Source organism: Streptomyces sp. NPDC050997 (genome assembly GCF_040660135.1).
Lineage (GTDB): Bacteria > Actinomycetota > Actinomycetes > Streptomycetales > Streptomycetaceae > Streptomyces.
In genome coordinates, this window is the sequence record NZ_JBFAGK010000005.1 from 354,878 (window position 1) to 412,548 (window position 57,671).

The window sequence follows — 57,671 nt, forward strand, 5'->3', positions numbered from 1 at the left end:
ATGCCAAGGAGTCCGGGGGCGATGCCCCCAGACTCCCATTGCCGCCGTCGCGGATGCTACGCGCGGCCGGGGAAAAAGATCTTCACCTCACGTTCGGCGGACTCCTCGGAGTCGGAGGCGTGGATCAGGTTCTCCCGCACGATCACGCCGTAGTCGCCGCGGATGGAGCCGGGGGCGGCGGCGATCGGGTCGGTCGGACCGGCCAGCGCCCGCACGCCCTCGATGACCCGCTCGCCCTCGACGAGCAGCGCCACGACCGGACCGGAGGCCATGAACTCCACCAGCGGCTCGTAGAAGGGCTTGCCCTTGTGCTCGCCGTAGTGCTGCTCCAGGGTGTCCTGGTCCAGGGTGCGCAGCTCCAGCGCGGTGATCTGCCAGCCGGCCTTGCGCTCGATACGGCTGATGATCTCGCCTGTCAGGCCACGACGGACGGCGTCGGGCTTGAGGAGGACGAGGGTGCGCTGGCTCACGGGAGGGCTCCTTCTACGGCCGGTGTGCGGTGGGATGAGGTTACAGGGCGTGTCCGTGCGACTGTTACGCAGCGTCAGGTGTGGAGGAGTCGGCCTGCGCCGCGAAGCGGGCCTTCGCCTCCTCGACCTTTCGGCCGTAGTGCACGGACGCCCACCACAGGGCCGCGAAGATCGCGCCCATGAAGAACATGGCCGGGATGACGAAGCCGGAGGCGATCAGGGCGATCTGCAGGACCCAGCCGAAGAGGACACCGCCGGGGCGGGTCACCGTGCCGCACAGCAGCAGGCACAGGAACATGGCGATGCCGCTGACCGTCCAGACCGTCGTGGTGGACAGGTCCGGGTCCTTCATGGCGACCAGACCGGCGAATCCGATGACGAAGAACTCGCCGATCAGGGTCGAAGCACAGAGGGTACGCATTCTCGGCCTCAGCCCTTCCCCAGCAGCAGCCGGGCCTCGCCGACGGTGATGACGGATCCGGTGACGAGCACACCGCCGCCCGCGAACTCGCCCTCCTCCTCGGACAGCGTGATCGCGGCCTCCAGAGCGTCCGGCAGCCGTGGCTCGACCTGCACGCGCTCCTCGCCGAACACCTCGACGGCGATCGCGGCGAGCTCGTCGGCGTCCATGGCCCGGTGGCTGGAGTTCTGGGTGACGACGACCTCCGCGAAGAGCGGCTCGAAGGCCTCAAGCAGCCCGCGCACGTTCTTGTCGCCGCTGGCCCCGACCACCCCGATCAGCCGGCTGAAGTCGAAGGCCTCCTGGACCGCCTCGGTGGTGGCGCGGGCGCCGGCCGGATTGTGGGCGGCGTCCAGGACGACGGTCGGGGACCGCCGTACGACCTCCAGCCGTCCCGGCGCGGAGACCGCGGCGAAGGCCTTGCGGACCGTGTCGATGTCGAGCGGCTCGGGCCGCTGGGAGCCGACGCCGAAGAACGCCTCGACGGCGGCGAGCGCGACGGCCGCGTTGTGCGCCTGGTAGGGGCCGTGCAGCGGGAGGTACACCTCGTGGTACTCCCCGCCGAGCCCGCGCAGGGTCATCAACTGCCCGCCGACGGCGACCTGCCGCGAGACGATGCCGAACTCCAGCCCCTCCCGGGCGACCGTGGCGTCGACCTCGACGGCCTTCTTCAGCAGCACCTGGGCCGCGTCGACCGGCTGCTGCGCCAGGATGACCGTCGCGTCCTGCTTGACGATGCCGGCCTTCTCGGTGGCGATCGCGCCCGGCGTCTCACCGAGCCGGTCGGTGTGGTCGAGGTCGATGGGGGTGACGACGGCGACGTCCCCGTCGATCACGTTGGTGGCGTCCCAGGAGCCGCCCATCCCCACTTCCACGACGGCCACGTCGACGGGCGCGTCCGCGAAGGCGGCGTACGCCATCCCCGTGAGCACCTCGAAGAAGGACAGCCGGTACTCCTGCTGGGCGTCGACCATCTCGACGTACGGCTTGATGTCCTGGTACGTCTCGATGAACCGCTCGGCGGAGATCGCCGCACCGTCGAGGCTGATGCGCTCGGTGACCGACTGCACGTGGGGGGAGGTGTAGCGACCCGTACGCAGTTCGAAGGCGCCGAGCAGGGCCTCGATCATGCGGGCGGTGGAGGTCTTGCCGTTGGTGCCGGTGATGTGGATCGAGGGGTACGCCCGCTGCGGCTCCCCCAGCACGTCCATCAGCGCGGCGATCCGGCTGACCGACGGCTCCAGTTTGGTCTCGCCCCAGCGGGTGGCGAGGTCCGCCTCGACCTCGCGCAGGGCCTTGTCGACCTCCGGGTCCTCGGGCCGCGCGGGCACGTCGGCCTGCGGGGGGCCGCCCTGGGTGCGCAGGGTACGGCTGCCGGCCTCGATCAGCGCGAGATCCGGGTCCCGGCCGGTCTCGGCCTCGATGATCTCGTCGAAGGAGCTGTCGTCATGCGGCTGGTCACTCACGGGGCCAGTCTACGGAGGCCGTGGGTCGGGTGCGGCTCGGCGGGGGTCACCGTCCCTGGGGGCTGCGCCCCCAGACCCCCATCGGCCCGAGGGGCCTCGTCCTCAAACGCCGGACGGGCTGGATAGGAAAGGCCCCCGGAAACGAAAGTTCCCGGGGGCCTTCAGCAACGTACGAACCCCTACGCGGGCGGCAGCCGATCCAGCTGCGCGGCGATCCGCGCGATGTCCTCGTCGGCCTTCGCCAGCCGCGTCCGGATCTTGTCCACCACGTGGTCCGGCGCCTTCGCCAGGAACGCCTCGTTGCCGAGCTTGGCGTTGGCCTGGGCCTTCTCCTTCTCCGCGGCGGCGAGATCCTTGGCCAGCCGCTTGCGCTCGGCCGCGATATCGATCGTGCCGGACAGGTCGAGGGCCACCTCGGCCCCCGAGACCGGCAGGGTCGCCGTGGCGGTGAACGCGTCGCCCTCCGGCTGGAGCCGCAGGAGCTGACGGATGGCCGCCTCGTGCGGGGAGAGCGCCGTGCCGTCCAGCGACAGGCGGGCCGGGACGCGCTGGCCCGGCTGCAGGCCCTGGTCGGCACGGAAGCGACGGACCTCGGTGATGACCGACTGGAGCGTCTCGATCTCCTTCTCGGCACCCGGGTCACGGAAGCCGCTGTCCGCGGGCCACTCGGCGATGACGAGGGACTCGCCGCCGGTCAGCGTGGTCCACAGGGTCTCCGTGACGAAGGGGACGATCGGGTGGAGGAGACGCAGGGTCACGTCCAGGACCTCGCCGAGGACGCGCTTCGAGGCCTCGGCGGCCGGGCCGCCCGCCTGGAACGTGGTCTTCGACAACTCGACGTACCAGTCGAAGACCTCGTCCCACGCGAAGTGGAACAGCGCGTCCGACAACTTCGCGAACTGGTAGTCCTCGTAGAACGCGTCGACCTCGGCGATCACCGAGTTGAGGCGGGAGAGGATCCAGCGGTCCGTCGCGGACATCGCGGACGGCTCCGGCAGCGGGCCGTCCACCGTCGCGCCGTTCATCAGCGCGAAGCGTGTGGCGTTCCAGATCTTGTTGGCGAAGTTGCGGGAGCCCTGGACCCAGTCCTCGCCGATCGGGACGTCGACACCCGGGTTGGCGCCACGGGCCAGCGTGAACCGGAGGGCGTCGCTGCCGTACTTGTCCATCCAGTCCAGCGGGTTGACGACGTTCCCGAAGGACTTCGACATCTTCTTGCCGTTCTGGTCACGGACCATGCCGTGCAGGGCGATGGTGTGGAACGGCGGGGTGCCGTCCATCGCGTAGAGGCCGAACATCATCATCCGGGCGACCCAGAAGAAGAGGATGTCGTAGCCGGTGAGAAGGACCGAGTTCGGGTAGAACTTCGCCAGCGATTCGGTCTGTTCGGGCCAGCCCAGCGTGGAGAACGGCCACAGGCCGGAGGAGAACCAGGTGTCCAGGACGTCGGTGTCCTGGCGCCAGCCCTCGCCGGTGGGTGCCTCCTCGTCGGGGCCGACACAGACGACCTCGCCTTCCGGGCCGTACCAGACCGGGATCCGGTGCCCCCACCACAACTGCCGTGAGATGCACCAGTCGTGGAGGTTGTCGACCCAGTCGAAGTACCGCTTCTCCATCTCCTGGGGATGGATCTTGACCTTGCCGTCGCGGACCGCGTCGCCGGCCGCCTTCGCCAGCGGGCCGACCTTGACCCACCACTGCATGGACAGACGCGGCTCGACGGTCGTCTTGCAGCGCGAGCAGTGGCCGACCGAGTGGACGTACGGCCGCTTCTCGGCGACGATCCGGCCCTCGGCGCGCAGTGCGGCGACGATCGCGGAGCGGGCCTCCAGCCGGTCCAGGCCCTGGAAGGGGCCGTGGGCGGTGATCACGGCGTGCTCGTCCATGATCGTGACGGCCGGCAGGTCGTGGCGCCGGCCGATCTCGAAGTCGTTCGGGTCGTGGGCCGGGGTGACCTTGACGGCACCCGTGCCGAACTCGGGGTCGACGTGCGTGTCGGCGACGACCGGGATGGAACGCTCGGTCAGCGGCAGCTTGATGAGCTTGCCGACCAGGTGCTTGTACCGCTCGTCCTCGGGGTGGACGGCGACGGCCGTGTCACCGAGCATGGTCTCGGCGCGGGTGGTCGCGACGACGATCGTCTCGTCCCCGTCGCCGTATTTCATGGAGACGAGCTCACCGTCGTCGTCCTGGTACTCCACCTCGATGTCCGAGATGGCGGTCAGACAGCGGGGGCACCAGTTGATGATGCGCTCGGCGCGGTAGATCAGCTCTTCGTCGAAGAGCCGCTTGAAGATGGTCTGGACGGCCTGGGAGAGACCCTCGTCCATGGTGAACCGCTCACGCGACCACGCGACGCCGTCTCCCAGGCGGCGCATCTGACCGCTGATCTGCCCACCTGACTCGGCCTTCCACTGCCAGACGCGCTCGACGAACGCCTCCCGGCCGAGGTCGTGCCGCGACTTCCCCTCCCTGCCGAGCTCACGCTCGACGACGTTCTGGGTCGCGATCCCCGCATGGTCCATGCCGGGTTGCCACAAGGTCTCGTAACCCTGCATCCGCTTGCGGCGGGTGAGGGCGTCGATGAGGGTGTGCTCGAAGGCGTGCCCGAGGTGGAGCGAGCCCGTGACGTTCGGCGGCGGAATGACGATCGTGTACGGAGGCTTGTCGCTCTTCGCGTCGGCCTCGAAGTAACCCCGCTCTACCCAGCGCTCGTACAGCGGCCCCTCTACGTCGGCCGGCGCGTACTGGGTCGGCAGTTCGGTGTCGGGCGCTGGTGGCTGCTGCTGAGCGTTCTCGGTCACGGGCTCAGTTTAGGGGTGTCACCCGGCAGTCCCGAAACACGTTTGTTCTGTAACGGTGGGAGCCCCGATGCCGTTCGCGCACGCCCCCTGCGCCAGGATGTCGGGAACACATAAGCATCTGGAGGGGAACCCAGAAATGAGTCACAACCAGCCGGGCCCGTACGGTGGGCAGCCCCAGCAGCCCGGACCGTACGGTCAGCCGGGTCCGTACGGCCAGCCGCCGCAGGCCCCGCAGCCCGGCTACGGATACCCCCAGCAGCCTCCCCCGGCCCAGCCCGGCTACGGCTACCCGCAGCAGCCTCCGCAGGGCGCTCCGCCCCAGCAGCAGCCGTACGGCCAGCAGGCCCCCTACGGTCAGCAGCCGCAGTACGGTCAGCAGCCGCCGTACGGCCAGGCCCCGTACGGGGCGCCGCAGCCGCCGGCGCCCGGGGGCGGCAAGAAGAAGACGGGGCTCATCATCGGCGCCGTGGCGGTCGTGGCCGCGGTCGGCGTGGGGGCGTACTTCGTGATCGGCGGGAGCGGGGGCGGCCTCGAGGACGACGGGCCGCACAAGCTCAGCGCGCCGTCGAAGCTGCTGTCCGAGAAGTACACGCGTGCGGGCAAGGCCCAGGAGCAGAAGGTGGGTTCGAGCGACGCGAAGGATCTCGCCGCGGTCGGGGTGTCGGGCGCCACACAGGTCTCGGCCACCTATTCGACCGTGGACCTGGCGTCGCTCGACACCAGTGACCCGAGCGCGATGGCGAAGGCCAAGACCGCCGAGAACGTCGCCTTCTCCGGCTTCTACGGCAAGGTGTCGGACCCCCAGAAGGCCCTGGACGGAACCTTCGCGGAGATGAAGAAGGACGCCGGCTCGGACAGCGACGCCAAGCTGGTCGGCGGCGCCGAGTCCGTCTCGCCCGACGGCCTCGACGGGGCCGTGATGAAGTGCCAGAAGGCCGAGGGCAAGAGCATCGTCACGGGGAAGAGCCAGACGGTGTACCTGTGCATCTGGTCGGACTACAGCACGATGGGCGTGGTCCAGCCGAACACCAGCACCAAGACGTACTCCCTGGACGAGTCGGCCCAGATCGCGGCCGATGTCCGTAAGGAAGTCCGCGTGAAGAGCTGATCTGCTCCCAGCATGTGAAGAGGGCCCCGCGTGCGCGGGGCCCTCTTCACGTCTGCTGCCTACCGGAACCGGTTACGCCGTCTTCTGCTCCCCCGGACCCCGCCCACGCGAATCCCGCGGGATCAGCGTCGGGTTGACGTTGGAGAGGACCACGTCGGCGGTGATGACCACGCGGGCCACGTCCTTGCGGGACGGGACCTCGTACATGACGCCCTGGAGGACCTCTTCCATGATGGCGCGCAGGCCGCGCGCGCCGGTCTGGCGGAGGATCGCCTGGTCGGCGATGGCTTCCAGCGCCTCGCGCTCGAAGTCCAGCTCCACACCGTCGAGTTCGAAGAGCCGCTCGTACTGCTTGACGAGCGCGTTGCGCGGCTCGACCAGGATCTGGAGCAGGGCCTCGCGGTCCAGGTTGTGGACCGAGGTGATGACGGGCAGCCGGCCGATGAACTCGGGGATCATGCCGAACTTGACCAGGTCCTCGGGCATGACGTCCTCGAACTGGTCCTTGGCCTCCAGCTCCCGCTTGGAGCGGATCGTCGCGCCGAAGCCGATGCCCTTCGCGCCGGCCCGGGACTCGATGAGCTTCTCCAGGCCCGAGAAGGCGCCGCCCACGATGAACAGCACGTTCGTCGTGTCGATCTGGATGAACTCCTGGTGCGGGTGCTTGCGGCCGCCCTGCGGCGGAACGGAGGCCGTGGTGCCCTCCAGGATCTTCAGCAGGGCCTGCTGGACGCCCTCGCCCGAGACATCGCGGGTGATCGACGGGTTTTCGCTCTTCCGAGCGACCTTGTCGATCTCGTCGATGTAGATGATCCCGGTCTCGGCCTTCTTGACGTCGTAGTCCGCCGCCTGGATCAGCTTGAGGAGGATGTTCTCGACGTCCTCGCCGACATAGCCGGCCTCCGTCAGCGCCGTCGCGTCGGCGATGGCGAACGGGACGTTGAGCATCCGGGCCAGGGTCTGGGCCAGCAGGGTCTTGCCGGAGCCCGTGGGGCCCAGCAGGAGGATGTTGGACTTCGCCAACTCGATGGCGTCGTCGCGGCCTTGGGCGCCGCCGTTCTCACCGGCCTGGACCCGCTTGTAGTGGTTGTACACCGCTACCGAGAGCGCCTTCTTGGCCGACTCCTGGCCGACCACGTACCCCTCGAGGAACTCGTAGATCTCGCGGGGCTTCGGGAGTTCCTCCCAGCGGACCTCGCTCGTCTCCGCGAGTTCTTCTTCGATGATCTCGTTGCAGAGGTCGATGCACTCGTCGCAGATGTACACACCGGGCCCTGCGATGAGCTTCTTGACCTGCTTCTGGCTCTTGCCGCAGAACGAGCACTTGAGCAGATCGCCGCCGTCACCGATGCGTGCCACGGTGTGCTTCCCCTTCGCCTGGGAGACGCCTAGGTCCAGCGGCTCCTGGTGCTGCCTTATGTCCGACGGTACCTTGCCGAGCCCCCCGTTCGGGCCCCCCTTGGCGCGGTTCACTTTGACGTGCAGCGTGTCAAACCGTGCCAAGGGGCGGCAGACGTTACAGCTTCCGTGTCAGCGCACGGACGCGTTGTTCATCTTGCGGGTGGAGATGATCTGGTCGATCAGGCCGTACTCCAGGGCGTCGTCGGCCGTGAGGATCTTGTCGCGCTCGATGTCCTCACGGATCTTCTCGATCGCCGTGGTGGAGTGCTTGGCCAGCAGGTCTTCCAGCTGGGCACGCATCCGCAGGATCTCGTTCGCCGCGATTTCGAGGTCGGAGACCTGGCCCCGACCCGTCTCGCTGTACGGCTGGTGGATCAGCACCCGGGCGTTCGGCAGCGCCATGCGCTTGCCGGGCGTACCGGCGGCCAGCAGGATGGCGGCGGCCGAGGCGGCCTGGCCCATGCAGACCGTCTGGATGTCCGGCTTCACGAACTGCATCGTGTCGTAAATCGCAGTCAGCGCGGTGAAAGAGCCACCGGGGCTGTTGATGTAGACCGAGATGTCCCGGTCGGGGTCCATCGACTCCAGGCACAGCAACTGCGCCATGACGTCGTTGGCGGAGGCGTCGTCGATCTGGACGCCGAGGAAGATCACCCGCTCCTCGAAGAGCTTCGCGTACGGGTCGTACTCGCGGACGCCCTGCGAGGTGCGCTCGACGAACCGGGGGATCACGTAGCGGGACTCGGCCGCGGGACCCGTGTACTCGGCGCGCGTGCGGTCGTACAGGCTGCTTCCGGGGATGTCGTTCACTATCTGTCTCCTAGGGGCTGAGGCGGTCGGCTGGGGGCTTGCTGGGGCCGTTCAGGCCCCAGGGGGCGGTCAGGCCCCGGTGCCGCCGCCGCCCGGGATGCCGGCAGCCGTGGTGATGACGTCGTCGATGAGGCCGTACTGCTTGGCCTCCTCGGGGTCGAACCAGCGGTCGCGGTCCGAGTCACGGGTGACCTGCTCGACGGTCTGACCCGTGTGCTGGGACGTGAGCTCGGCCATGCGCTTCTTGGTGTGCAGCAGCCGCTCGGCGTGGATCTTGATGTCCGACGCGGAACCCGCGAGACCGGCGGAGGGCTGGTGGATCAGGATCTCGGCATTCGGCAGCGCGAAGCGCTTTCCGGGGGTGCCCGCACTGAGCAGGAACTGCCCCATGGAGGCGGCGAGGCCCATCGCGATGGTCATCACGTCGTTCTTGATGAACTGCATCGTGTCGTAGATCGCCATGCCGGCCGTGATCGAACCGCCCGGGCTGTTGATGTAGAGGTTGATGTCCTTGTCGGGATCGGCCGCGGCAAGGAGCAGCAACTGCGCGGTGATCTTGTTTGCGATGTCATCGTCGACCGGCTGGCCGAGGAAGATGATCCGCTCGTTGAGCAGCCGGTTGTAGACCTGGTCGCCGAGGCCACCACCGATGGAAGGCTCGCCGGCGGCTGAGGGCATCAGATTCGTCACGTATCCACCTGCTCGTCTTACGACGGCGCCGGGCCGTCTCACGTTTCCCTGCGGGGCTGGAGCCGTTCGGGGACTCCACTGCCCTCCTATTCATGGACCCTAACGCGCGGGTCCCTTCGGGGAATCCCGCGGAGGCTGGTGTTCGCCGGGGGCGTAGCGGCGTGGAGCTTCGGTTCGAGGGCGGCCGCGGGTCGTGGGGAGCCGGTCGCGCGGCTCCCCACGCCCCTGGGCGGGCTGCCCGGCCGTACGGCAGGAGGGCCCCGGGGTCATGCGACCCCGGGGCCCTCCGTACGACCTACGAGGCGCCGTGGGCTCAGCCCTCGGTCTTCTCCTCAGCCTTCTCCTCGGCCGGGGCGTCCTCGGTGGAGTCGGCGGCGGCCTCGGCGGCCTCCGTCTCCTCCTCCTCGTCGTCCAGGTCGATGACCTCGCCGTTGGTGTCCTTGACCGTGGCCTTCTCGACCACGGCGGCCAGGGCCTTGCCGCGGGCGACCTCGCCGACCAGCATCGGGACCTGACCACCCTCGACGACCGCCTGGGCGAACTGGTCGGGGGACATGCCGGAGGAGGCCGCGCGCCGCATGAGGTGCTCGGTGAGCTCCTCCTGGCTGACGTTGAGCTTCTCCTGCTTGACGAGCTCGTCGAGGACGAACTGGGTCTTGATGCCCTTGACCGCGGCCTCGCGGGTCTCGGTCTCGAACTCCTCGGCGCTCTTGCCCTGGATCTCCAGGTACTTGTCGAGGTCGAGGCCCATCTGGCCGAGCTGGTGGTGCTCGAGGTTGTGCTTGCGGGTGTTGACCTCGTCCTCGAGCAGCTTGTCGGGGACGGGCACCTCGACGAGTTCCAGCAGCTTCTCCAGGACGCGCTCCTGGGCCTGCGTGGCCTGGTCGTACTGCTTGGTGTTCTCGAGGCGCTTGCGGCTGTCCGCCTTGACCTCTTCGAGGGTGTCGAACTCGGAGGCGAGCTGCGCGAACTCGTCGTCCAGCTCCGGCAGTTCACGCGCGGCGACCTGGGTGACCTTGACGGTGACCTCGGCCTCCTTGCCGGCCGCCGAGCCGCCCTTGAGCTCGGAGGCGAAGGTGGTCTCGCCACCGGCCTCCAGGCCCTTCACGGCGTCGTCGATGCCGTCCAACAGCTCGCCGGAGCCGATGGTGTAGGACACGCCGCTCGCGACGCCGTCCTCCAGCACCTCGCCGTCGACCTTGGCCTCGAGGTCGAGGGTGACGACGTCGCCGTCCTCGGCCGCACGCTCGACCGGGGAGGTCGACGCGAAGCGCTCACGCAGCTCGGAGACGGCCTTGTCGACGTCCTCGTCGCTGACCTCGACGGCGTCGACCTCGACCTCGATACCGGAGTAGTCCGGGATCTCCAGGGCCGGACGGACGTCGACCTCGGCGGTGAAGTTCAGCGTCTCGCCGTCCTTCAGCTCGGTGATGTCGACCTCGGGCTGGCCCAGTACGTTGAGCTCGGCCTCGTTGACCGCTTCGGTGTAGAACTTCGGAAGCGCGTCGTTGACGGCCTCCTCGAGCACGGCGCCGCGACCGAACCGCTGGTCGATGACTCGGGCCGGGATCTTGCCCTTGCGGAAGCCCTTCACCGTGACCTGCTGGTTGATCTTCTTGTACGCCGCGTCGAGGCTGTCCTTGAGCTCCTCGAAGGGCACCTCGACAGTGAGCCGAACCCGAGTCGGGTTCAGGGTCTCCACGGCGCTCTTCACGGTTCGGTCTCCTTGTGGCTGACATCTTGGGTTCTGCCGGAGCCAGAACGGCTCCGGCGGATTCGCCGCCCGGAGGACTTCGTTAAGGAGAGACACACGGGCAGCAGCTTGCATAGTAACGGCAGCGGCGACACGGCCCCAAAGGCGATCACGGAACGCGATCACCGGAAGTGACCGCGCGAGTGGCCGACGACGGCCGGGGACGGCCGATCAGTGGTCGGGGTGGCGGGATTTGAACCCACGGCCTTCCGCTCCCAAAGCGGACGCGCTACCAAGCTGCGCCACACCCCGTGCTGGTGCGACACGTAGGGTACATGCCCGCAGGCAGCGTGGCCGCCGCATTGACAGGGTGTGCGGCAAGCGGGGACGACCCGCTACGATGCCTCTGTGCCGCGGTCACCGACCTGCGGTGCGCTGCGCGGGCGTAGCTCAATGGTAGAGCCCTAGTCTTCCAAACTAGCTACGCGGGTTCGATTCCCGTCGCCCGCTCCATACGGCTAAGGGCCAGGTCAGAGGATCATTCCTCGGCCTGGCTCTTGTCGTTTCCGACGGGTTTATCCACGATCTTCGTGCTCCTGCGACGAGGCAGCGCGACCTACACCGGCCTCCGGCCCGTTCCTTGCGAGGGGCGGGCCGGAGGCCTTTGGCGTGTCCTGGGGTGCAGGGTCTGCGGCGTCCACTGTTCGAGCACTGTTCGGCGGCGGACCATGACGGCCACGGCTAGAACTGGATCGAGTTGATGGTCTCCGCTATCGAGTTCAGGAACCGCTGGATGTCGTCGGCCATGCCGGTCGAGGCGAGGAAGAAACCGAAGAGCACAGCGACTATGGCGGGGCCGGCCTTGATTGAGCCTCCCCTGATCAACACCACCAAGACGATCGCCAACAGCAGCACCACTGACAGCGAAATGGCCACAACTGATCACACCCTCGGTCGGTCCGCTCTCCCGGCCCGGGGATGCAGCCCCGCGCACCCCCGCCAGAACCATCGTGCCACCAACGGGGCCCGCATATGCGGCGCGTGACCCAACGTTGGCCATGGCCGCTCCGGATCTCCACGCGCTCGCGGCCGCGTCCGGGCCTCCACAGGGGTCCTCGTACAGCAATTCGACGGGGCCTCCGTAGGGGTTATTCAGCTGGATCGTTTCCGTGTCCACACAACGTGTTCGCAGTTGATTCGAATTTGAGCCACAGGGGGCCCTGGCGACCTGCACGGCATGACGATAATGCACCATTTAGTATGGATGAATCGTGACAAGTGAGGCACCATGACGCCCTGGCCGAATAGCCGACGTGTGTCGATCCTCACGTGGAGCAAAAATGTCAACTTCACGAAAACGCGAGTAGACGAAGCCATTAACCAGGAATGACGTCGGGAATTTTACGAATACACGCAGCCACGGCTAGGGTGCCTCAGATGTTCCACGCCGCCTCGTCCCCCGCCCCCACAGCGAGGTCCCTGTGACGAACCCGCTGCGACCGCAGGGCCAGAATCGATCGCCACTCCCCCCGGCACAGTCGTCGGCGAACGGAGTGCCGAGTCCGCGCCCGCCGCAGAACCAGCGCGGCGCACCGGCCTCGCACCGGGCCGCCGCCGGCGCCAAGCCCGGCGACAAACAGCGCGACGCGTTCTTCGACAACGCGAAGTACCTGGCGATCGTCCTGGTCGCCGTGGGGCATTCCTGGGAGCCCATCAAGGGTGACAGCCGGATCCTGGAGGGCCTGTACACGGTCGTGTACTCCTTCCACATGCCGGCGTTCATCATCATCTCCGGGTTCTTCTCGCGCAGCTTCGACATGCGCGCCGACCGGCTCAAGCGACTGATCACCGGCGTGGTCGTGCCGTACGTCGTCTTCGAGACGGCCTACTCCCTCTTCAAGCGCTACCTCGATCACTCGCCGGGGCAGGAGATCAGCCTGCTGGATCCCTGGTACCTGACCTGGTTCCTGTGCGCGCTGTTCGTCTGGCGGATGACCACGCCCATCTGGAAGCTGGTGCGGTGGCCGCTGCCGCTCGCCCTCGGCATCGCCATGCTGGCGTCCGTCTCGCCCGAGATCGGCGACGACCTGGACCTGCAGCGGGTGCTGCAGTTCCTGCCGTACTTCGTGGTCGGCCTGTGCATGAAGCCCGAGCACTTCCGGCTGGTGCGCCGGCGTTCCATGCGGATCGCGTCGGTGCCGGTGTTCGCGGCCGCGCTGGCGGTCGGCTGGTGGGCCGTGCCCCGTATGAACACGTCGTGGTTCTACCACCGTGACGCCGTGCAGGAGTTGGCCGCGCCCTGGTGGTCCGGACCGGTCATGGTCCTCGCGCTGTTCGGCTGCTCGATGCTGCTGACCGCCTGCTTCTTCTCCTGGGTGCCGGGCCGCCGGATGTGGTTCACGTCGCTCGGCGCGGGCACGCTGTACGGCTACCTGCTGCACGGCTTCCTGATCAAGGGCGCCGACTTCGCGGGCTGGTTCGACCACGCCTGGCTGCAGCGGCCGCTGGGCGAGATCTCCGTGAGTGTCCTCGCGGCCGCCGTCGTGACCGTGCTGTGCACCGCGCCGGTGCGCCGGGTCTTCCGGTTCGCGATGGAACCCTCGATGGAGTGGGCCTTCAAGCGGGACGCGGCCGAAGTGGCGCGCGGGCGGGAGAAGAACGGCAAGACGACCGAGTCGGGCGCACGCGAGCGCGAGAAGGTCAGCGCCTAGTACCGGCCCCTCGTCCCATGCCGGACCCTCGTCAACGGCCCGGCTCACCGCTGTCAGCGACCAGACCGAGAAGCGCACGCATCCGCGTGTACTTCTCGGTCAGGCGTGTGCGGGTGGGCTCGTCCAGCACCGCGAGGCGCGCCGGGTCCGCGTTGTGCGCCAGGTCCGCCTCCTTCACCAACAGGGCGCCCGGGGTGGCGAGAACGCGCCGCGCGTACGCCTCGGGCGGCTCCCCGGCCCGCTTGGTGACCGCGCGCACGACGTCCTTCGTACGGCGGCTCAGGGCGGCCTCCTCCAGCCACCGCTCGGAGAGCGCATCGTCCTCGACGCTGTCGTGCAGCCAGGCCGCCGCGATCTGTTCCTCGTCGCCGCCCCGCGCGCGGACCCCTTCCGCCACGGCCCGGAGGTGTTCGGCGTAGGGGCGCCCGGCCTTGTCGGTCTGCCCGGCGTGGGCGGCGCGGGCGATGGCCTCGACTTCGGCCAGAGTCAGCGGCCGCGGAGTGTCCGTCACTCGTCCAGTGTGTCGGCCCGCAGCGCCGCGCGGGCCGGGAGGGTGGCCGCCGTCACGCCGAGGACGACGATCGCGCCGGCGAAGGCGCCGTACACCAGGGGCGGGATGTACGGTCCCTGCCCCGTCAGCCCCTTCATCATCGGGATCAGTGTGGCCAGGGCGATCGCCGTGCCGAGGGCGATGCCGGCGAGGGCGACCAGGAGGGCCTCCCAGCGGACCATCCGCAGCACCTGCCGGCGGGTGGAGCCGATCAGGCGGAGCGTGCCGAGTTCGCCGCGGCGGTCGAGGACGGTCATCACCAGGGTGTTGACGGCGGCGACGGCCGCGAAACCGCCGAGGACGGCCGCCATGACCGTGTTCGCCCAGGCATTGAGCTCCCGGTCCCCCGACTGGGCGGTGGTGTAGTCGGCGCGGTCCAGGACCGTGCCGAGGGCGCCCAGACCGGCCGCCGTACCGCCCTTGGTCCACAGCTCGCTGTCGTAGGCGGAGGTGACGTGGACGGCGAGGTCGGCGCGGTTCATCGTGACCTGGGACAGACCCATACCGCGTCCGTACGTCGCCACGATCCGCGGCTCGGCCCTGGTGCCGTCGGGCAGGCGCAGCGGGATCCGGTCGCCGACGTCGACGTTCGCGTTGTCGGCGACGGAGGCGTCGACGGCGATCTCGCCCCGCTTCAGGGACAGTTGGCCATGGCGCACGTCCAGATCCTGTACGGCGGCCAGGTCGCGGGCGGATCCCGTGACGCCCTGGGCGGACACCTGCGTGATCACGCCACCCGAGGCGGGGACGAGCACCGAGGTCTTCAACAGGCCGACGGCGGCGGTGACTTCGGGGGCGCTGCCGGCCTGTCGTACGGCGTCCGGGGTCAGGCCCGGGTCCGCGGTGACGATGTGGTCGGCGATGATGCCCGCGTCCTGCTGCCGTGCGGTGACCCGCTCCTCGCTGGTGTGCATGAAGACCAGCACCGAGGAGAACGCCACGGCGAGGACGATCGGGGTGATCGCGGAGGCCAGTCGGCGGGCGTTCGTACGGGAGTTGGCGGCGGCGAGGGAGGCGGGGGCGCCCGCGCCGCGCAGCGGGAGCCCGAACAGGGCGGCGCAGACGCGCGCGACCAGCGGGCCGAGCAGGGCCACCGCCAGCATGAACAGCATCACGATGCCGAGCGCCGCGTTGGCCGCGTCCTCACCGGTCTGCGAGGCGGCCAGGCCCGCGCAGACGAATCCGCCGACCGCGGCGGCGACCCCGAGCGGCACCCGGATCCAGCCCACGCGCAGCCGCTCCACGGCCGCCTCGCCCAGCGCCTGCCCCGGCTTGACGCGGGAGCTGCGGTGGGCGGCGGTGTACCCGGCCAGGAGGGCGGTGACGAGGACGGCGCCGACGGCGGAGACCAACGGGATCCAGGAGACGGACAGTTCGACGGCAGCGGGAACCGCGCCCTTGTCCCGCAGCTGCCCGAACCACCAGTCGGCCAGGGCGATTCCGGGCAGACAGCCGGCCGCGCCCGCGAGCGGGGCGATCAGGAAGGTCTCGGTGGCGATCGTGCGGCGGATCTGGCGCGGGGTGGCCCCGACGGCGCGCAGCAGCGCGAACTCGCGGGCGCGCTGGCCTACGGCGAGGGCGACCGTGCCGGCCGCGGTGAACATGGCGACCGTGGTCGCGACGCCGCCGAAGGAGCCGCCGATTCCCATGAGGGTCTCCCGGGCCTCGGCGAGGGTCGGGTCGGCCACGGTGCCGCGGTCGTCGCCGGTGTGGATCTCGGCGCGGTCGCCAAGGACGTGGGCGACCTGGGCGGCGAGCGCCCGGGTGGTCACCCCGGGCCTGGGCAGTACGACGACGGCGTCCACGCGGCCGGGGTGGCCGGAGACCCGTACGGCCTCGGAGTCGGCGAACCAGACGGTGCCCTGGCCGGTGCCGGTGCCGCCGTTGGTGCCGCCGGTGATGCCGGAGACGCGGTAGGCGCGGGTGCCCTCGGGTGTGGTGAGGGTGACGCGGTCGCCCACCGTGCCCTGGGCGAGGGCCACTTCACCGGGGTGCGGAGCGCGCCCCTCGGTGAGGTGTTCGCCGGTGAAGACGGTGGAGGACCAGTTGTGGGCGGTACGGGAGCCACGCTGTTCCCGGACCGGGAAGGTCACGTCGGCGACGGCCGTGCGGGCTCCGGGGGCCGAGGCGGCCTTCGTCACCAGGGAGACGTCGAGACGGGCGCGGTCCGGGACCGGCTCGCTGTCCGCGTTGTCTCCGTGGCCGTAGTGGGCCCGCTGATCGGCGGCCGCCACCACGGGGGCGCCCGCGTAGCGCTGGGGCGGGACGGTGGCTCGAGCGCCGGTCTCCAGGAGGATGCCGCAGGCCGAGACGATCGCCGCGGCCAGCACGAGCGCGACCAGGGTGCCGACGAACGCGGCGGGGCGGAACCGGACGGCGACACGGGCGAGGCCGTTGGGTACGAACATCACGCCGCCGTTCGCTCGTAGGACGCCGGGACCGTGAGGGCCGTCATGCGGGCGGCGATCCGGTCCGTGGGGGCGCGGTCGAGGTGGTCGACGATCTCGCCGTCGGCCAGGAACAGGACACGGTCCGCCCAGGTGGCGGCCGACGGGTCGTGGGTGACCATGACGACGGTGGCGCCCTGGGTGTCCACGGCCTGCCTGAGCAGGGCGAGGATCTCGGCGGCCGTCGTCGTGTCCAGGGCGCCGGTCGGCTCGTCCGCGAAGATCACGTCGGGGCGGGTGACGAGGGCGCGGGCGATCGCGACGCGCTGCTGCTGTCCGCCGGAGAGCTGGCCGGGGCGGCGGCGGGCCTTGTCGGCGAGACCGACCTGGGCGAGCACCTCGCGGGCCCGGCCGCGGTCGGGTCGGTGGCCGGCCAGCCGCATCGGCAGGACGACGTTCTGCTCGACCGTCAGGGAAGGGAGCAGGTTGAAGGCCTGGAAGACGAAGCCGAGGCGGGTGCGGCGCAGTGCGGTGAGCTTGTTCTCGCGCAGGCCGGTGATCTGGGTGCCGCCGAGACGGACGGTGCCGGCGGTGGCGCGGTCGAGGCCCGCCGCGCACTGGAGGAACGTGGACTTGCCGGAGCCCGAGGGGCCCATCACGGCGGTGAAGCTGCCGTGCGGGAGGGTGAGGTCGATGCCGCGCAGGGCGTGGACGGCGCCGCGGCCGCGGCCGTAACGCCGGGTCACTCCGTGCAGTTCTACGGCCCAGTCGCCTGCCATGCGGGGGTCCTCCGGTCGGTCGTATGCGGAGCATCACGGTGGTGATGTCTCGAACGTACGGACCGGGGGCGAGCGCCCACCATGAGGGCGACCGCCGGACCTGACCTGAGGAAAACCCCACCATGTCGGCCGAACCGCAGGTCGGGGCGGGTGTCGCCGCCGGACGGGGTGCGAGGCTCTGTTCTCCGAGTGCGGGGTCGGGCCGGGTCAGCGCATGGCTGCCGCCGTCGGGCCCTCTCGGCAGATCAGGAGCAGGGCCCGGTCGTCGTTGACGTCCTTCGCCACCGCTTCGATCAGGTGCCAGGCCGCTCCGTGGAAGCCGCCGGCGACATAGCGGTCGGCCTCGCCGGTGAGGCGGTCGATGCCCTCCACTATGTCGCGCTCGGACGTTTCCACCAGACCGTCTGTGAACAGCATCAACACGTCCCCGGGGCGGAGTGAGCCCTTCACGGGGTCGAACTGGGCGCCGTCGTACACACCAAGGAGCGGGCCCTCGGCGGCCTTCTCCTCCCAGCGGCCGCTGCCGGCGCTGAGCTGGAGGCCCGGCGGGTGTCCGGCGGAGTACAACTCGTAGTCGCCCGAGTCCAGATCGAGGACCAGGTGGATGGAGGTGGCGAAGCCCTCGTCCCAGTCCTGGCGGAGGAGATAGCCGTTCGCCGCGGGCAGGAAGGCGTGCGGGGGCAGGCTGCCCAGCAGACCGCCGAACGCGCCCGACAGCAGCAGGGCCCTCGACGCGGCGTCCATGCCCTTGCCGGACACGTCCGTCAGGACGACCTCCAGGGTGCGGCCGCCGTTGGTTCGTGCCGCGACGACGAAGTCACCGGAGAACGACTGACCGCCCGCCGGGCGCAACGCCATCTCGCGGTGCCAGACCTGCGGCAGCTGCGGCAGCTTGCTCTGTACCCGGATGCGTTCGCGCAGGTCGAAGAGCATCGTGCCGCCGCGTCGCCAGGGGACGCCCACCCGGCTGCGGAACTGCGCGATCAGCAGGCCGAAGAAACCGCAGGCGGCGACCACGAGGACGATGCCCGGGGTGACGCGGGAGGGGCCCTCCGTGTACGGGCCCAGCCGCACCGACTCCACGATCAGCGCGGTCGCCGCGGCCGCGTACAGGCTGAGCAGGCTCGCCGGGCGCAGCAGCAGGCCGCCCGCGACGATCGGCAGGACCAGCGCGGCCGGGGAACACCACACCGAGTTCACGAGTGTGGTGGCCGCGATCAGGGGCACGGTGAGGAGCAGGCCGGCCAGGGCGACCCAGTCCGAGCCGTCGCCGCGGAAGTAGTCGACGGCGCTTCTGCGCAGGCCGACGCGGACCCGGTGCCACTGCATCTTCAACCGGGCCGTGAACGTCTCGGCTTCTGCGCGCCGCTCTCGTCCTGCTGCCATTAGTTCGGGACCCTATCCATCGGACCAGCTGCTTGGCACGGGAGGTCCCACTTGTCCCCCGTCCGAGGCTCAACTCACAGTGAACTTCACCGAAAGCCACCGCGCGGCCCTCAAGTCGAAATCCCCTGGCCCGTCCCGCAATGCCCTGATAGGCATGGTCCATGGCGACTGACAACGGGACTGACCAAGGGGACCACGGCACCTACCGCGGGGCCGCGCCCGAGTCCGGCCACGGGCCTGACTTGCGGGTACTGCGGCAGGGCGACTGGAACGAGTGGTACGACAACCTCATCCGTGCCTTCGGCGGACTCCCGGAGTCCCCCGAGGAGCGCGAGCTGTGGAACGCGCTCTCGGAGACGGACCGCTCGATCGGCGCCTGGGACGGGGACACGTGCGTGGGCACGACGGGGGCGTTCAGCTTCCGGCTGACCGTGCCGGGCGGCGCCTCGGTGCCCGCCGCGGGCGTGACCATGGTCAGCGTGGCCGCCACGCACCGGCGGCGCGGGGTGCTGCGCTCGATGATGCGGCGCCAGCTGGACGACGTACGGGAATGGGGCTGGCCCCTGGCGGTCCTCACGGCCTCCGAGCCCGCGATCTACGGCCGGTTCGGGTACGCCGCGGCGACGTACTGCGCCAATGTCGAGGTCGACACGGCACGCGTACGGCTGTCCGTGCCGCCCGGCACCGATGACGTACGGCTGCGGTACGCCGCGCCGGCCGACGTCCTGGACGCGTGCGAGGCGGTGTACGCGCGCCGGGTGTCCGGCCGGCCGGGGATGCTGGCGCGGCTGCCCGGGTGGGAGCGGCTCGGGTTGCTCGACGCGGAGGGCGGCCGGGAGGGGGCGTCGCCGCTGCAGTGCGTGGTCGCCGAGCGGGGCGGCGAGGTCGTGGGGTACGCGCGCTTCCGGATCAAGCCCGGGTGGGAGACCTCCGGACCCACGGGCGAGGTGCTCCTTCAGGACACGGAGGCGCTGGACGCGGCGGCGCACGCCGCGCTGTGGCGGTTCCTGTTCGAGATCGACCTGACGTCGACGCTGAGCGCCCGGGGACGGCCGCTGGACGAGCCGTGGATGTCCATGGTGAGCGACATCCGGCGGTGTGGTCTGCGGTTGCGGGATTCCCTGTACGTCCGGCTGGTGGACATCGGGGCCGCGCTGGAGGCGCGGACGTATCAGGCGCCGGTGGACGTGGTGTTCGAGGTCGAGGACGACTTCTGCCCCTGGAACGCGGGGCGTTGGCGACTCGTGGGCGACGCGAAGGGCGCGTCCTGCGACCGCACCACGGACCCGGCTGATCTCGCCCTGTCCGTACGGGAGTTGGGGGCGGTGTATCTCGGGGGCGTGAGCCTGGCCTCGCTGGCGGCGGCCGGGCGGGTGCGGGAGCTTCGGCAGGGCGCGTCGACGGAGGCGGCGGTCGCGTTCGGTTCGCCGGTGCCGCCCTGGCTGCCGCACGGGTTCTGACCCCGGGTCAGCCCTGCTGGCAGGTCGGGCACCAGAAGAGGTTGCGGGCGGCGAGGTCGGCGGTGCGGATCCCGCCGCCACAGAGGTGGCAGGGCAGGTTGGCCCTGCGGTAGACGTAGACCTCGCCGCCGTGGTCGTCGACGCGCGGTGGGCGGCCCATCGCCTCCGGGGTGTGTTCCGGGCGGACGGTGTCGATGCGGTTGACGCGGACACCCTCGCGCATCAGCTCGACGAGGTCGGTCCACAGCGCGTCCCACTCGGCCGGGGTGATGTCCTTGCCGGCGCGGTACGGGTCGACGCGGTGCCGGAAGAGGACCTCGGCGCGGTAGACGTTGCCGACGCCGGCGACGATCTTCTGGTCCATCAGCAGGGCGGCGATCGTCGTACGGCTGCGGGAGATCCGCCTGTACGCGGTCCCCGGGTCGGCGTCCTCGCGGAGGGGGTCGGGGCCGAGGCGGTCGTGTACCGCGTCCTTCTCGGCGTCCGTGATCAGGGCGCAGGTCGTCGGGCCGCGGAGATCGACGTACGACGTGCTGTTCGCGAGCCGGAGCCGGACGGTGTCCGTGGGCGGGGGCGCGGGGGCGCCTCCGAAGGTGACCTTGCCGAAGAGGCCGAGGTGGATGTGGACCCAGGACTCGGCGAACCCGAGGAAGAGGTGCTTGCCGTGCGCCTCGGTGCGGGTGAGTTCCGCACCGGTGAGGAGGGCGGCGGAGTCGCTGAACTTGCCCTGGGGGCTGGTCACCTGGGGTGCCGTGCCGGTGAAGGCGGCCGCGTAGTCCTGCGCCAGCCGGTGAATCGTGTGCCCTTCCGGCACGGTGCCGTTCCTTTCCCCAACCCTGGGGATCCGCCCCCGGACCCCGCCAGGGGGCTCGGCCCCCTGGCCCCCGTACGCCCTACTGCTGCGGGTGGTGCGCCGGGATCGGCGGGAGGTCACCCGTCGTCTCGTACCCGGCCAGCATCTCGATGCGGCGGCTGTGACGCTCGTCACCGGAGAACGGGGTGTTGAGGAAGGTCTCGACGAACTTCGTCGCCTCCTCCTGTGAGTGCATCCGCGCACCGACCGCCACGACGTTCGCGTCGTTGTGCTGCCGGCCCAGCGACGCGGTCTCCGCGCTCCAGGCGAGCGCCGCGCGCACGCCCTTCACCTTGTTCGCCGCGATCTGCTCGCCGTTGCCGGAGCCGCCGATCACGATGCCGAGGGCGTCCGGGTCCGCGGCTGCCCGCTCGGCGGCACGGAGGCAGAACGGGGGGTAGTCGTCCTGAGCGTCGTAGATGTGCGGGCCGCAGTCCACGGGGTCGTGGCCGGCCGCCTTGAGCCAGTCGACGAGGTGGTTCTTGAGTTCGAAGCCCGCATGGTCGGAGCCGAGATACACGCGCATGGGACGAGTGTGACACGACTGTTTCGGGGCAGCAGCCTCGGGGGCACACGGCCGAAAAGTCCAGGCAATACCGAGAAACCTCAGGAAAACCTCAAGTAACGATCCGGAATCAAAGGTTCACGAATTCCTTTGCCTCAGATTCACTGGACCGATTCGTTCAACCTCGTACACCGCTCGTATGGGGGAACAGCACAACCGGCGCAAAGGAATCCGTGAATGACCTCGCAGCCGACACTCCCCAAGACCGGTCACGCCTCAGGATCCCCCGGTGAACCCGGCGGCGGTCTCCAGGCGGGACTGAAGAACCGACATCTGTCGATGATCGCCATCGGCGGCGTCATCGGAGCCGGACTGTTCGTCGGATCCAGCTCCGGTATCGCCACCGCGGGACCCGGCATCCTCCTGTCGTACGCCCTCGTCGGCACTCTCGTGGTGCTGGTGATGCGGATGCTCGGCGAGATGTCCGCCGCCAATCCGACCTCGGGTTCCTTCTCGGCGCACGCCGACCGGGCGCTCGGTCGCTGGGCCGGGTTCTCCATCGGCTGGCTGTACTGGTTCTTCTGGGTCGTCGTGCTCGCCGTGGAGGCCACCGCCGGGGCCAAGATCCTCGAAGGGTGGATTCCCGCCGTACCGCAGTGGGGGTGGGCGCTGATCGTGATGCTGGTGCTGACCGCCACCAACCTCGTCTCCGTCGGCTCCTACGGCGAGTTCGAGTTCTGGTTCGCCGGCATCAAGGTCGTCGCCATCGGCGCGTTCGTCGTCGTGGGCGGTCTGGCCGTCTTCGGTGTGCTGCCGGGCGTCGACAGCGACAAGGCCGGGCTGGGCAACCTCACCGACCACGGCGGCTTCCTGCCCAACGGGCCCGGCGCCATCCTCACCGGTGTCCTGCTGGTCGTCTTCTCCTTCATGGGCAGCGAGATCGCCACCCTCGCCGCGGGTGAGTCGGAGGATCCGCAGCGGGCCGTCACCAAGTCCACCAACAGCATCATCTGGCGTGTCGGCGTCTTCTACCTCGGCTCGATCTTCGTGGTCGTGACGCTGCTGCCGTGGGACGACAAGTCCATCGCCGACCAGGGCTCCTACGTCGCCGCCCTGGACTCCCTCGGCATCGCGCACGCCGGCCAGATCATGAACTTCATCGTGCTGACCTCGGTGCTGTCCTGTCTCAACTCCGGTCTCTACACGGCCTCCCGCATGGCGTTCTCGCTCGGCGAGCGCGGCGACGCGCCCAAGGCGTTCGCGCGGGTCAACGGCCGGGGCGTGCCGATGACGGCGATCCTCGCGTCGGTCGTGTTCGGTTTCGTCGCCGTCTTCTTCAACTACCTGTCCCCGGACAAGGTCTTCCTCTTCCTCGTCAACTCCTCCGGTGCGGTGGCCCTGTTCGTCTGGCTGGTGATCTGCTTCTCGCAGCTGCGCATGCGGAAGATCATCCAGGCCGAGGCACCGGAGAAGCTGGTCGTGAGGATGTGGCTGTACCCGTATCTCACCTGGGCGACGGCCGCGTTGATCGTCTTCGTGCTGGGCTACATGCTCACCGACACCGAACACGACGGGCGCACGACCGTGCTGCTGTCCCTGCTGGTCGCCGCGGGCGTGATCGCCATCGCCTTCGCGAAGGAGAAGTTCAAGGGCGACCGGACCGTCGACCGGGCCGTCACTAAGGTCTGAACGACTCCGTGGGAGAGGGGCCCCGTGGCTGGTCGCCACGGGGCCCCTCCGCGTGCGGCCGCGTGTCCGCCGGTCACCTGTCCGCCGGTCACCTCACAGCACGGTGAAGCTGTCCCGCACCCTGCCGTAGGTCTTGAGGGCCTGCGTCTCGATGTCCGGCTGGTACCAGGTGTTGATCTGGTACGACTTTCCGTCCGCGTTGAAACCCAGCAGGCGGGCGCGCCAGGGGACGCCCTGGAGGGTGAAGGTGTACTCCCAGACGACCGCGGGGTGGCCGCGGAACGTCGTCTCCTCCAGGCGGATCTTCTGGTAGTCCTGCCCCTGGTGGGCGTTCTGCTCCGAGGTCTCCCAGGTCTCCATCAGGTCGCCACGGGCGAGAGCGGACTTGGCGGCCAACTCCTGTTTGCCGTCCGGGGAGGTGTAGTGCACCTCCGCCCCCGTCTTCACGTCCCGCCGCCAGCCCCGCGGCGTCGCCCACGCGAATCCGCCCGCCTCCCGGTGCGCGCCGGGCGGCAGGCTCTGCGGGCGTGACGTGCCCTCGACGGTGGGCGTCGGGCTGTCGCTCGCGGTGGCGGACGGGAACGGCGAGGACGAGGCCGCGGTGGACGGCGTGGATCCCGTGGTGGTGTCCGGCGACCCCGAGGTGGCCGCGAGAACGATCGCCACGACCGCACCCGCGGTGACCACACCCACGGCGGCGGCCAGCCCGGCACGAGGCCTGCCACGACGCGGGCCACCGCGAGGCGCGGCGGCCGGGACGGCGGGGCCGGGCAGTTCACCCGGTGGCATGACCAGGGGGTGTGGGCCGGTGGCGGTGACGTGCCCGGCGACAGAGCCGACGGGCGGACCGGCGGCCGGGACGGGGGTGGGGATCGGGGTGGGGGCGGGAGTAGGGGTGGGCGCGGGTGGCGGTGCCGGGCGGCTCTCGGTCTCAGCCTTGGCACGGGCGAGCGAGACACCCGTACTGGCGCGGGTGCCTGGCCCTGGGCCCGTGCCTGGTCCTGGGCCCGTGCTTGGCCCTGGGCCGGGGCTTGTGCCGCCGGGGCTTGTGCTCGTTTCGACGCCGACCGCGGGACCAGCCACGGGACTTGGATCCGAACCGGGACCCGCTCCCCGCGAAACGGCCCCCACGGAGTTGCCTGACGGAATCTCGGAGCGGGTCTCCGAGCGCCTCTCGGAGGCTGCCTCGGTGGAGGCGTTGGCGGGCCGCCTGGGGTCGGACAACGTCCGCAGGGAGCGGGTCCTCCCGGACTCCGGGGCGGGCGGTTCGTCCTGGACGGGCACCGCGTCACTGACTTCGGGGACGTCCGGTTCGGAATCCGGCGCCGGCGACACCTCCGGTTCGGGATCCGGTACGGGATCGGAGTCGAGCTCGGCTTCGGGCTCGGGCTCGGGCTCGGACCCGGACCCGGACCCGGACGTAAGCCCGGGCCCAGACTCGGCCTCAGACCCGGACTCAGGCTCAGGCCCGGACTCGATGCCCGCCCCAGCATCTGCCCCGGCCCCCGCCACCTCCACCGGAACCACCGCCACAGGAACCACCGCCACAGGAACCACCGCCACCGTAGGCGTAGGCGTAGGCGTAGGCGACGGAATCGCGAGGGGTCGTAGTGAGGCCTCCAGGTCCTCCAGGCCTGGGCGGGCTTCCGGTTCCTTCTCCAGCAACGCGGCGAGGATGTCGCGCAACGGACCGGCGGTCGTGGGTAGTTCGGGCTCCTCGTAGAGGACCGCGTGCAGGGTCGCCAGTGTGGTGTCGCGGGAGAACGGGGACTGGCCGCCCAACGCCGCGCACAGGGTCGCGCCGAGGGACCACACGTCGGACGGCGGGCCCTGCGGGCGGCCGGATATCCGCTCGGGTGCCATGTAGTCGGGCGAGCCGACCAGCATGCCGACCATGGTGAGCGCCTTGGCGTCCTGGATCGCGGCGATACCGAAGTCGGTGAGGACGACCCGCGGGCCGTTCGAGAACCGTCCGCCGTTCTCCACCAGGACGTTCCCGGGTTTGATGTCCCGGTGCAGCACGCCCCGTTCGTGGACCTGCCGCAGCGCCTCCACCAGGCCGAGTCCGAGGAGTGCGGTGTCGCGCGGACCCAGTGGGCCCTCCTCCGCCATGATGCGTTCGAGGGAGCGTCCGGACACCAACTCCATGACGATCCACAGGCGTTCGCCCTCGTCCACGACGTCGTACACGCGCACCACGTTGGGATGGTCGATCCGGGCCGTCGCCCGGGCCTCGCGCAATGTGCGTTCGCGGCGGGTGCGGGCATCCTCGGCGTCGAGGCCGTCGATGCGCATCTCCTTCACCGCGACCTGCCGGTCGAGTATTTCGTCGGCGGCTCGCCACACCCGCCCCATTCCCCCCTGGCCAATACTCTCGACCAGCCGATAGCGCCCCGCCACCAGTACCCCTGGAACTCCACCGTTCCTCGTATTCCCCGGCAATCCACTGCACCCCCTCGATGCCTTCCGCTCAATGCCTTCCGGACGTCCTTACTGACACGCAATGGTCACACTTCGAGCCGTATCAGCATAGTGCGGAGAAATCTTGTGGTACCTCTTCAAGTACTGCGAATTCAGGCGCAGCCAAGGGGGACGAACATGAGTTCTCGTCGTACGACGACCATCGCGGGATCGCTGGTCACGGCATCTTTCTCGCTGGTGATGATCCTCTCCGGAACCGCCGGAGCGGACGACCAGGGGCCCGGGAGCGGCAAGGGGGGAAAGGCCGTTGACGAGGCGCCGGCGGGCGTGAAGCTGACCACGCTGCTACCCGAGAAGATCTCGGTCGACAACACGTCGAAGAAGACGGACATCACCGCCACGGTGAAGAACGAGGGGAGCAAGGAAAGCGGCAAGGTCAAGCTTTTGGTCGTCGGTTTCGACGGCCTCACGGTCAAGAATGTTCAAGGCTGTTCCCCGATCGACGAAAAGAATCTTCCGGAGGGCTCGAACAGCGCCTTCTCCTGCTCCATCGACAATCTCGCGGCCGGCAAGTCGAAGTCGTACGCCGTCGATGCGACGTTCGATCTCGGCAAGACCGGAAAGATCTGCCTGCCCGTGCAGAGCGGCGACGGAAAGAAGACGTTCTGGCAGCAGGGACCGGTTCCGTTCGGTACGACCAACCCGTCACCGAACGCCCCGGCCACGCCGCTGCTGCTCGGGACCGACAACAAGCCGGTGGCGCCGGACGGTGACGAACTCCCGCAGACCGGTCCCGGCGTCCTGCCGCTGGGCGCGGCGGGCGCGGCCCTGCTGACGGCGGGCGCGGCCGGGCTGTGGTGGTCGCGGCGACGGCCGAGGCAGCAGGAGAGCTGAGACCGGAAGAGACAGCTCGTCAAGGCCTGAGCGCGGACATGGGTGGGGGGCATGACCTGACGACACCTGTCAGGTCATGCCCCCCACCAACCGCCGTATGAGCTCTGCGTGGGACCTACGCGGTCAACGCTTCAGCAGCTTCCAGGCGGTGGGCATGACGCCCATCGCCAGGACCGCCTTCACGGCGTCGCCGATCAGGAACGGGGTGAGGCCGGCGGCGATCGCGGCGGACGCGGAGAGGTCGGCCGCGTAGGCGAGGTAGGGCACGCCGACGGCGTAGATGATCGCCTCGCCCACCAGCATCGTGCCGGCCATGCGGAGCGTCGAGCGGTCGGCGCCGCGGCGGGCCAGGGCGCCCACGGCGGCGGACGCGAGGATCATGCCGAGGATGTAGCCGAAGGAGACGGAGACTCCGGAGGTGCCGTTCGCGAACCACGGCACACCGGCGAGACCGGCCAGCGCGTACAGGACGAGCGCGGACATGCCCCGGCTCACGCCGAGCGTCGTGCCGACCAGCAGGGCGGCGAAGGTCTGACCGGTCACCGGCACCGGGGAGCCCGGCACGGGCACCGCGATCTGGGCGGCGAGTCCGGTGAGCGCGGCGCCGCCGACCACGAGCGCGACATCCCGCACCCGGGAGACGGGGAGCAGGTCGGCGAGGACCTGACCGGTGCGGTGGGGGGCGACGGCGGTACTCATGGGGACTCCGCGAGAGTGTGGACGGCAAGGAACACGGCGACGCTATCCCAGCGCACTCGCGCCGATCACCGTCAGCGGTCGACAAAGGGTGGATCGGCAGCTTGGTGGGCTTCGGACAAAGAGTGGCAGCTACACCGGAGTTGGCGTGATGCCCGTCACTGAGGTGACGTGGCATGAACGACGGGAACGACCTCAGAGAGTCTGTAGGGATTCACCAAAGGGCTCGACTCCGTGGACACCCGCCGTCTCGCCCGTCGGTCTCCGTCTGGGCAGCCGCGGGGCCTTTTGCTAGCTTCAAGCACATGGTTGCTCAGGCCCGGAACTTCTCGTCGCGTCGCTATGTCGACCTTCGACGCGTGGGCACGGCCACCTGTCGCCGCCCCTGAGGCGGGCGGAGCGGCTCCGACGCGCCTCACGCATGAGACGGCGCAGTGTCGGACCCGTTCCCGAGGAAGCTCCCCATGCCCCGTACCGTGGCACCCCCTCTCACCTCCCCCGTACCCCGCGCCGCCGACAGCGACCGGCGCCGGACCAACGCGAGCGTCATCCTGCGGTCCGTGCTGGAGCACGGACCGGTGGCCCGCAGCACCATCTCCCGGCTGACCGGGCTGTCCCCGGCGTCCGTGACCGACCACTGCGCCCGCTTCACGGACCTCGGCCTCATCCGCGAGGCCGAGCCGCCCCAGCGGTCCAAGGGGTCGGGGCGCCCGCATGTGCCCCTCGACCTGGACGACTCCCGGTTCGTGGTGGGCGGGGTCCATGTGGCCGTGCCCTACACCACAGTCGCGTTGCTCGATCTGCGCGGGCGGGTCGTCGTCGAACGGCGGTTGAAGCACGAGGGCACTGAACCCGGCCGGGTACTGGCCCGCGCCGCCGACGCCCTGACGGCCCTGCTGGACCGGGCCCCGAAATGCCGGCCGCTGGGTGTCGGCTTCGCGGCCGGCGGCTGGGTGGACCGGGAGACCGGGACCGTCGTCGAACATCCGCTGCTGGGCTGGCGCGACGTGCCGGTGCGGGAGGTGATCGGTGCCCGCACCGGGCTGCCGGTCCATGTGGACGGGCACGCGCGGGCGTTGGTCAACGCGGAACGGTTGTTCGGGCGGGCCCGCGGCAGCCGGAGTGTGCTGCACCTCTTCGTCGGCAATGTGGTGGACGCGGCGTTCGCGACCAACGACGAGGTGCACCACGGTCCCCGCTCACAGGCCGGCGCGATCGCCCATCTGCCGTTGCGCGGCGGCACGGAGCCCTGCGACTGCGGTCGGGTCGGCTGCCTCCAGGTCGAGCTGAGCGAGCTGACGCTGTGCCGGCGGGCCCGTGCGGCGGGCGTCATCGCCGGGGCGAACCCGACGCATGTGACGGCCGCGGCGGCGACCGGCGACCCGGTGGCCGTACGGCTGTTGATGGAGCGGGCGCGGATGGTGGGCCGGGCGGCGGGGCTGCTGCTCGACGTACTCAATCCGGAGAGCGTGGTCGTCACCGAGATAGGGGTCATCGGCCGCGAGGACTGTCTTTCCGCGTTGCGTGCGGCCGTCGGCCCGGAACGCGCGGCGGACGTACGGCCGACGAGTTTCCCGGATTCCGTTCTGGCCACGGCGGGCGGAACGGTGGCTCTCGACGTCCTCTACCGGGATCCGCTGGGCGCCACGGCCGGACGGCTGAATTAATTCAGAAACTCCGAATGTTGACAGGCGATAAGGAAGGCGGGGAACATCATGTTCATGCTGCTCACGACCTGTCGCACCCTCTGTTGCTGACACGTTGACGCGCCCTGGGCGCCTCATTCTTCCTGCGTGAATTCCCGTTCCCGGACTTCGCCCGCCTGGAATTCCGCAGTGTTCCCGCCGCTGCACTCTGCCGCGTGTTCTGCCATGCGCACGTCTTCCATGCGCACGTCCTTCCATACGCACTTCCCTTCGCGTTTCCAGGCGTGTTTCCGTGCGTGTTTCCATGTGAACTCAGGGAGTACTCCCATGCCTTCTCCATCCGTGTCCGGTGTCGACCGGCGGTTCTTCCTCTCCTCCCTGCTCGGCGTCACGGCCGCCGCTGCCGGACTGAGCGGCTGCGCGGGCAGCAGTGCCGCGGCCGACAAGTCGGACACCGACGAGCCTCTCGCCACCAAGGTCCCCTCGGGCACCAGCCTGAAGATCGCCTCCTACCAGAACCAGCAGCAGGTGCAGTTCAAGTACGCGGGGCTCGGCGCACTGCCGTTCAAGGTGAGCAGTTGGGCGAACATCGGTGCCGGTCCCGATGTCATCAACGCCTTCCGCTCGGGATCGCTGGACCTCGCCAACAACGCGGGAATCCCGCCGATCCAGGCGCATTTCCAGGGGTACGACGCGAAGATCGTCGCGATCAACATCACCCGGAAACCGAACTACGTCTTCGCCACCAAGCCCGGCAGCGACATCCGCACGGTCGAGGACTTCAGGGGCAAGAAGCTCGCGTTCTCGCAGGGGCAGGCGCAAGGTGTCGTCCTGCTGCGGGCGTTGAAGAAGGCCGGGCTGGCGTACGACGACGTGAAGCTCGTCCCGTTGACCAGCAACCAGTTCCTCACCGCGCTCCAGTCGGGCCAGGTGGACATCGCACCGCTCGCCAACCAGCAGTCGCCCGCCTATCTGAAGCAGTACGAGTCAAAGGGCGCCCGCCTCATCACCACCGACGTGGTGGACCTGCTCAACCTGCTGTGGGCGCCGACCTCCGTCCTCGGCGACTCCGCGAAGGCCGCCGCGGTCGCCGCGTACATCCCGTACTGGGCGAAGGGCCAGGTGTGGCAGTACGAGCACCCGGACGTGTGGAACAGGGAGTTCTACGTCAAGACCCAGAACCTCACCCTCGACCAGGCCGAGTCGATCTCGGAACTCGCCAACAAGCCGCTGTTCCAGCCGAGTTGGGACGAGGCCATCAAGTGGGAGCAGGAGACCGCCGACCTGCTGGCGGAGGGCGGCTTCGTGAAGAAGTTCGACGTGGGCTCGCTCTTCGACCACCGCTTCGAGGGCATCGCCGCGAAGTCCGTACCGGCCGAATACCGGAGGTGACCGCCGTGACCACGACCTCAGCCACCGCGACCGCGACCGCGACCGCAGCCGCAGCCGCAGCCGCCACAGACGCCGCCGCCGCGACCGTCCCGGCCGCCGAGGAGCGCCCCCAGGTCCGCAGGCGCCGCCGGCTCTCCCCCGGCAAGCGACTGCCCGCATCCCGGCTGATCGGCCCGCTCCTCTTCCTCGCCCTGTGGGCCGCCGCCTCCGCCGCCGGACAACTCGACCCGGCCGCGATCCCGGCCCCCTGGACGGTGCTGGAGACCGGCGGTCACCTGTGGACCGACGGGACGCTGCCGACCGACATCCTGACCTCGCTGCAGCGCGCCGCGTCCGGGTTCGCGATCGGTCTGACCGTCGGCATCGCGCTCGCCCTGGCCGCCGGGCTCAGCCGGACCGGCGACGCGCTGATCGACGGGACCGTGCAGCTCAACCGGGCCATCCCGACCCTGGGTCTGATCCCGCTGTTCATCCTCTGGCTGGGCATCGGCGAGACCTTCAAGATCGCGATCATCGCCATCGTCGTCTACATCCCGATCTACCTCAACACACACTCCGCACTGTCCGGTATCGACCACCGGTACGTCGAACTCGCCGAGGTACAGGGCCTGTCGAGGATCGCCTTCGTCCGGCAGATCGTCATCCCCGGCGCCCTGCCCGGCTTCTTCGTCGGGCTCCGGCTCGGGGTGACCGGCTCCTGGCTGGGGCTGGTCGTCCTGGAGCAGATCAACGCCACCAGCGGACTCGGCTACATGATGTTCCAGGCCCAGAACTACGGCCAGACGGACGTCATCCTCGTCGGCCTGGTCATCTACGGCATCTTCGGCCTGGTCTCCGACAGCGCGGTCCGTCTCATCGAACGGAGGGTGCTGTCATGGCGACGCACACTGAGCAGCTGACCCGTCCCGCCGTCCAACTCCGGGAACTGACCCGGTCGTTCGACGGACGGACGGTCCTCGACGGCATCGACCTCGACCTGCCGGCCGGGCAGTTCACCGCCCTGCTCGGACACAGCGGCTCCGGCAAGAGCACGCTGCTGCGGGCGATCGCGGGCCTCGACCACGAGGTCGCCGGCAGCGGCCGGCTCACCGCACCGGAACGGGTGTCGGTGGTCTTCCAGGACTCACGGCTGCTGCCCTGGCGGCGGGTGCTGGACAACGTACTGCTGGGGACGGAGGGCAAGGAGGCGGCGGAAAGGGGCCGGGCCGCCCTCGCCGAGGTCGGCCTGGCGGGACGGGAACGCGCCTGGCCCAGCGAACTGTCCGGCGGCGAGGCCCAGCGGGCCGCCCTGGCCCGATCCCTGGTGCGGGAGCCCGAACTCCTGCTGGCGGACGAGCCGTTCGGCGCCCTGGACGCGCTCACCCGGATCCGGATGCACGGGCTGCTGAGGGAACTGTGGGAACGCCACCGGCCCTCCGTGCTGCTCGTCACCCACGACGTGGACGAGGCGATCGTGCTCGCCGACCGGGTGCTCGTGCTCGACCAGGGCCGTATCGGCCTCGACCTGACCATCGACCGCGCGCATCCCCGCTCCTACCGGGATCCGCTGCTCGGCGAGTACCGGGAGCGGCTGCTGGCCGCGCTCGGTGTGACGGAGGACCACAAGTGACCGCCAGACAGCTGCACCTGAACGCGTTTTTGATGAACACCGGCCACCACGAGGCGTCGTGGCGGCTCCCGGAGAGCGACCCGTACGCGCATGTGTCCCTCGCGCACTACGTCCACCTGGCCAAGATCGCCGAACGCGGCACCTTCGACTCCCTCTTCCTGGCCGACGGTCCACAGCTGTGGGGAACCGTGGCACAGCGCCCCGCCGGCGCCCTGGAACCGCTCACCCTGCTGACGGCCCTGGCGACGGCCACCGAGCACATCGGCCTGATCGCCACCGCCTCCACCTCCTACAACTCGCCCTACAACCTGGCCCGCAAGTTCGCCTCCCTCGACATCGTCAGCGGCGGCCGGGCGGGCTGGAACATCGTCACCACCGCCGGCGAGGAGGCCGCCCGCAACTTCGGTCTGGACGCCGAGCCCGCCCACGCCGAGCGCTACGCCCGCGCCTGCGAGTTCCTCGACGTGGCCCTCAAGCTCTGGGACAGCTGGGAGGACGACGCGATCGTCGCCGACAAGGCGACCGGCGTCTGGGGCGACGACACGAAGATCCATCCGCCCCGGCACCAGGGGACGTACTTCAGTGTCGAGGGCGCCCTGAACGTGCCGCGCAGCCCGCAGGGTTACCCGCTGCTGGTGCAGGCGGGCTCCTCTCAGGACGGCAAGGCGTTCGCGGCCCGGTACGCGGAGGCGGTGTTCACCGCCCAGCAGACCATCGAGGACGCGCAGGCCTTCTACGCGGACCTCAAGGCCCGGACCGCACAGGCCGGCCGCGACCCCGAGCACATCAAGGTGCTGCCCGGCATCGTCCCGGTGATCGGCTCGACCGAGGCGGAGGCGCTGGCGAACGAGCGGGTCCTTGAGGACCACATCGTGTACACGCACGGCGTGGACCGTCTGGAGCGGCTGCTGCAACTGGAGCCGGGAACACTGGAGTTGGACGCCCCACTGCCGGCCGACCTGCCCCCGGAGAGCGCGATCGAGGGCGCCAGGAGCCGCTACACACTCATCGTCGAACTGGCCCGGCGCGAACGCCTCACCGTGCGGCAACTGGTCGGGCGGCTCGGCGGCGGGCGCGGGCATCTCACGTTCGCCGGGACGCCCGAGCAGGTCGCCGACGCGATCGAGACCTGGTTCACGCACGGCGCCGCCGACGGCTTCAACATCATGCCGGCCGTGCTGCCGTCCGGCCTCGACCTCTTCGTGCACCACGTCGTCCCGATCCTGCGCGACCGCGGCCTGCTCCGTACGGACTACGGCCCGCGCCGGACCCTGCGGGAGCGCTACGGCCTCCCCCGCCCCGCCAACCAGCACGTCACGTCCCGCCGGGCATCCGCCCTCGTCTGAAAGGACCCGCACATGTCCGAGATCGAGATCCGCAAGATCACCGGCAACATCGGCGCCAAGGTGTCGGGCGTCGACATCGCGGGGCCGCTGGACGAGGAGACGGTCACCGCCGTCCGGGAGGCGCTCAACGCCCACAAGGCCCTGGTGTTCGACGAGGTGAATCTGGACGACGAGGGGCAGCTGGCCTTCATCCGCCAGTTCGGCGACCTCACCACCGCCCACCCGACGGTGCCGTCCGTCGCCGGCGTCCCGAACGTGCTGCCCGTCGACAGCGAGCGGGGCCGGGCCGCCAACAACTGGCACACGGACGTCACCTTCGTCCTCAACCCGCCCCAGGCCAGCACCCTGCGCAGCATCAAGCTCCCCCCGTACGGCGGCGAGACCCTGATCGCCAACTCCGCGGCGGCATACCGGCAGTTGCCCGAGGCGCTCCGTCAGTTCGCCGACACGCTGTGGGCGGAGCACACCAACGACTACGACTACGCGGTGCCTCAGGAGGCGGTCGACGAGGAACAGGCCGCCCAGCGCGCCCAGTTCACGTCGATCAAGTTCCGCACGGTCCACCCGGTGGTCCGGGTGCACCCGCTGACCGGTGAACGCGGGCTGTTCATCGGCGGGTTCGCGCAGCGGATCGTGGGTCTGTCGGTCGCCGAGTCCCGCAAGATCCTCGACCTGTTCCAGTCGTACGTGACCCGGCCGGAGAACATCGTGCGCCACCGATGGTCGGAGAACCAGCTGGTGCTGTTCGACAACCGGATCACCCAGCACTACGCGGTCGACAACTACGACCACCTGCCGCGCCGCCTGAACCGGGTCACCATCGCCGGTGACGTCCCGGTCGGCATCGAGGGCAAGGAGAGCTACTCGATCGAGGGGGACGCCTCGCACTACACTGCCGTAGCCGCGTAGCCACGCTGCGTGCCGACCGCGTCCGCATGCTGGGCGGCCTTTCCCCGGGAGCGGAGGGGCCGCCCAGACTGTGGGCGTTTTGCCCATCTCACGCATTGGACGAGCCGCGCCCATGCCCAGCACCACCACCGAGACGCCACCACAGAAGGACGGCGCCGCCCTCTCCCACGGCCTCAAGCAGCGCCATCTGTCGATGATCGCCCTCGGCGGGGTCATCGGCGCCGGGCTGTTCGTCGGCTCCGGCGCCGGTATCGCGGCCGCCGGGCCCTCGATCGTCGTCGCCTACACCCTGTCCGGCCTCCTGGTGATGCTGGTGATGCGGATGCTGGGCGAGATGTCGGCCGCGTATCCGTCGTCGGGTTCCTTCTCGGCGCACGCGGAACGCGCGATCGGCCCGTGGGCGGGGTTCACGGTGGGCTGGGCCTTCTGGGTCCTGCTCTGTACGGCGGTCGGCCTGGAGGGCATCGGCGCCGCGAAGATCGTCACCGGCTGGCTGCCTGGCACACCCGAGTGGGCCTGGGTGGCCCTGTTCATGGTCGTCTTCTGCGGGACGAACCTGGCCGCCGTGAAGAACTTCGGCGAGTTCGAGTTCTGGTTCGCGGCCCTGAAGGTCGGCGCGATCACCCTGTTCCTGGTGCTGGGCGTGCTGGCGATCGTGGGCGTCCTGCCCGGCACCGATGCCCCGGGCACCACGAACCTCACGGGCGAGGGCGGCTTCCTCCCGAACGGCGGCGAGGGCCTGGTCGTCGGCCTGCTCGCCTCCGTCTTCGCGTACGGCGGCCTGGAGACGGTCACCATCGCGGCGGCCGAGTCGCAGGACCCGGTGCGCGGGGTGACGAGCGCGGTGCGTACCGCGATGTGGCGCATCGCGCTGTTCTACATCGGCTCGATGGCGGTGATCGTCACGCTGGTCCCGTGGGACGCGAAGGAGGTCGTCGAGAAGGGCCCGTACATCGCCGCCCTCGACCACCTCGGCATCCCGGGCGCCGGCCAGTCGATGAACGTGGTGGTCCTGGTGGCCCTCCTGTCGGCGATGAACGCCAACGTCTACGGCGCCTCGCGCATCGCCTACTCGCTGGTCGCGCGCGGCCAGGGCCCGAAGGCGCTGGGCCGGGTGTCCGGCGGGGTCCCCCGGGTGGCGGTCCTCGCGTCCTGCGTCTTCGGTTTCGGCTGCGTGGTGCTGAGCTACTGGCGGCCGGACGACGTCTTCCCCTGGCTGCTGAACATGATCGGCGCGGTCATCCTGGTCGTCTGGATCTTCATCGCGGTCTCGCAGCTCAGGCTGCGCGGCCGCCTGGAGCGCGAGGCGCCGGAGAAGCTCGCCGTACGGATGTGGGCGTTCCCGGTGCTGACCTGGGTCGCGCTGGCGGGCATGGCGGCGGTGTTCGTCCTGATGGCCCGGGAGCCGGACACGCGGGTGCAGCTGTACTCGACGGGCGGGATGACGGCGGTGCTGGCGGCCGCCGGGTACGGCTGGCAGAGGGCCCGGGCAGCCAGGGCCTGATCCGCCCCCCTGAGAGGCCCCTGAGAGGCCCCCACCTGATCCAGGTGGGGGCCTCTTCTTTGCCCGCATCCGGCCTCTTGTTGCTAACCTGTACTTGCAACCTCAGTGCAATAAGAGGTGTAGAGCGTGTCCTGCCTCGTGATCGTCTTCTCACCCTTCACCTGGCAGGCGGAAGGACGGAGAGCCCCGCGAGGACGTGACTCGCGGGGCTCTCCGCTGCGACGCGGGGGCTTGCTACTGCACATCCGGCTCGCACGGCACGTTGAGTGAGAGAAGCGCGGCGAAACCGTCGGTGTTCAGGCGGAGTTCGCTGATCGCCGCGTTGCGCAACCGCGGGAACACTCTGCGGTACTCCCCGGCCGGAATCGACAGCAGGGTGCACAGGACGAGGCGGAACAGGGTGTTGTGGGCGACCACGAGGACGCGTTCGCCGGGGTGGGCGGCGGCGATGCGGCGCAGCGCGTCGGAGCCGCGGGCCGCGGCTGCCCTCGGATCCTCGGCGGCGGGGAAGGGGTGCGCCACCGGGTCGGCGCGGAAGGCATCCGCGGCGCCCGGGTCCTCGGCCGCGAACTCCGCGAGCGTACGGCCCTCCAGTACCCCGAAGTCGCACTCGCGCAGGCCGGGTTCGCGATGCGGGGTGAGGTCCAGGGCACGGCAGGCGGGGTCGGCGGTGACGACGGCCCGGGACAGCGGGGACGTCCAGATCGCGTCGACGGGGTGGGCGGCGGCCCAGCGGCCGAGGGCGTCGGCCTGGGCGCGGCCGGTGTCGGTGAGGGGCACGTCGCTGATCCCGGCGTAGCGGTTCTCGGCGTGCCAGACGGTCTGCCCGTGCCGGGCCAGCAGCAAGGTCGTACTCATGAATCCGCAGTATCCCGCTCCAGGCGGGCACGCGCGTGCGCCGCGACCGGGGCCGGGAGCCAGCCGCGGAGGGTCAGCTCGTCGACGAGCCGGGCGTACGGCTCGGCGAACAGGGCCGTACGGCCGGGGCGGGGTTCGACGACCGTACGGACCCGCACCATGCGTTCGGCGACGTCCGCGAGCCTCGACGCACCCGTACCGCCGTGCCGCGCCAGCGCGGCCATCCCCAGCGCCGGATCGGTCTGCTCCGGCACCCGGGCGGGGCGGCCGAGGATGTCGGCGCGCAGCTGGTTCCAGTACGCGCTGCGGGCGGCGCCGCCGGTGAAGGTGAGCGGGCCGTCGAGGGGGGCGCCGAGGTGGTGCAGGTAGTCCAGGCACAGGCGTTCCGTGAAGGCGACGCCCTGGAGCAGCGCCGCCCACAGGTCGGCGTCGTTCTCCGGCTCGCCGAGGATCAGGGCGGTGGCGTCCGGCGCCCGGAAGGGGAACCGCTCCCCCGGTGACACCAGCGGGTAGGTGACCACCCGGGACGGCTCGAAGGCCGCCGCCCGCTCGTCCATGGCGGCCGGGTCGGCGCCCGCGAAGGCCGCCGTGAGTACCCCCGCGCCCACGCTGGACGCCCCGCCGGGCAGCCATGTCCCGTCCGGCGCGCGATGGTTGTAGACGACGCCCGTGGTGTCCCGGACGGGGACGAGCGACGCGCCTTTCAGGACCAGTGTGGTTCCGAGCACCGAGTTCCAGGAGCCGGGCCGCAGCGCGCCCGAGGCGATCTGCGCCGCGCAGCCGTCCGTCATCCCGGCGATCACGGGGGTGCCGACGGGCACGCCGGTCGCCTCGGCGGCGGCCGGGCAGACCTCGCCCAGGCGGCTTCCGGGGCGTACCACGTCGGGCAGGACACCCTCGGGCAGGCCCGGTACGTCCGGCCAGGCGTCGCGTTCCAAGTCGTAGCCGGTCTTGAGGGCGTGGCTGGAGTCGGTCGGCACCGGCCGGCCCACGAGCCGTGCGGTGATCACATCGGGTTGATGGGTGATCCGCCCCGTGGCCCGCCCGGCACCCAACCCCGTGACCGACCCCGCGGCCGACCCCGTGACAAGCCCGAGCCCGTGCCCCCTCCCGTGCCCCCTCCCGCGCTCCCGACCGCCCCCCGGTCCGTGCTCCCCGATCAGCCACAGCGCCTTCGGCAACGCCCAGGTGTCCTGCACCGCGAGCCCCGACTCCCGCAGCTCGGCCGCCTCCCGTGCCGCCCGCCCGTCGTCGTACATCAGCGCCGGGCTCGTCGCCCGTCCGGCGCCGTCCGTCAGCAGCACCGTCCCGGACGTCCCGCACACCGCGAGCCCGTGGATCCGCGGGCCCGCCAGCGGAAGGAGCGCGGTCCGGGACGCCTCGCACACCGCCTTCCACCAGTCCTCGGGGTCCTGCTCGTGCCGTACCCCGTCCCGCCGCCCCGTCAGCGGAGCCGAGCCGCGGCCGAGGACCGTCCCGCCCGCGGTGACGACCAGCACGCGGACGCTCTGCGTGCCCAGGTCGATCCCCAGCCACGCCTCGCCGTCGCCCTCGCCCTCGCCCTCGCCCTCGCCCACCATCCGGGACCTCCCTGAATCGCGATCAGATCTGTGAAGTTCTCACTGTGCACCGATATTTTCCCCTGCGCGAGGGATTGACGGCCAACTTCCGCCGTTACACCCTCTGTTAGCGAGTCGACTCATCGTGTTGACCGAGAACCGGACCGAACCCCACGTGGAGGTCACGGATGGGCACGCACCCGCACGACCGCCGACAGTTCCTCGCCCTCACCGCCGCGGTGGCCGCGGCCCCGCTGCTCAGCGCCTGCGGCGCCGGGTTCGGCGGGGACGACAAGAAGAGCGACGGCTCGGCCGCGGACGACGTCACCGGCTCCTTCGACTGGCGGCGGGAGAAGGGCACGACGGTGAAGGCGCTGCTGAACAAGCACCCGTACACGGACGCCCTGGTCGCCGACCTCAAGTCCTTCACCGAGCAGACCGGCATCAAGGTCGAGTACGACGTCTTCCCCGAGGACAACTACTTCGACAAGCTCACCGTGGACCTGTCCAGTGGGCGTGCCTCCTACGATGTCTTCATGCTCGGCGCCTACATGGTCTGGCAGTACGGGCCGCCGAACTGGCTGGAGGACCTCGGCCCCTGGATGCGCAACTCCTCGGCCACCGCCGCCGAATGGGACCAGGCCGACTTCTTCCCGAACCTCCTCCAGGCCGACCAGTGGTCGCTGAAGGCGGGCGCGCCGCTCGGACAGGGCGGGCAGTACGCGCTGCCGTGGGGCTGGGAGACGAACGTCGTCGCCTACAACACCGAGGTGTTCGGCAAACTCGGCCTCAAGCCCGCCGAGACCTTCGACGAGCTGCGCGAACTCGCCGGTGCCATCAAGCGGAAGGCCCCCGGCGCCGGCTACGACGGCATGTACGGCATCGCCGTGCGCGGTTCCCGCAGCTGGGCGACCATCCACCCGGGCTTCATGACGATGTACGCCCGCAACGGGCTCAAGGACTTCACGGTCGACGGCGGGAAACTCACACCCGCCATGAACACCCCGGAGGCCGTCGCCTTCACCGAGGACTGGGCGGGCATGGTCAAGCAGGGCGGCCCGCCCTCGTGGACGTCGTACACCTGGTACCAGTGCTCCAGCGACCTGGGGGCGAAGAAGGCCGGGATGCTGTTCGACGCGGACACCGCCGCGTACTTCCAGGCGGTCGACGGGGCCTCTCCCGCCTCCGGGAAGATCGCCTTCCATCCGGGGCCGAAGGGTCCGGACGGGTCGCTCGCCACCAACATGTGGATCTGGTCCCTCGGCATGAACGCCAAGAGCCGGAGGAAGAGCGCCAGTTGGCTGTTCCTGCAGTGGGCGACCGGCAAGGAGCACCTGCGCAAGGGCGCGATCACCCACAACCACATCGACCCGGTGCGGCAGTCGGTCAGCCAGGACGCCGCGTACAAGGACAAGATGCGGCACCTGCCGGGCTTCATCGAGACCTTCGAGACCGTCGTGGACCAGACGAAGATCCAGTTCACCCCGCAGGCGCAGTTCTTCGACGCGACGACCAGCTGGGCCGCGGCCCTCCAGGAGATCTACGGCGGGCAGGGCGCGAAGTCGGTCCTCGACGACCTGGCGGGCGATCTCGCCGACAAGGTGGGGTGAGGCCCCGTGGGCTGGCGGCTCGCCCTGCGCCCGTATCTGCTGATCGTCCCGGCGCTCCTGCTGACCTGCGGAATCCTCTATCCCTTCGGACTCGGGCTGTACTACACGCTGTTCGACTTCTCGGCGAGCAAACCGCAGCCGGACATGGTGCGGTTCGAGAACTACGCGACCGTCTTCACCCAGGAGGCGTTCTGGAACTCGGCCTGGGTGACGGTGCTGTACGCGGTCGGTGCCGCCGCCGTCGAGACCGTGCTCGGGGTCGCCGTCGCGCTGCTGCTGCACCGGTCGTCGCTGGTCGGCCGGATCCTGGAGAAGATCCTGATCCTGCCGTTGATGATCGCCCCGGTGATCGCGGCGATCATGTGGAAGCTGATGCTGCAGCCGTCGGTCGGGGTCGTCAACCATCTGCTGAAGCCGTTCGGGCTCGGCGGGGTGCAGTGGACGGACACGCCGACCGGTGCGCTGCTGTCGTCGATCGCGGTCGACGTGTGGGTCTACACCCCGTTCGTGGCGATCCTCGCGCTGGCGGGGCTGCGGTCGCTGCCCACCTCCCCCTTCGAGGCGGCGGCGGTCGACGGGGCGGGCTGGTGGTACACCTTCCGGCGGCTGACCCTGCCCATGCTGTGGCCGTATGTGCTGGTCGCGGTGATCTTCCGGTTCATGGACTCGCTGAAGGTGTTCGACATCATCTACGCCCTCACCGAGGGCGGGCCCGGCGACTCCACGGTCGTCCTGCAGATCCGGGCGTACCTGGAGGCGATCCGCTTCCAGCGCTACTCCTTCGGGATCAGCTACACGATCGTGCTGTGGGCCGTGGTGTACCTGGCGGCGATGGTGCTGGTGCGGCATCTGGGACGGATCCAGCGGCGGGCCGCGGAGGTGGTCAAGTGAGGGTCAGGAAACGTCTGTCGGGCGCGCTGGCCGATGCCGCGCTCATCCTCTACTTCGTCTTCGCGCTGTTCCCGATCGCCTGGATGGTGATCCTCTCCCTGAAACCGACCAACCAGCTCTTCAGCACGTACTTCTCCTTCTCTCCGACGCTCGACGGGTATCGCGCGGTGCTGGGCGGCAGCGAGGGCGTCCCGTTCGTGCGGTTCTTCGTCAACAGCCTGGTGGTGTCCGTGGGCGCGGTGGCGCTGTCGCTGGTGGTCGGGCTGCCGGCGGCGTACGCGTCGGCGCGCTGGCGGTTCAAGGGCTCCGACAACCTGATGTTCACGCTGCTGTCGTTCCGGTTCGCGCCCGAACTCACGGTGATCATCCCGTTGTTCGTGCTGTACCAGAAGCTCGGGCTGTTCGACACGTACGTCGGCATGGTGTGGGTGCTGCAACTCGTCACCCTGCCGCTGATCGTGTGGATCATGCGGTCGTACTTCGCCGATCTGACACCGGAGTTGGAGCAGGCGGCCCTGCTGGACGGCTACTCGCGCAAGCAGGCGTTCTTCAAGGTCGCCCTGCCGCTGGTGAAGCCCGGTATCGCGGCCGTGTCGCTGCTGGCCTTCATCTTCGCCTGGAACAACTTCGTCTTCCCGCTCATCCTCACCTCCAACGAGGCCCAGACCGTGACCGTGGGCGCGCTGTCCTTCCTCGGCGGCGACCGGCCCAAGTACAACCTCACGGCCGCCGCCGCGCTGGTGTCCGTCGTACCGCCGCTGCTGCTGGCGCTGACGATCCAGCGGTATCTGGTGCGGGGGCTGTCGTTCGGGGCGGTGAAGTCATGAGCGTCGCGCTGCGGGGCGTCCGGAAGACCTACGGGCGGACCGTCGCCCTCGACGGACTCGAACTGGAGGTCCCGGAGGGCGAGTTCTTCTGCCTGCTCGGGCCGTCGGGGGCCGGCAAGACCACCACCCTGAAGACCGTCGCCGGCCTGGAGCGGCCCGACGCCGGCACGGTCGAGATCGACGGCCGGGACATGAGCGCCGTCGAGCCCTACGACCGTGGCGTCGCCATGTGCTTCGAGAGCTACGCCCTCTATCCGCACCGCTCGGCCTACGACAACCTCGCCTCGCCGCTCCGCTCGCCCCGGCACCGCCTGCCCGCCGCCGAGGCCCGCGAACGCGTCGGCGCCATCGCCGAACTCCTCGGCATCAGCGCCCTGTTGGACCGCCCGGTCGGCCGGCTCTCCAACGGCCAGCGTCAACGGGTCGCCCTCGGCCGGGTCCTGGTCCGTCCTGCGAGCGCCTTCCTCCTCGACGAGCCGCTCTCCCACCTGGACGCCAAGCTGCGCCAGCAGATGCGGGCCGAGCTGAAGGCGATCGGGGCGGCGCGGCGCACCACGACCCTGTACGTCACCCACGACTCGGTGGAGGCGCTGGCCCTCGGCGACCGGATCGGGGTGATCCGGGACGGCCGGATCGTGCAGACCGGCACCCGGGAGGAGATCTGGTACCGGCCCTGCGACACGGAGGTCGCGCGGGCCTTCGGTCGGCCCCGGATCAACCTGCTGCCGGGGACCGTCGCGCCCGGCGGGGGTTTCCGCTCGGCGGACGGCCGGGTCGAGGTGCCGCTGCCCGCGCCGGTGCGGGAGAACACCGAGGTCCTGATCGGCGTACGGCCCCGGGACCTCGCGCTCGACGGCCGGGGCCACGAACTCACCGGCACCGTCTACGTCACCGAGGTCCTCGGCCGGGCCGTCGAGGTGACCGTCCGCCTCGGCGAGCACTACGTGTCGCTCGTCGCCCCGAGGGCGGCGGCGGCCGGACTGCGTCCCGACGATCCGGTACGGCTGACGGTCCGGCCTGAGAACCTGCTGCTGTTCGAGGCCGACCGGCCGGAGCGCCCAGGACGACGGATCGGGAAGAGCGCGCGATGAGCCACAGCAACAACAGCGCACAGCAGGGACCCGCGGCCCGCCAGGCCGCCATGGGGGAACAGGTACTGGCCGAGGGGTCGGCGACCGCCGCGGAACTCGCCGAGCGCTACGGGGTGAGCCTGATGACCATCCACCGCGATCTCGACGAACTCGAACGTCAGGGAGTGGTACGGAAGTTCCGGGGCGGGGTGACCGCGCAGCCGTCCGGGGTGTTCGAGTCGAACGTGCAGTACCGGCTGAAGACCATGCGGCCCGAGAAGGCCGCCCTGGCCGAGCGGGCGCTGAAGCTCGTCGAGCCCGGTATGGCGATCATGCTCGACGACTCCACCTCCGCCCTGGAGATAGCCCGCGGGCTCCGGCTCGCCGAGGTCACCCCCCTCACGGTCGTCACCAACTTCCTGGAGGCGATCAACCTGCTCTCCGACCAGCGGGGCATCCACCTCATGGCCCTCGGCGGCGACTACGACCCGCTGCACTCCTCGTTCCTCGGGGTGTCCTGCGTGGAGGCCGTGCAGTCGCTGCGGGTGGACGTCTGTTTCGCGTCGACGTCGGCGGTGCACGGGGGTCACGCGTACCACCAGGAGCAGCACATCGTGTCCGTGAAGCGGGCGATGCTCGACTCGGCCGCCCGCAACGTCCTGCTGATCGACCACACGAAGCTCAGCCGGGTCGCCCTGCACCGGGTCGTCCCGCTGTCCCGCTTCGATCTGGTCCTGGTCGACGACGGGGCGTCCGCGGACGCGCTGCGTGACCTGGACGAGCACAAGGTCCACTACGAGGTGTGCGCGACGAAGGGCGGCGGTGATGACCGAGCTGGAGCTACGTGAGCTGCGCAAGACCTACCGTGCGCGGGGCCGGCCGGCGGTGGACGCGGTGTGCGGCATCGACCTCGCGCTCCGCTCGGGTGAACTCCTTGGGCTGCTCGGCCCGTCGGGCTGCGGCAAGTCCACCACCCTGCGGATGATCGCCGGGCTGGAGACGGTGACCGGAGGGGACATCCTGGTGAATGGCGCGTCGCTGGTCGGCAGGCCCGCCGGGCGGCGCAATGTCGGGGTGGCGTTCGAGAACTACGCGCTGTATCCGCCGCTGACGGTCGCGGAGAACCTCGGGTTCGGGCTCAGAGCGCGCGGCAGGGCCACCCGGGGGGACGTCGACCGCAGGGTGCGGGACATCGCCGAGCGGGTCGGCCTCACCGGCATCCTCGACGCCCGCCCGGCGGGCCTGTCCAGCGGCCAGAAACAACGCGTGTCCCTGGCCCGCGCCCTGATCCGCGAACCGGACGTCCTGCTCCTCGACGAGCCGTTGTCCCACCTCGACGCCGCCCAGCGCGACACCACGCGCCGCGAGCTCAAGCGCATCCAACGGGACCTCGGGCATACGACGATCCTGGTCACGCACGACCAGGAGGAGGCCCTCTCGCTCGCCGACCGGATCGCCGTGATGAAGGACGGTGTCATCCAGCAGCTCGGCACGCCGTACGAGATCTACGACAGCCCCGCCAACGTCTTCGTCGCGGACTTCGTCGGCGAACCCCCGATCAACCTGTTCCCCGGGACCGTCACGGCCGACGGCCACGCCCGTCTGTCGGACTCCGTGCGGCTCGCGCTGCCGGTGCCGGTCGCGGCGGGACGCGAGGTGGTGGTGGGGATCCGCCCGGAGGACCTCGCGCTCACCCCGGACGGCCTGCCCGCCCGGGTCCGCGCCCACGAACCCCTCCTGGAGTCGGGCATCGCGACCCTCACCCTCGACGGTGTCGAGCGGCCCCTCGTCGTCCTCACCGATCCGGACGTACGCCTCGCCCCCGACGAGTCGGTCCGCGTCACCGCCGACCCGAACCTCATCCATGTCTTCGACGCCGAGACGGGAGACACCCTCGGATGAGCCGGACACTGCAAGTCGTGGCCGCGGGCGACCACTTCGTCCTGCCGGGTCTGATCGCGCGGGCGGTGGCCGACGAGGTCGGCGAACACCCCGTGAACGTCAGCGAGTTGAGGCTCGGCTGGCCCCTGGAACCGTTCGGCCCGGTGGCGGAGGTGACGGAGGCGAGCGACGCCGAGGACGAGCTGATCGAGGCGCTGGCCGGGGCGGAGGTACTGGTCACCCAGATGGGGCCGGTCACCGAACGGGTCCTGGCGGCCGCACCGGACCTGCGCCTGGTCGTCGTCTGCCGGGGCGGGCCGGTGAACGTGAACCTCGACGCGGCGAAGGCGCACGACGTACGGGTGTGCTTCGCGCCGGGCCGCAACGCCGCCGCCACCGCCGAGTTCACCGTCGGCCTGCTCCTCGCGGCCCTGCGCCGGGTCCCGCAGGCCCACGATCTGCTGGCCCGGCAGGGGAGCTGGGCGGGCGCGACGTACTACACGTACGAGCACAGCGGCCTGGAGCTGGAGGACCTGCCGGTCGGACTGGTCGGCTACGGGGCGGTCGGCAGCCGGGTCGCCCGGGTGCTGTGCGCCTTCGGCGCGCGGGTGATGGTGTACGACCCCTACGTGCAGGGCGAGATCCACGGGCTGCGGGTGACCTCGCTCGACGATCTCCTCACCCGTTCCCGGGTGATCACCCTGCACGCCCGTCTCACCCCCGAGACGCGGGGTCTGCTGGGCGCCCGTGAGCTGGCGCTGCTGCCGAGCGGCGCGGTCGTGGTGAACGTGGCGCGCGGCCCGCTGCTTGACGAGGACGCGCTGTGCGACGCGCTGGAGAGCGGGCGGCTGTCGGCGGCCGCGCTTGACACGTACGCGCGGGAGCCGCTGCCGGGCGACTCGCGGCTGCGGGCTCTCGCCGACCGTGTGGTGCTGACCCCGCACCTGGGCGGGGCGAGCCGGGCGGTGGCCGAGAAGGCCGCCCGGATCGCGGCCGAAGAGGTGGGCCGCTGGGTGCGCGGCGAGCCGCTGGCGCACTGCCTGACCTGATATCCGGGACGACTGTGGAGGAGGCGCCGGCATGTATGTCGGTATCGATGTGGGCACGTCCATGGTGAAGGCCGCCGCCTTCGACGACACCGGCCGCCAACTGGCCGTCGAGGCCCGCCCGGTCGGCCTGGACCTGCACGGCGGCCGTGTCGAGCAGGACATGGACGAGGTGTACGGGGCGGTCGTCGCCGTCCTCGGCGAGCTGACCGCCCGGGTGCCGGAGCCGGTCGAGCTGGCCGGGCTGACCGGGCAGGGCGACGGGGTGTGGCTGGTCGACGCGGCGGGCCGGCCGGTGCGGTCGGCGGCGTCCTGGATGGACGGACGGGCGCACGAACTGCTCGACCAGTGGCTGGCCGACGGGACCTTCGAGACGGTGTTCCGGCGCACCGGAGGCGCCATGTTCCCGGGCTGTCCGGGCCCGCTGCTGGCCTGGCTGGACCAGCACGAGCCGAAGTCCCTCGACTCCGCCGCCGCGGCCGTGTACTGCAAGGACATGGTCTTTCAGCGGCTGACCGGGGCGGCTCGGGCCGTGACGGACGTGTCGGACGCGTCGATGCCGTTCCTCGACCCGCGCACCCGCTCGTACGACAACCGGGTCGTGGAGCTGCTGGGCCTGACGCACCGCCGCCGGCTGCTGGCGCCGGTCAGTGATCCGGTCGCGACGGCCGAGACGCGCGGCGAGGGGCTCCCGCCGGGCACCCGGATCGCCAACGGGCCGTACGACCTGCCGGCCTGTGCGCTGGGCGCCGGAGTCACCGCGCCCGGGGACGGTCTGCTCATCGTCGGCACCTGTCTGGCCGCGCTGGTCGCCACCACCGACCTGGACCTGACCGGTGAACCGGCCGGCCTGTACATCTCCACCGACCGTCCCGGCCACCGGCTGCGCGCGATGCCCGCGATGGTGGGCACGGCCGCGCTGGACTGGGTCCTGTCGACGACCGGGGTGCGGCACGAGGACGTGGACGGGCTGCTGGCCGACACCCCGCCCGGGGCGCACGGGGTGCGGGTGCTGCCGTACTTCGCGCCCTCCGGCGAACGGGCGCCCTTCGTGGATCCGCATCTGCGGGCCGAGCTCACCGGTGTCTGTCTGGAGTCGACGCGCGGCGACCTGGTCCGGGCGACCTGCGAGGGTATCGGCTACGCGGCCCGCCACTGCCTGGCGGCGGCCGGTCTGACGGGTTCGCTCGCGGTGTGCGGCGGCGGCACCCGCAGCCCCGCCTGGATGCGGCTGCTGGCGGATGTCCTCGGCCGTCCGCTGCGGGTCGTCGAGGGCGAGGTCGGCGCGCGGGGCGCGGTACTCGCGGCGGCCGAGCGTCACGGGGTGGCGCTGGACGCGGCGGCGTGGACCCGGCCGACGGAGGTCGTCGAGCCGGACCCGGTCCGGGCCGCGTACTACACGAAGGGCTACGAGGAGCATCTGGCCCGGCTGGCGGAGGCCCGGGGCCGGATGCGCACGTGAACGACCCGACTTCCTGCCGACGGACTTCCGACGGACTTCCGGCGGGGTGGCGGAACCGGCGATTTCGGGGACGCGTTCGCCGAGTACGCGCTGTACTACGGGCTGGGGGTCGACGCGGTGGTGACCGACTTCCCGGACCTGGCGGTGATCGCGAGGAGGACGTGATGGGGACGCGCACACTGGACTGCCCGACCTGCCGCACCATGCAGGAGTTCCGGCTTCTCACCGACGAGGAGAAGGCCGCGATCCGTGCGGAGAAGGGGGACCGTCACCATGTGGACAACCTCTGGCGGTGCACCGCCAAGGGCTGTCTGACGTACTACCGCCACATGAACAAGAGCGACCGCGGCAGCCTCCCCGACAGGTTCGGCGAGGAGGCTGCCGCGGCCGGGCAGTGACCCCTACAGGTTGCTGAAGTCCGGGCCCTTGGTGCGGGTGCGCTTGATCTCGTAGAAGCCGGGGACCGAGGCGACGGCGAGGGTGCCGTCCCACAGGCGCAGGGCCGCGTCGCCCTGAGGGGTCGGGGTGACGACCGGGCCGAAGAACGCGATCTCCTCGCCGTCGGGGCCGGGGACCGCGATGACCGGGGTGCCGACCTCCTGGCCGACCTTCTCGATGCCCTCCTTGTGGGAGGCGCGCAGCTGGGCGTCGAACTCGAAGTCCTTCTGGTCGGCGTACTCGATCAGGTCGGCGGGCAGGCCGACATCGTCGAGGGCGGCCGCTATCGCCTCGACGGTCGGGCCCTCGCCGCCGTTGTGGATGCGGGTGCCGAGGGCGGTGTAGAGCGGGCCGACGACCTCCTGGCCGTGCTTCTGCCAGGCCGCGGTCACCACCCGGATCGGCTTCCACGCCTTGGTCGCGAGCATCTCCCGGTACTCCTCGGGCAGTTCGTCGATCCGGTCCTCGTTCAGCACGGCGAGGCTCATCACGTGCCAGCGGATCTCGATGTCCCGGGCCTTCTCCACTTCAAGCACCCAGCGCGAGGTCATCCAGGCCCAGGGGCACAGCGGGTCGAACCAGAAGTCGACGGGGGTCTTGGCGGAGGCAGCAGTCTCGGACATGGGTCTCCTCGGAGTGCGGGGCTCGCTATGGCGTGATGGCTGACCTCAACCTGGAACACCGGCCGGGCCCCACCCCATTCCCGGCTGCCACGGGTCGAAGGCACATGGCAGGATCAGCCCCGGTCCACATACTGAAACACACCCGAGGGAGTGCGATCCGTGCCCGGTGAGAACCTGTCCCGCGACGAGGCCCGGGAGCGGGCCGCCCTGCTGTCCGTCGACGGATACGACGTGTCCCTCGACATCCGTACGGCGGTCGGTGACGAGACGGGGAACGGCCCGCGGACCTTCCGCTCGGTCACCACGATCCGCTTCCGGTGCGGCGAGCCGGGCGCCTCCAGCTTCGCGGACCTGATCGCGCCGGATGTGACCGCCGTCTCCCTGAACGGCAAGGACCTCGACCCGAGCGAGGTCTTCGACGGCTCCCGGATCCTCCTGGAGGACCTCGCCGCCGACAACGAGCTGGTCGTCGACGCCCGGTGCGCCTACTCCCGCACCGGTGAGGGCCTGCACCGGTTCGTGGACCCCGAGGACGGCGAGGTCTACCTCTACACGCAGTACGAGCCGGCCGACTCCCGCCGGGTCTTCGCGAACTTCGAGCAGCCGGACCTGAAGGCCCCGTTCCGTTTCGAGGTGCGGGCGCCCGAGGGGTGGACGGTGTGGGGCAACGGTGTCGGTGAACTCGCCGACGGGGTCTGGCGGTTCGCTCAGACCAAGCCGATCTCGACGTACATCACCTGCGTGGTGGCGGGCCCGTACCACTATGTGACGGACACCTACGAGCGCGTCCTCGATGACGGCAGCCGGCTGGAGATCCCCCTCGGCGCACTGTGCCGCAAGGGCCTGGCCCCCCACTTCGACGCCGACGACGTGTTCCTGGTGACCAAGCAGGGCCTGGACTTCTTCCACGACCACGTCGACTACCCGTACCCCTTCGGGAAGTACGACCAGGCGTTCGTGCCCGAGTACAACCTGGGCGCGATGGAGAACCCCGGTCTGGTGACCTTCCGGGAGGAGTTCATCTTCCGGGGCAAGGTGACGCGGGCGTCCTACGAGGGCCGCGCGAACGTGATCCTGCACGAGATGGCGCACATGTGGTTCGGCGACCTGGTCACCATGGAGTGGTGGGACGACCTGTGGCTCAAGGAGTCCTTCGCCGACTTCATGGGCGCCTTCGCCCTGGTCGGCTCGACCCGCTTCGAGGACGGCTGGATCACCTTCGCCAACCGCCGCAAAGCCTGGGCCTACCGCGCCGACCAGCTGCCGTCCACGCATCCGATCACAGCCGACATCCGCGACCTCCAGGACGCCAAGCTGAACTTCGACGGCATCACGTACGCGAAAGGTGCCAGCGTGCTGAAGCAGCTGGTGGCGTACGTCGGCCAGGACGCGTTCCTGGAGGGCGCGCGGCGCTACTTCAAGCGGCACGCGTACGGCAACACCAGGCTCGGCGATCTGCTGTCGGTCCTCGAGGAGACCAGCGGCCGGGACATGGGCGCGTGGTCGCGGGCGTGGCTGCAGACGGCGGGCGTCAACTCGCTCACCCCGCAGGTGTTGTTGAGCCCCGAGGGACGGGTCGACGAGCTGGCGGTGGTGCAGGAGGCCGCCGAGTCGCACCCCGAGCTGCGCCCGCACCGGGTGGCGGTGGGCCTGTACCGGCGGTCCGCGTCCGGCGCGCTGGAGCGGTACGCCCGTGCCGAGGCGGACGTCGACGGCCCGCGTACGGTCGTGTCCGAGCTGGCCGGCGCCGAGGCCCCCGAGCTGGTGCTGGTCAACGACGACGACCTCACCTACTGCAAGATCCGCTTCGACTCGACCTCGCTGGAGACCCTGAAGGCGTACCTGGGTGACCTCACCGATCCGCTCGCCCGGGCCCTGTGCTGGTCCGCGCTGTGGAACATGACCAGGGACGCGCTGCTGCCGGCGCGGGACTTCGTGGACCTGGTGCTGCGGTTCGGGGGGCGCGAGTCCGACATCGGCGTGCTGCAGATGCTGCACGCGTGGGCCGAGTCGGCGATCGTCCACTACGCGGCTCCCGGGTGGCGTGCGCGGGGCGCCGCGCTGCTCGCCGAGGGCGCCGAGCGGGAGCTGTCCCGTGCCGAGCCGGGCAGCGAGCACCAGCTGGCGTGGGCGCGGTTCTTCGCGCGTACCGCCGAGGGGCGCGGCGGCTTCGACCTGCTGCGGGGTCTGCTGGACGGCACGTCGGTGATCGCGGGGCTGGAGGTCGACCAGGAGCTGCGGTGGGCGTTCCTGGAGCCGCTCGCGGCCCGCGGCGTCGCCGACGAGAGCGCGCTGGCCGCCGAACTGGCCCGTGACGACACGGCGTCCGGCAGGCGTCACCAGGTCCGCTGCCTCGCCGCCCGCCCCTCGGCGGCGGTCAAGGCGCAGGCGTGGGCGCAGGTGGTGGAGTCCGACGCCCTGTCGAACGCGCTGGTGGAGGCCACGATCGCGGGCTTCGACCGGCCCTCGCAGCGGGAGCTGCTCGCGCCGTACGCGGAGAAGTACTTCGGTGTGATCGAGCGGGTGTGGCGGGAGCGGTCGATCCAGATCGCGATGCACGTGGTCCAGGGCCTGTTCCCCTCCCTCCAGGACTCGCAGGAGACGCTGGACGCGACGGACGCCTGGCTCGCGGCGCACGAGGAGGCAGCGCCCGCCCTGCGCCGGCTGGTGCTGGAGGCACGGGACGACCTGGCACGGGCGTTGCGGGGACAGGCGTGCGACGCGGAGGCGGCGGCCGCGAGCCGGCCGTAGCCTTGGCCAAAACCTAAGCCTGCCGTCACCGTTACGGAATTCAGCCAATAGACGCCGTAACCCCTGGGACGCAACCGAACGGACCAGGGGTTTTCTACGCCTACTCGGCATCCGAACATGCGTCCTTTAGTGCGGCCTTGTCCGTATTTGTCGACGAACATGTAACAGCGGTTAAAAGCCGGTCGGATGGCGGGAACCTGCCGGTCATGAACCACAACACCCCGGTCCCCCCGCTCTCCCCACGCCCCCTCCGGCACCTCGCCGAGGCGCACCGCCGGGTGCTGACGGCCGCCCATCTCCGCTCGCACGGCGTCTCGTCCGCGGAGACGAGCGAGCGGTGCCGTCCCGGCGGCCCCTGGCAGCAGATCCTCCCGGGGGTCTTCCTGCTCCACCCCGGTCCGCCGAGCAGCGAGGAGCGGCTGCACGCGGTGCTGTCGTACGCGGCCCGGGAGCAGACGACCGGGGTCCCGGCGCAGCCCGGCGCGGGCGCCCCGTACCGCCCGATGTACGCGGACGCGATGATCACCGGCCTGGCGGCGCTCACCCTGCACGGCTTCGGCTCGACCCCGCCGCTGCCCTCCCTGGACCGGATCGACGTCCTGGTCCCCCGGCTGCGCCGGCTGCGCTCGACGGGCTGCGCGCGGATCGTCCGCACGGGGGCGCTCCCCACGCCCGAGCCGGTGACGGGCCTGCCGGTCGCCCCGGTCCCGCGCGCCCTGGCCGACGCGGTGGCCGAACTGGCGGACGCGGGTGCCGTACGCCACCTGCTGACCGAGGCGGTACGCGGCCGGCACTGCGAACCGGCGTCGGTGGTACGGGCGTTGAACGACGCCAAGCTGCTGAGCCGCCCGCACGTGGTGGACGCGGTGGACTCCCTCCTCGCGGAGGGCCGGGCGATCGCCGAGGAGCGGCTGTACCGGATGGTCGACGAGTACGGTCTGCCCGACCCGGTGTGGAACGTGGACCTGCGCCTCCCCGGCGGCCCGAACCTGGGCGGCCTGGACGCGTACTGGCCGGAGCAGGCGGTCGCGGTCGAACTCGACACCCGAGCCCCCCGCCAGGACCGCGGGCAGGACAACGGGCAGGACAAGGCCGACGCACAGTGCTCCGAATACACCCGCAAGCGCGAGCACCTGGAGCGGCTCGGCATCACGGTCGTCCACATCACCCCGAAGAAGCTCCGGGACACGATGGAACAGCAGGCGGCGGTGGTCCGTACGGCCCTCATGGCGGCCGGCGACCGCGATCCCGCCGCGTATGTCGTGGTGCTGCCCCGGCAATGACGGCCCGGGGCGGGGCCAGGAGGGGGGCGGAGGGGCCCGCGCGGGATCGCGTGATCCGGCGGGCCCCTCCGCATGTCGCGGTCCTGCTACCACCTGCGGAGAACGGGCTTCACGGCCTACGGACGTCAGCTCGTACGGTCATGTCCTCCCCCTTCTCGAACCGCTCACCGTTGAGCGTGGCTGGTTTCAGCCCTTCTTCAGTACCAGCTCCGTGTTCCGGTCCTGCGCGTCGCCGCCGAGGTTCATGTTGGCGCCGGGCGCGTTGAAGGACAGCTCGCGGTAGAGGGCCGCCAGGCCGGTCTGGGAGAGGTCGGAGAAGTCCGTGCGGTGCGGGGCCGAGGACTCGACGCAGGTGGTGAAGATCGAGAGCGTGCCGTCCTTGTTGTCCGCCAGCTCGATGACCCGGGCCAGCTGGGGGTAGTCGACGTGGGAGGCGGTGGAGATCTCCCAGAAGGAGCGGCCGTTGGATGCCGAGTGCGGGGTGATGTCGTTGCGGTGGATATGACCGTTCACCCAGGCCAGGACGTTGGCGTGGCGGCCGAGGAGGGAGATGACCTCCTGGCCGTTGTGCCGCCGCTCGCCGGGGCGGGCCGGGTCGGTGCGGGTGTTGGTCATCGTCTTGCTGGTGTGGTGGCTGAAGAGGACCGCGTACGAGTCCTTGTTCTCCCGCAGGGTCATCTCCAGCCATCTCAGCTGGGCCGTCCCGATGGACCCCTCGTAGTGGCCGCCCGCGTCGGTGGTGTCGAGGCTGATGCCGATGACGTCGTCGGCGATCCGGAAGCTGTAGTACTGGGTGCCCGCGTCGAGGTTGGCGGTGGAGTAGCCGTGGCCGACCGGGCCCAGACCGCGGTGGGCCGGGTCGAGGTGGGCCTTGAGGTACTCGGTGGGGGTGAAGGGGGCGCGGCTCTCGTCGGGCGTGACCGAGCGCATGTCGCGGGAGTGGGCCTTGAGGAAGTCGCGGAACGCGGTCCCCTTGGGGTCCCTGGCGTTCTTGATGGCGTCCTGGAGCTTGCTCGCCTCGGACGCGGACACGCTCATCAGCTTCCTGCCGCCGACCGCGTACTCGGCGAGCCAGGAGTCACCGTGGCCGTAGCAGCCGAGCGGCATGGAGTCGTGGTTGCCGACCGTGGAGTACCAGGGCAGGTTGAGGCCCGGGCTGTTCAACTCCCGCAGGGCGGCGGTCAGATAGCCCTGGAGCTGCGGGAAGCCGAGCTGCTTGTCGGTGTCGCGCACGGTGGAGTCGGGCTGCCAGTACTGCTTGAGGCCGCTGTTCTGCACGCCCTCGTAGTGGCGCGGGTCGCCGGAGTTGGCGGTGATCCGGCCGCCGCTCATGATCGTCAGGAACCAGTCGAGCTCGGTTCCGGCGTTGTTGTCGGTGTTGTCGCCGGTGGTCATGGCGAAGTGCAGCGGGGAGCCGGTGACTGGCGCGCCCCGCAGCGCGTTGATCCGCTCCACGAGCGAGATGGCGCCGGGCACGGTGAGCGCCTCGTGCGGTCGCCAGGCGTGCGCGTCTGTGGAGCGCAGGTACTCCAGCCGCATCGGGTGCTGAACGTCGATCAGGTGGAGGTCGGTGATCTGCACGAAGGAGGCCAGCGCGGTACGGCGGCCGGCGCGGCCGGACTTGGGCGCCGCGAGTTCGCCGCGGACCGTGCGGCTCCAGCCGGGGCCGTCGCCGAGGCGGCGGTAGCCGGAGCTGGTGCGCGGGGCGGCGACCGAGGAGAGGGTGGTGCCGCGGGTGTAGGGGGCCAGGGGTGCGGCCGGGGCCTTGCGCGACTGGGCCACGGGCGCCTGGGCGGCTGCGGTGTCCGCGGCGGGGGCGGCCTGGCTGTCGGTGGGCCGCAGGGCGTAGCCGACGCCCGCGGAGAGGGTGACCGCCGCGGTGGCGGCGAGGACGGTACGGCGATTGGTCCCCAGTGCGGGACCGGCGACAGAGCGTATGCGCGACATGGCGCGATCTCCCCGAGTGCGAACGCGTCGGCAGTGGTCGCGGGCGGTCGCTGTCGCGAACATCCCGCTCACTACCGATCGTTGGCACCGGGTGTGACCTGCGCGTGAACGAGACAGCAACGCGCAGCGCCGATCGCCGTACGTGGATCTTGGACTACCCGGCGCGTCCTCGACTGCTCTCCGGACGGCCCGGGGACGGCTACTCCGTGTTCATCTTTCCGGGTAGGGGAGCTGTTTCCGGAGGGGGTTCGACGGGAGCGGGTCCGACCGGTGACGGTTCGACCGGTGCCGGTTCGACCGGTGCCGGTTCGACCGGTGCCGGTTCGACCGGTGCCGGCGCGAGGTGCCCGGCGGCCGGCCGTTCCCGCCACAGCCGCAGCCCGAGGTCGACCATGCTCACCAGGTTCAGGCCCGGCACGGCGTCCAGGTCGTGCCAGGCGGCCATGTCGGTGGAGCCGCCGATCTCGTACCGGAGCTCGCCACCGGTGATCCGGCCCTCGTAGACGAGCCGTACCCCGTGGTGGTCGACATCGCTCCCGAAACGGCCGGGGAGGACGTGGTGACTGGAGTGCACACCGAGCAGGCCGGTGACCTCGATGCGGTACCCGGTCTCCTCGGCCACCTCCCGCACGACCGTGTCATGGGGATCCTCGCCGTGCTCCATCCCCCCGCCGGGCAGAACCCACTCGGGCGGGCCGCCGTCGGGCGCCGGGGACCGGGAGAGCAGGAGCTGTCCGTCACGCACGCATATGGCGTAGGCCGCCACCCGCAGCTTCTTCCGCACCTACGGACGTTATCCCGAACCGGGGCGCCACTTGGGCGACTTGCCCCATTCGGGGCTCATCTCCGCATAGCGCATAGGGGGTTTTCCCCATGTGCCCATATCGTTTCGGTCAACTCTCCCTAAACATCCTTCCCATGGGTAAAGCTGTGCGATCGTCCGGGATCGCAATCCGGACCTCGGCGGCCAGGACCGATCGGGCCTGGTCGCACACCGTTCGTTCCTTTACCTACAAGGGATGCCGATGACCCTCACCCCCCAGCGCGATCCGATATCCGGCGCGAGACGCGTGGCCCGTATCGCCGTGGCCGCCGGACTGGTGGCCGCGCTCTGTTCCGCCGGGCCGATACCCATGGCCCTCGCCGCCGACGAAGCACCCGTCGCCGCCGACCCGGGTGTGAAGTCCGCCCACGACAAGCTCGGCTCCGACGACGCCGACGCGCTGGCCGAGGCCAAGGCCGAGGGCGACAAGAGCGTCACGATGATGATCGCGACCGCGCCCGGGCAGACCGAGCAGGTCGCACAGCAACTCGACGCGGTCCAGGGCGGCCTGGTCGGCAAGACCTACGACAAGCTCGGCTATGTGCGGGCCACCGTCCCCACCGGCAGGGCGGACGCGGCCATCGCCGCCGCCGCGAAGCTCACCGCCGTGCACGGCATCGACCTGCGGCAGGAGATCCCGCTGGACGACCCGTCGCCGGCCGCGGACACCGTCAAGGGCGCCGCCACCAAGGGCACGGCCTCCTACCCGGCGCCGAACAGGAAGACCCCCGCCGAGAACCCGTACAACCCGTCGTTCGAGACGGGCGCCGTCGACTTCGTGGAGAACAACCCGAAGGCGGACGGCCGGGGCGTCACCATCGGCATCCTCGACTCGGGCGTGGACCTCGCCCACCCGGCACTGCAGAAGACCACCACCGGTGAGCGGAAGATCGTCGACTGGGTGACCTCGACCGACCCGGTCTCCGACGGCGACGGCTCGTGGCGCCGGATGCTCACCTCGGTGGCCGGCCCGGCGTTCTCCGCGACCCCGGCCGACACGGGCGTCGCCGAGACGTTCAAGGCCCCTGCCGGCTCGTACAAGTTCAACTACTTCTACGAGTCCGCGACCGCCGGCGGCGACCAGGCCGGCGACGTCAACCGTGACGGCGACAAGACCGACGTCTGGGGCGTGCTGTACGACGCCGCGGCCGGCACCGTGCGGGTCGACCTCGACGACGACCACGACTTCACCGACGAGCAGCCGATGAAGCCGTACAAGGACGGCTACCGGATCGGCTACTTCGGCACCGACGACCCGGCGACCGACGTCGCCGAGCGCATCCCCTTCGTCATCGAGATCCGCAAGGACGTCGTCTACAACGGCGCGGGCGCCAAGGCCGACTACGTCAACATCGGCATGATCTCCAGCGAACACGGCACCCACGTGGCCGGCATCACCGCCGCGAACGGCCTGTTCGGCGGCGCGATGGACGGCGCCGCGCCGGGCGCGAAGATCGTCTCGTCCCGGGCCTGCGAGTTCGGCCCCGGGTGCACCAACGTCGCACTCACCGAGGGCATGATCGACCTCGTCGCGAACCGTGGCGTGGACATCGTGAACATGTCGATCGGCGGCCTGCCCGCGCTGAACGACGGCAACAACGCGCGCGCCGAGTTGTACACGCGCCTCATCGACACCTACGGCGTGCAGCTGGTGATCTCGGCCGGCAACTCCGGTCCCGGCGCCAACACCATCGGCGACCCGGGCCTGGCCGACAAGGTCATCTCGGTCGGCGCGACCATCTCCAAGGAGACCTGGGCCGCCAACTACGGCTCGGTCGTGGAGAAGAAGTACGCGCTGCTGCCGTTCTCCTCGCGCGGCCCGCGTGAGGACGGCGGCTTCACGCCGACCCTGTCCGCGCCGGGTGCCTCGATCAACACCACCCAGACCTGGCTGCCGGGCGGCCCGGTCGCCGAGGCGGGCTACACCCTGCCGGCCGGCTACTCGATGCTCCAGGGCACCTCGATGGCGTCCCCGCAGGCCGCGGGCGCGTCCGCGCTGCTGCTGTCCGCCGCCAAGGCCAAGAACATCGACCTGACCCCGGCCACCCTGCGCACCGCGCTCACCTCGACCGCCGACCACATCAAGGGTGTGCAGGCGTACGAGGAGGGGGCCGGCCTCATCAACATCGTGGACGCCTGGAAGTCGATCCGCTCCGGCGCCACCGCGCACACCTACTCGGTCAAGGCGCCGGTCGACACCGCGATCGACCAGTTCCTCAAGACGCCGGGCTTCGGCACCGGCCTCTACGACCGTGAGGGCGGCCTCAAGGCCGGCCAGAAGAAGACGTACGACGTCACCATCACCCGTACGTCCGGCGCCGACAAGGCGATCCGGCACGAGCTGTACTTCGAGAACAACGCGTCGAAGACGTTCCGGATCGTCGGCTCGGACGAGGTGAAGCTGCCGCTGAACCAGCCGGTGACCGTGAAGGTGCAGGCCGCCCCGAAGTCCGCGGGCCTCAAGAGCGCGATCCTGGAGGTCGACGACCCGAAAACCGAGGGCGTCGACCAGCAGGTGCTGTCCACGGTCGTGGTCTCGCAGCCGCTGAAGTACACCTACGCGGCGTCGGGTTCCGTGCAGCGCAACAGCAGCCAGTCGTACTTCGTGACCGTGCCCGAGGGCGCCAAGTCGCTGGAGGTCGCGATCGGCGGGCTGAAGGGCACGAGCCAGACCCGGTTCATCGCCATCCACCCGTACGGCGTCCCGGTCGACAACACCAGCACCCCGTACTGCTACAACAACTACCTCGACGGCAACGGCTGCAAGCCGGACGTGCGTGCGTACGCCGACCCGGTGCCGGGCGTCTGGGAGATCGAGGTCGAGTCGCGCCGTACGTCGCCGCTGCTCGACAACCCCTACAAGCTGGACGTCTCCGTTCTCGGCGCGGTCTTCGACCCGGAGGTCGTGACCGTCCCCGAGGCGAAGGTCGGCACCCCGGCCACCGCCTCCTGGAAGGTGACGA

45 protein-coding genes, 2 tRNA genes and 1 pseudogene (1 of these 48 cut by a window edge) are annotated in these 57,671 nt (G+C 70.4%); 25 read left to right on the forward strand and 23 right to left on the reverse strand.

Annotated elements, in window-relative coordinates:
* Window positions 1-56: 56 nt before the first annotated feature.
* The 4 genes from ndk to AB0H86_RS14305 all read right to left on the reverse strand — a co-directional run bounded on the left by ndk (window position 57) and on the right by AB0H86_RS14305 (window position 5,200).
* A complete protein-coding gene (gene ndk / locus AB0H86_RS14290; RefSeq protein WP_362437024.1) occupies window positions 57-470 on the reverse strand; it encodes a nucleoside-diphosphate kinase in 414 nt (137 codons plus the stop codon).
* A gap of 64 nt (window positions 471-534) precedes the next feature.
* Complete coding sequence (locus tag AB0H86_RS14295) at window positions 535-891, reverse strand: DUF4233 domain-containing protein (RefSeq protein WP_362437026.1); 357 nt, start codon at window positions 889-891, stop codon at window positions 535-537.
* 8 nt (window positions 892-899) lie between these two features.
* Window positions 900-2,396 (reverse strand): folylpolyglutamate synthase/dihydrofolate synthase family protein, encoded by a 1,497-nt coding sequence (locus AB0H86_RS14300; protein WP_362437028.1) that lies wholly within the window; start codon window positions 2,394-2,396, stop codon window positions 900-902.
* Between the two features lie 179 nt (window positions 2,397-2,575).
* Window positions 2,576-5,200 carry a valine--tRNA ligase gene (locus AB0H86_RS14305; protein WP_362437030.1) on the reverse strand — a complete coding sequence of 875 codons (2,625 nt, stop codon included), beginning with the start codon at window positions 5,198-5,200 and terminating at the stop codon, window positions 2,576-2,578.
* A 136-nt stretch (window positions 5,201-5,336) separates the two neighbouring features.
* Here AB0H86_RS14305 and AB0H86_RS14310 point away from each other — a divergent pair, with 136 nt between their 5' ends.
* Window positions 5,337-6,308, forward strand: coding sequence for a hypothetical protein (locus tag AB0H86_RS14310; protein WP_362437032.1), 972 nt, complete (start codon window positions 5,337-5,339; stop codon window positions 6,306-6,308).
* A 72-nt stretch (window positions 6,309-6,380) separates the two neighbouring features.
* On the opposite strand, the gene clpX is transcribed toward AB0H86_RS14310, so the two are convergent.
* The 5 genes from clpX to AB0H86_RS14335 all read right to left on the reverse strand — a co-directional run bounded on the left by clpX (window position 6,381) and on the right by AB0H86_RS14335 (window position 11,214).
* A complete protein-coding gene (clpX, locus tag AB0H86_RS14315; protein ID WP_356771100.1) occupies window positions 6,381-7,667 on the reverse strand; it encodes an ATP-dependent Clp protease ATP-binding subunit ClpX in 1,287 nt (428 codons plus the stop codon).
* A gap of 171 nt (window positions 7,668-7,838) precedes the next feature.
* Window positions 7,839-8,519: an ATP-dependent Clp protease proteolytic subunit gene (locus AB0H86_RS14320; RefSeq protein WP_362437035.1), complete on the reverse strand. Its 681-nt coding sequence runs from the start codon at window positions 8,517-8,519 to the stop codon at window positions 7,839-7,841.
* Window positions 8,520-8,588: 69 nt separating this feature from the next.
* A complete protein-coding gene (locus tag AB0H86_RS14325; protein ID WP_362437359.1) occupies window positions 8,589-9,197 on the reverse strand; it encodes an ATP-dependent Clp protease proteolytic subunit in 609 nt (202 codons plus the stop codon).
* A 325-nt stretch (window positions 9,198-9,522) separates the two neighbouring features.
* Window positions 9,523-10,923, reverse strand: a complete 1,401-nt coding sequence (tig, locus tag AB0H86_RS14330) for a trigger factor (protein WP_362437037.1) — start codon at window positions 10,921-10,923, stop codon at window positions 9,523-9,525.
* A 214-nt stretch (window positions 10,924-11,137) separates the two neighbouring features.
* Window positions 11,138-11,214, reverse strand: a tRNA-Pro gene (locus AB0H86_RS14335).
* Window positions 11,215-11,341: 127 nt separating this feature from the next.
* Between AB0H86_RS14335 and AB0H86_RS14340 the strand changes: the two genes are divergently transcribed.
* A tRNA-Gly gene (locus tag AB0H86_RS14340) sits at window positions 11,342-11,415 on the forward strand.
* A 228-nt stretch (window positions 11,416-11,643) separates the two neighbouring features.
* Here AB0H86_RS14340 and AB0H86_RS14345 read toward each other — a convergent pair.
* Entirely contained in the window at window positions 11,644-11,838 is a 195-nt protein-coding gene (locus tag AB0H86_RS14345; RefSeq protein WP_128376689.1) for a hypothetical protein, read from the reverse strand.
* 545 nt (window positions 11,839-12,383) lie between these two features.
* Between AB0H86_RS14345 and AB0H86_RS14350 the strand changes: the two genes are divergently transcribed.
* Window positions 12,384-13,613 (forward strand): acyltransferase family protein, encoded by a 1,230-nt coding sequence (locus AB0H86_RS14350; RefSeq protein WP_362437039.1) that lies wholly within the window; start codon window positions 12,384-12,386, stop codon window positions 13,611-13,613.
* Between the two features lie 31 nt (window positions 13,614-13,644).
* On the opposite strand, the gene AB0H86_RS14355 is transcribed toward AB0H86_RS14350, so the two are convergent.
* The 4 genes from AB0H86_RS14355 to AB0H86_RS14370 all read right to left on the reverse strand — a co-directional run bounded on the left by AB0H86_RS14355 (window position 13,645) and on the right by AB0H86_RS14370 (window position 18,715).
* Window positions 13,645-14,124 carry an HD domain-containing protein gene (locus AB0H86_RS14355; RefSeq protein WP_362437041.1) on the reverse strand — a complete coding sequence of 160 codons (480 nt, stop codon included), beginning with the start codon at window positions 14,122-14,124 and terminating at the stop codon, window positions 13,645-13,647.
* The gene (locus AB0H86_RS14360; RefSeq protein ID WP_362437043.1) at window positions 14,121-16,571 is read right to left on the reverse strand and encodes an FtsX-like permease family protein; all 2,451 of its coding nucleotides are present in this window, start codon (window positions 16,569-16,571) and stop codon (window positions 14,121-14,123) included. Before AB0H86_RS14360 ends, AB0H86_RS14355 begins: the two co-directional genes overlap by 4 nt.
* Entirely contained in the window at window positions 16,571-17,329 is a 759-nt protein-coding gene (locus AB0H86_RS14365; protein ID WP_362437045.1) for an ABC transporter ATP-binding protein, read from the reverse strand. Before AB0H86_RS14365 ends, AB0H86_RS14360 begins: the two co-directional genes overlap by 1 nt.
* A gap of 207 nt (window positions 17,330-17,536) precedes the next feature.
* Entirely contained in the window at window positions 17,537-18,715 is a 1,179-nt protein-coding gene (locus AB0H86_RS14370) for a PP2C family protein-serine/threonine phosphatase (RefSeq protein ID WP_362437047.1), read from the reverse strand.
* A 161-nt stretch (window positions 18,716-18,876) separates the two neighbouring features.
* Here AB0H86_RS14370 and AB0H86_RS14375 point away from each other — a divergent pair, with 161 nt between their 5' ends.
* Window positions 18,877-20,175 (forward strand): GNAT family N-acetyltransferase, encoded by a 1,299-nt coding sequence (locus AB0H86_RS14375; protein ID WP_362437049.1) that lies wholly within the window; start codon window positions 18,877-18,879, stop codon window positions 20,173-20,175.
* A gap of 7 nt (window positions 20,176-20,182) precedes the next feature.
* On the opposite strand, the gene AB0H86_RS14380 is transcribed toward AB0H86_RS14375, so the two are convergent.
* Both AB0H86_RS14380 and AB0H86_RS14385 read right to left on the reverse strand, forming a co-directional pair.
* Window positions 20,183-20,989 carry a DNA-formamidopyrimidine glycosylase family protein gene (locus AB0H86_RS14380; protein ID WP_362437051.1) on the reverse strand — a complete coding sequence of 269 codons (807 nt, stop codon included), beginning with the start codon at window positions 20,987-20,989 and terminating at the stop codon, window positions 20,183-20,185.
* A gap of 79 nt (window positions 20,990-21,068) precedes the next feature.
* Window positions 21,069-21,554 carry a ribose-5-phosphate isomerase gene (locus AB0H86_RS14385; RefSeq protein WP_362437053.1) on the reverse strand — a complete coding sequence of 162 codons (486 nt, stop codon included), beginning with the start codon at window positions 21,552-21,554 and terminating at the stop codon, window positions 21,069-21,071.
* Between the two features lie 216 nt (window positions 21,555-21,770).
* On the opposite strand from AB0H86_RS14385, the gene AB0H86_RS14390 reads away from it, so the two are divergent.
* The gene (locus AB0H86_RS14390; RefSeq protein ID WP_362437055.1) at window positions 21,771-23,222 is read left to right on the forward strand and encodes an amino acid permease; all 1,452 of its coding nucleotides are present in this window, start codon (window positions 21,771-21,773) and stop codon (window positions 23,220-23,222) included.
* 93 nt (window positions 23,223-23,315) lie between these two features.
* Here AB0H86_RS14390 and AB0H86_RS14395 read toward each other — a convergent pair whose 3' ends face one another.
* On the reverse strand, window positions 23,316-25,577 hold the full coding sequence (locus AB0H86_RS14395; protein WP_362437057.1) for a protein kinase: 2,262 nt from the start codon (window positions 25,575-25,577) through the stop codon (window positions 23,316-23,318).
* A gap of 243 nt (window positions 25,578-25,820) precedes the next feature.
* Between AB0H86_RS14395 and AB0H86_RS14400 the strand changes: the two genes are divergently transcribed.
* Window positions 25,821-26,537, forward strand: coding sequence for a hypothetical protein (locus AB0H86_RS14400; protein WP_362437059.1), 717 nt, complete (start codon window positions 25,821-25,823; stop codon window positions 26,535-26,537).
* A gap of 123 nt (window positions 26,538-26,660) precedes the next feature.
* Here AB0H86_RS14400 and AB0H86_RS14405 read toward each other — a convergent pair whose 3' ends face one another.
* Window positions 26,661-27,236, reverse strand: coding sequence for a biotin transporter BioY (locus AB0H86_RS14405; protein WP_362437061.1), 576 nt, complete (start codon window positions 27,234-27,236; stop codon window positions 26,661-26,663).
* A gap of 461 nt (window positions 27,237-27,697) precedes the next feature.
* Between AB0H86_RS14405 and AB0H86_RS14410 the strand changes: the two genes are divergently transcribed.
* From AB0H86_RS14410 to AB0H86_RS14440, 7 genes are all read left to right on the forward strand, one after another.
* On the forward strand, window positions 27,698-28,900 hold the full coding sequence (locus AB0H86_RS14410) for an ROK family protein (protein WP_362437063.1): 1,203 nt from the start codon (window positions 27,698-27,700) through the stop codon (window positions 28,898-28,900).
* Window positions 28,901-29,206: 306 nt separating this feature from the next.
* Window positions 29,207-30,271 (forward strand): ABC transporter substrate-binding protein, encoded by a 1,065-nt coding sequence (locus AB0H86_RS14415; RefSeq protein ID WP_362437065.1) that lies wholly within the window; start codon window positions 29,207-29,209, stop codon window positions 30,269-30,271.
* Window positions 30,268-31,170 (forward strand): ABC transporter permease, encoded by a 903-nt coding sequence (locus AB0H86_RS14420; RefSeq protein WP_362437067.1) that lies wholly within the window; start codon window positions 30,268-30,270, stop codon window positions 31,168-31,170. Before AB0H86_RS14415 ends, AB0H86_RS14420 begins: the two co-directional genes overlap by 4 nt.
* Entirely contained in the window at window positions 31,146-31,880 is a 735-nt protein-coding gene (locus tag AB0H86_RS14425) for an ABC transporter ATP-binding protein (RefSeq protein ID WP_362437069.1), read from the forward strand. Before AB0H86_RS14420 ends, AB0H86_RS14425 begins: the two co-directional genes overlap by 25 nt.
* On the forward strand, window positions 31,877-33,226 hold the full coding sequence (locus AB0H86_RS14430) for an LLM class flavin-dependent oxidoreductase (RefSeq protein WP_362437071.1): 1,350 nt from the start codon (window positions 31,877-31,879) through the stop codon (window positions 33,224-33,226). The genes AB0H86_RS14425 and AB0H86_RS14430 overlap by 4 nt, the downstream gene beginning before the upstream one ends.
* Window positions 33,227-33,238: 12 nt before the next feature.
* Window positions 33,239-34,135: a TauD/TfdA family dioxygenase gene (locus tag AB0H86_RS14435; protein WP_362437073.1), complete on the forward strand. Its 897-nt coding sequence runs from the start codon at window positions 33,239-33,241 to the stop codon at window positions 34,133-34,135.
* A 112-nt stretch (window positions 34,136-34,247) separates the two neighbouring features.
* Entirely contained in the window at window positions 34,248-35,639 is a 1,392-nt protein-coding gene (locus AB0H86_RS14440; RefSeq protein WP_362437075.1) for an amino acid permease, read from the forward strand.
* Between the two features lie 234 nt (window positions 35,640-35,873).
* On the opposite strand, the gene AB0H86_RS14445 is transcribed toward AB0H86_RS14440, so the two are convergent.
* Window positions 35,874-36,497, reverse strand: coding sequence for a histidine phosphatase family protein (locus AB0H86_RS14445; protein ID WP_362437077.1), 624 nt, complete (start codon window positions 36,495-36,497; stop codon window positions 35,874-35,876).
* A complete protein-coding gene (locus tag AB0H86_RS14450; RefSeq protein ID WP_362437079.1) occupies window positions 36,494-38,077 on the reverse strand; it encodes an FGGY-family carbohydrate kinase in 1,584 nt (527 codons plus the stop codon). The genes AB0H86_RS14445 and AB0H86_RS14450 overlap by 4 nt, the downstream gene beginning before the upstream one ends.
* Before the next feature lie 167 nt (window positions 38,078-38,244).
* Here AB0H86_RS14450 and AB0H86_RS14455 point away from each other — a divergent pair, with 167 nt between their 5' ends.
* The 9 genes from AB0H86_RS14455 to AB0H86_RS14495 all read left to right on the forward strand — a co-directional run bounded on the left by AB0H86_RS14455 (window position 38,245) and on the right by AB0H86_RS14495 (window position 47,241).
* Window positions 38,245-39,666 (forward strand): sugar ABC transporter substrate-binding protein, encoded by a 1,422-nt coding sequence (locus AB0H86_RS14455; protein ID WP_362437081.1) that lies wholly within the window; start codon window positions 38,245-38,247, stop codon window positions 39,664-39,666.
* Between the two features lie 6 nt (window positions 39,667-39,672).
* A complete protein-coding gene (locus AB0H86_RS14460; protein ID WP_362437083.1) occupies window positions 39,673-40,557 on the forward strand; it encodes a sugar ABC transporter permease in 885 nt (294 codons plus the stop codon).
* Window positions 40,554-41,384 carry a carbohydrate ABC transporter permease gene (locus AB0H86_RS14465; protein WP_362437085.1) on the forward strand — a complete coding sequence of 277 codons (831 nt, stop codon included), beginning with the start codon at window positions 40,554-40,556 and terminating at the stop codon, window positions 41,382-41,384. Before AB0H86_RS14460 ends, AB0H86_RS14465 begins: the two co-directional genes overlap by 4 nt.
* Window positions 41,381-42,475, forward strand: coding sequence for an ABC transporter ATP-binding protein (locus AB0H86_RS14470; protein ID WP_362437087.1), 1,095 nt, complete (start codon window positions 41,381-41,383; stop codon window positions 42,473-42,475). Before AB0H86_RS14465 ends, AB0H86_RS14470 begins: the two co-directional genes overlap by 4 nt.
* On the forward strand, window positions 42,472-43,302 hold the full coding sequence (locus AB0H86_RS14475; protein ID WP_362437089.1) for a DeoR/GlpR family DNA-binding transcription regulator: 831 nt from the start codon (window positions 42,472-42,474) through the stop codon (window positions 43,300-43,302). Before AB0H86_RS14470 ends, AB0H86_RS14475 begins: the two co-directional genes overlap by 4 nt.
* Window positions 43,280-44,356 (forward strand): ABC transporter ATP-binding protein, encoded by a 1,077-nt coding sequence (locus AB0H86_RS14480; RefSeq protein WP_362437091.1) that lies wholly within the window; start codon window positions 43,280-43,282, stop codon window positions 44,354-44,356. The genes AB0H86_RS14475 and AB0H86_RS14480 overlap by 23 nt, the downstream gene beginning before the upstream one ends.
* A complete protein-coding gene (locus tag AB0H86_RS14485) occupies window positions 44,353-45,384 on the forward strand; it encodes a 2-hydroxyacid dehydrogenase (protein ID WP_362437093.1) in 1,032 nt (343 codons plus the stop codon). The genes AB0H86_RS14480 and AB0H86_RS14485 overlap by 4 nt, the downstream gene beginning before the upstream one ends.
* Before the next feature lie 31 nt (window positions 45,385-45,415).
* On the forward strand, window positions 45,416-46,843 hold the full coding sequence (locus tag AB0H86_RS14490) for an FGGY-family carbohydrate kinase (protein WP_362437095.1): 1,428 nt from the start codon (window positions 45,416-45,418) through the stop codon (window positions 46,841-46,843).
* Between the two features lie 164 nt (window positions 46,844-47,007).
* Window positions 47,008-47,241 (forward strand): hypothetical protein, encoded by a 234-nt coding sequence (locus AB0H86_RS14495; protein ID WP_362437097.1) that lies wholly within the window; start codon window positions 47,008-47,010, stop codon window positions 47,239-47,241.
* A gap of 3 nt (window positions 47,242-47,244) precedes the next feature.
* Here the strand turns inward: AB0H86_RS14495 and AB0H86_RS14500 are convergent, their stop codons facing one another.
* Complete coding sequence (locus AB0H86_RS14500; RefSeq protein ID WP_362437099.1) at window positions 47,245-47,904, reverse strand: DsbA family protein; 660 nt, start codon at window positions 47,902-47,904, stop codon at window positions 47,245-47,247.
* A 159-nt stretch (window positions 47,905-48,063) separates the two neighbouring features.
* Here AB0H86_RS14500 and pepN point away from each other — a divergent pair, with 159 nt between their 5' ends.
* The gene (gene pepN / locus AB0H86_RS14505; protein WP_362437101.1) at window positions 48,064-50,655 is read left to right on the forward strand and encodes an aminopeptidase N; all 2,592 of its coding nucleotides are present in this window, start codon (window positions 48,064-48,066) and stop codon (window positions 50,653-50,655) included.
* Window positions 50,656-50,861: 206 nt separating this feature from the next.
* The gene (locus AB0H86_RS14510; protein ID WP_362437103.1) at window positions 50,862-51,938 is read left to right on the forward strand and encodes a hypothetical protein; all 1,077 of its coding nucleotides are present in this window, start codon (window positions 50,862-50,864) and stop codon (window positions 51,936-51,938) included.
* A gap of 186 nt (window positions 51,939-52,124) precedes the next feature.
* Here the strand turns inward: AB0H86_RS14510 and AB0H86_RS14515 are convergent, their stop codons facing one another.
* Both AB0H86_RS14515 and AB0H86_RS14520 read right to left on the reverse strand, forming a co-directional pair.
* The gene (locus tag AB0H86_RS14515) at window positions 52,125-53,885 is read right to left on the reverse strand and encodes a TIGR03767 family metallophosphoesterase (RefSeq protein ID WP_362437105.1); all 1,761 of its coding nucleotides are present in this window, start codon (window positions 53,883-53,885) and stop codon (window positions 52,125-52,127) included.
* 340 nt (window positions 53,886-54,225) lie between these two features.
* Window positions 54,226-54,669 (reverse strand): annotated as a pseudogene (locus AB0H86_RS14520) (NUDIX hydrolase); the annotation flags it as partial.
* Between the two features lie 241 nt (window positions 54,670-54,910).
* Here AB0H86_RS14520 and AB0H86_RS14525 point away from each other — a divergent pair.
* Window positions 54,911-57,671: the 5' portion of a S8 family serine peptidase gene (locus AB0H86_RS14525; protein ID WP_362437107.1), read on the forward strand. Its footprint extends 548 nt past the window's final position; 2,761 of the gene's 3,309 nt are visible here — the first part of the coding sequence; the start codon lies at window positions 54,911-54,913; the stop codon falls past the right edge of the window.

Excerpts from the sequence above, each read along its gene's own strand:
- AB0H86_RS14295 (WP_362437026.1), bottom strand. The coding sequence starts at position 891 with ATGCGTACCCTCTGTGCTTCGACCCTGATCGGCGAGTTCTTCGTCATC.
- AB0H86_RS14310 (WP_362437032.1), top strand. The coding sequence starts at position 5,337 with ATGAGTCACAACCAGCCGGGCCCGTACGGTGGGCAGCCCCAGCAGCCC.
- AB0H86_RS14325 (WP_362437359.1), bottom strand. The coding sequence starts at position 9,197 with ATGCCCTCAGCCGCCGGCGAGCCTTCCATCGGTGGTGGCCTCGGCGAC.
- AB0H86_RS14360 (WP_362437043.1), bottom strand. The coding sequence starts at position 16,571 with ATGTTCGTACCCAACGGCCTCGCCCGTGTCGCCGTCCGGTTCCGCCCC.
- AB0H86_RS14365 (WP_362437045.1), bottom strand. The coding sequence starts at position 17,329 with ATGGCAGGCGACTGGGCCGTAGAACTGCACGGAGTGACCCGGCGTTAC.
- AB0H86_RS14370 (WP_362437047.1), bottom strand. The coding sequence starts at position 18,715 with ATGGCAGCAGGACGAGAGCGGCGCGCAGAAGCCGAGACGTTCACGGCC.
- AB0H86_RS14375 (WP_362437049.1), top strand. The coding sequence starts at position 18,877 with ATGGCGACTGACAACGGGACTGACCAAGGGGACCACGGCACCTACCGC.
- AB0H86_RS14385 (WP_362437053.1), bottom strand. The coding sequence starts at position 21,554 with ATGCGCGTGTATCTCGGCTCCGACCATGCGGGCTTCGAACTCAAGAAC.
- AB0H86_RS14390 (WP_362437055.1), top strand. The coding sequence starts at position 21,771 with ATGACCTCGCAGCCGACACTCCCCAAGACCGGTCACGCCTCAGGATCC.
- AB0H86_RS14395 (WP_362437057.1), bottom strand. The coding sequence starts at position 25,577 with ATGGGGCGGGTGTGGCGAGCCGCCGACGAAATACTCGACCGGCAGGTC.
- AB0H86_RS14400 (WP_362437059.1), top strand. The coding sequence starts at position 25,821 with ATGAGTTCTCGTCGTACGACGACCATCGCGGGATCGCTGGTCACGGCA.
- AB0H86_RS14405 (WP_362437061.1), bottom strand. The coding sequence starts at position 27,236 with ATGAGTACCGCCGTCGCCCCCCACCGCACCGGTCAGGTCCTCGCCGAC.
- AB0H86_RS14410 (WP_362437063.1), top strand. The coding sequence starts at position 27,698 with ATGCCCCGTACCGTGGCACCCCCTCTCACCTCCCCCGTACCCCGCGCC.
- AB0H86_RS14415 (WP_362437065.1), top strand. The coding sequence starts at position 29,207 with ATGCCTTCTCCATCCGTGTCCGGTGTCGACCGGCGGTTCTTCCTCTCC.
- AB0H86_RS14425 (WP_362437069.1), top strand. The coding sequence starts at position 31,146 with ATGGCGACGCACACTGAGCAGCTGACCCGTCCCGCCGTCCAACTCCGG.
- AB0H86_RS14435 (WP_362437073.1), top strand. The coding sequence starts at position 33,239 with ATGTCCGAGATCGAGATCCGCAAGATCACCGGCAACATCGGCGCCAAG.
- AB0H86_RS14440 (WP_362437075.1), top strand. The coding sequence starts at position 34,248 with ATGCCCAGCACCACCACCGAGACGCCACCACAGAAGGACGGCGCCGCC.
- AB0H86_RS14445 (WP_362437077.1), bottom strand. The coding sequence starts at position 36,497 with ATGAGTACGACCTTGCTGCTGGCCCGGCACGGGCAGACCGTCTGGCAC.
- AB0H86_RS14450 (WP_362437079.1), bottom strand. The coding sequence starts at position 38,077 with ATGGTGGGCGAGGGCGAGGGCGAGGGCGAGGGCGACGGCGAGGCGTGG.
- AB0H86_RS14455 (WP_362437081.1), top strand. The coding sequence starts at position 38,245 with ATGGGCACGCACCCGCACGACCGCCGACAGTTCCTCGCCCTCACCGCC.
- AB0H86_RS14470 (WP_362437087.1), top strand. The coding sequence starts at position 41,381 with ATGAGCGTCGCGCTGCGGGGCGTCCGGAAGACCTACGGGCGGACCGTC.
- AB0H86_RS14475 (WP_362437089.1), top strand. The coding sequence starts at position 42,472 with ATGAGCCACAGCAACAACAGCGCACAGCAGGGACCCGCGGCCCGCCAG.
- AB0H86_RS14480 (WP_362437091.1), top strand. The coding sequence starts at position 43,280 with ATGACCGAGCTGGAGCTACGTGAGCTGCGCAAGACCTACCGTGCGCGG.
- AB0H86_RS14485 (WP_362437093.1), top strand. The coding sequence starts at position 44,353 with ATGAGCCGGACACTGCAAGTCGTGGCCGCGGGCGACCACTTCGTCCTG.
- AB0H86_RS14490 (WP_362437095.1), top strand. The coding sequence starts at position 45,416 with ATGTATGTCGGTATCGATGTGGGCACGTCCATGGTGAAGGCCGCCGCC.
- AB0H86_RS14495 (WP_362437097.1), top strand. The coding sequence starts at position 47,008 with ATGGGGACGCGCACACTGGACTGCCCGACCTGCCGCACCATGCAGGAG.
- AB0H86_RS14500 (WP_362437099.1), bottom strand. The coding sequence starts at position 47,904 with ATGTCCGAGACTGCTGCCTCCGCCAAGACCCCCGTCGACTTCTGGTTC.
- AB0H86_RS14510 (WP_362437103.1), top strand. The coding sequence starts at position 50,862 with ATGAACCACAACACCCCGGTCCCCCCGCTCTCCCCACGCCCCCTCCGG.
- AB0H86_RS14515 (WP_362437105.1), bottom strand. The coding sequence starts at position 53,885 with ATGTCGCGCATACGCTCTGTCGCCGGTCCCGCACTGGGGACCAATCGC.